The 57,221-nt window shown below is 65.9% G+C and carries 49 protein-coding genes, 1 tRNA gene and 3 pseudogenes (2 of these 53 only partly in view); 35 read left to right on the top strand and 18 right to left on the bottom strand.

The window, feature by feature from the left end; genetic code table 11:
• The 6 genes and pseudogenes from ACFPTO_RS11550 to ACFPTO_RS11525 all read left to right on the top strand — a co-directional run.
• Positions 1-1,102 carry the 3' portion of a DUF3108 domain-containing protein gene (locus ACFPTO_RS11550; RefSeq protein ID WP_377711487.1) on the top strand. It extends 332 nt beyond the left edge of the window, so 1,102 of the gene's 1,434 nt are visible here — the last part of the coding sequence; its start codon lies beyond the left edge, outside the window; the stop codon is at positions 1,100-1,102.
• Positions 1,103-1,514: 412 nt separating this feature from the next.
• Entirely contained in the window at positions 1,515-2,303 is a 789-nt protein-coding gene (locus ACFPTO_RS11545) for an alpha/beta fold hydrolase (protein ID WP_377711486.1), read from the top strand.
• A 168-nt stretch (positions 2,304-2,471) separates the two neighbouring features.
• Positions 2,472-2,729, top strand: coding sequence for a BTH_I0359 family protein (locus ACFPTO_RS11540; protein WP_377711485.1), 258 nt, complete (start codon positions 2,472-2,474; stop codon positions 2,727-2,729).
• A gap of 204 nt (positions 2,730-2,933) precedes the next feature.
• Positions 2,934-4,028, top strand: coding sequence for a homocysteine S-methyltransferase family protein (locus tag ACFPTO_RS11535; protein WP_377711484.1), 1,095 nt, complete (start codon positions 2,934-2,936; stop codon positions 4,026-4,028).
• Positions 4,029-6,809 (top strand): annotated as a pseudogene (gene metH, locus ACFPTO_RS11530) (methionine synthase); the annotation flags it as partial.
• Positions 6,810-6,988: 179 nt separating this feature from the next.
• Positions 6,989-7,189, top strand: coding sequence for an acid-shock protein (locus ACFPTO_RS11525; RefSeq protein ID WP_377711483.1), 201 nt, complete (start codon positions 6,989-6,991; stop codon positions 7,187-7,189).
• A 140-nt stretch (positions 7,190-7,329) separates the two neighbouring features.
• Here the strand turns inward: ACFPTO_RS11525 and ACFPTO_RS11520 are convergent, their stop codons facing one another.
• Positions 7,330-7,656: a DUF1840 domain-containing protein gene (locus ACFPTO_RS11520; protein ID WP_377711482.1), complete on the bottom strand. Its 327-nt coding sequence runs from the start codon at positions 7,654-7,656 to the stop codon at positions 7,330-7,332.
• A 316-nt stretch (positions 7,657-7,972) separates the two neighbouring features.
• Here ACFPTO_RS11520 and argS point away from each other — a divergent pair, with 316 nt between their 5' ends.
• The 6 genes from argS (at position 7,973) to ACFPTO_RS11490 (ending at position 14,653) form a co-directional block, all read left to right on the top strand.
• Positions 7,973-9,757, top strand: a complete 1,785-nt coding sequence (gene argS, locus ACFPTO_RS11515) for an arginine--tRNA ligase (RefSeq protein WP_377711481.1) — start codon at positions 7,973-7,975, stop codon at positions 9,755-9,757.
• 142 nt (positions 9,758-9,899) lie between these two features.
• The gene (locus ACFPTO_RS11510) at positions 9,900-10,709 is read left to right on the top strand and encodes an SPOR domain-containing protein (protein WP_377711480.1); all 810 of its coding nucleotides are present in this window, start codon (positions 9,900-9,902) and stop codon (positions 10,707-10,709) included.
• 128 nt (positions 10,710-10,837) lie between these two features.
• A complete protein-coding gene (locus ACFPTO_RS11505) occupies positions 10,838-11,476 on the top strand; it encodes a thiol:disulfide interchange protein DsbA/DsbL (protein WP_377711479.1) in 639 nt (212 codons plus the stop codon).
• Positions 11,477-11,492: 16 nt separating this feature from the next.
• The gene (locus tag ACFPTO_RS11500; RefSeq protein ID WP_377711478.1) at positions 11,493-12,269 is read left to right on the top strand and encodes an SDR family oxidoreductase; all 777 of its coding nucleotides are present in this window, start codon (positions 11,493-11,495) and stop codon (positions 12,267-12,269) included.
• 53 nt (positions 12,270-12,322) lie between these two features.
• Complete coding sequence (locus ACFPTO_RS11495) at positions 12,323-13,963, top strand: ABC transporter substrate-binding protein (RefSeq protein WP_377711477.1); 1,641 nt, start codon at positions 12,323-12,325, stop codon at positions 13,961-13,963.
• Positions 13,964-14,350: 387 nt separating this feature from the next.
• On the top strand, positions 14,351-14,653 hold the full coding sequence (locus tag ACFPTO_RS11490) for a hypothetical protein (protein ID WP_377711476.1): 303 nt from the start codon (positions 14,351-14,353) through the stop codon (positions 14,651-14,653).
• Positions 14,654-14,919: 266 nt separating this feature from the next.
• Here ACFPTO_RS11490 and ACFPTO_RS11485 read toward each other — a convergent pair whose 3' ends face one another.
• A complete protein-coding gene (locus tag ACFPTO_RS11485) occupies positions 14,920-17,604 on the bottom strand; it encodes a DUF3141 domain-containing protein (RefSeq protein ID WP_377711475.1) in 2,685 nt (894 codons plus the stop codon).
• A gap of 473 nt (positions 17,605-18,077) precedes the next feature.
• On the opposite strand from ACFPTO_RS11485, the gene ACFPTO_RS11480 reads away from it, so the two are divergent.
• The 9 genes from ACFPTO_RS11480 (at position 18,078) to ACFPTO_RS11440 (ending at position 25,061) form a co-directional block, all read left to right on the top strand.
• Positions 18,078-19,013 (top strand): phosphate acetyltransferase, encoded by a 936-nt coding sequence (locus ACFPTO_RS11480; RefSeq protein WP_377711474.1) that lies wholly within the window; start codon positions 18,078-18,080, stop codon positions 19,011-19,013.
• The gene (locus tag ACFPTO_RS11475; RefSeq protein WP_377711473.1) at positions 19,010-20,263 is read left to right on the top strand and encodes an acetate/propionate family kinase; all 1,254 of its coding nucleotides are present in this window, start codon (positions 19,010-19,012) and stop codon (positions 20,261-20,263) included. Before ACFPTO_RS11480 ends, ACFPTO_RS11475 begins: the two co-directional genes overlap by 4 nt.
• Positions 20,264-20,497: 234 nt before the next feature.
• On the top strand, positions 20,498-20,944 hold the full coding sequence (locus ACFPTO_RS11470) for a VOC family protein (protein ID WP_377711472.1): 447 nt from the start codon (positions 20,498-20,500) through the stop codon (positions 20,942-20,944).
• A 22-nt stretch (positions 20,945-20,966) separates the two neighbouring features.
• A complete protein-coding gene (locus ACFPTO_RS11465; protein ID WP_377711725.1) occupies positions 20,967-21,917 on the top strand; it encodes a 2-hydroxyacid dehydrogenase in 951 nt (316 codons plus the stop codon).
• A gap of 52 nt (positions 21,918-21,969) precedes the next feature.
• Entirely contained in the window at positions 21,970-22,893 is a 924-nt protein-coding gene (locus ACFPTO_RS11460; protein ID WP_377711471.1) for a hydroxymethylglutaryl-CoA lyase, read from the top strand.
• A gap of 50 nt (positions 22,894-22,943) precedes the next feature.
• Positions 22,944-23,462, top strand: a complete 519-nt coding sequence (locus tag ACFPTO_RS11455; protein WP_377711470.1) for a YbaK/EbsC family protein — start codon at positions 22,944-22,946, stop codon at positions 23,460-23,462.
• A 2-nt stretch (positions 23,463-23,464) separates the two neighbouring features.
• Positions 23,465-23,701: a DUF1289 domain-containing protein gene (locus ACFPTO_RS11450; protein ID WP_377711469.1), complete on the top strand. Its 237-nt coding sequence runs from the start codon at positions 23,465-23,467 to the stop codon at positions 23,699-23,701.
• The gene (locus ACFPTO_RS11445) at positions 23,698-24,132 is read left to right on the top strand and encodes a MaoC family dehydratase (RefSeq protein ID WP_377711468.1); all 435 of its coding nucleotides are present in this window, start codon (positions 23,698-23,700) and stop codon (positions 24,130-24,132) included. The genes ACFPTO_RS11450 and ACFPTO_RS11445 overlap by 4 nt, the downstream gene beginning before the upstream one ends.
• A complete protein-coding gene (locus ACFPTO_RS11440) occupies positions 24,129-25,061 on the top strand; it encodes an MBL fold metallo-hydrolase (protein WP_377711467.1) in 933 nt (310 codons plus the stop codon). The genes ACFPTO_RS11445 and ACFPTO_RS11440 overlap by 4 nt, the downstream gene beginning before the upstream one ends.
• 420 nt (positions 25,062-25,481) lie before the next feature.
• Here the strand turns inward: ACFPTO_RS11440 and ACFPTO_RS11435 are convergent, their stop codons facing one another.
• Positions 25,482-26,384, bottom strand: a complete 903-nt coding sequence (locus ACFPTO_RS11435) for an alpha/beta fold hydrolase (protein WP_377711466.1) — start codon at positions 26,382-26,384, stop codon at positions 25,482-25,484.
• 228 nt (positions 26,385-26,612) lie between these two features.
• Between ACFPTO_RS11435 and ACFPTO_RS11430 the strand changes: the two genes are divergently transcribed.
• The gene (locus ACFPTO_RS11430; protein ID WP_377711465.1) at positions 26,613-27,572 is read left to right on the top strand and encodes an NAD(P)H-dependent flavin oxidoreductase; all 960 of its coding nucleotides are present in this window, start codon (positions 26,613-26,615) and stop codon (positions 27,570-27,572) included.
• Between the two features lie 111 nt (positions 27,573-27,683).
• Here the strand turns inward: ACFPTO_RS11430 and ACFPTO_RS11425 are convergent, their stop codons facing one another.
• The 3 genes from ACFPTO_RS11425 to ACFPTO_RS11415 form a co-directional block, all read right to left on the bottom strand.
• Positions 27,684-28,619 carry a LysR family transcriptional regulator gene (locus ACFPTO_RS11425; protein ID WP_377711464.1) on the bottom strand — a complete coding sequence of 312 codons (936 nt, stop codon included), beginning with the start codon at positions 28,617-28,619 and terminating at the stop codon, positions 27,684-27,686.
• A gap of 186 nt (positions 28,620-28,805) precedes the next feature.
• A complete protein-coding gene (locus tag ACFPTO_RS11420) occupies positions 28,806-29,909 on the bottom strand; it encodes a porin (RefSeq protein WP_377711463.1) in 1,104 nt (367 codons plus the stop codon).
• Between the two features lie 590 nt (positions 29,910-30,499).
• On the bottom strand, positions 30,500-31,018 hold the full coding sequence (locus ACFPTO_RS11415) for a hypothetical protein (RefSeq protein ID WP_377711462.1): 519 nt from the start codon (positions 31,016-31,018) through the stop codon (positions 30,500-30,502).
• A 488-nt stretch (positions 31,019-31,506) separates the two neighbouring features.
• Between ACFPTO_RS11415 and ACFPTO_RS11410 the strand changes: the two genes are divergently transcribed.
• The 9 genes and pseudogenes from ACFPTO_RS11410 (at position 31,507) to ACFPTO_RS11370 (ending at position 44,342) form a co-directional block, all read left to right on the top strand.
• Positions 31,507-32,553 (top strand): bile acid:sodium symporter family protein, encoded by a 1,047-nt coding sequence (locus tag ACFPTO_RS11410; RefSeq protein ID WP_377711461.1) that lies wholly within the window; start codon positions 31,507-31,509, stop codon positions 32,551-32,553.
• Between the two features lie 237 nt (positions 32,554-32,790).
• A complete protein-coding gene (locus tag ACFPTO_RS11405; protein ID WP_377711460.1) occupies positions 32,791-34,629 on the top strand; it encodes an EAL domain-containing protein in 1,839 nt (612 codons plus the stop codon).
• A gap of 244 nt (positions 34,630-34,873) precedes the next feature.
• Positions 34,874-35,857: pseudogene (locus tag ACFPTO_RS11400) on the top strand (LacI family DNA-binding transcriptional regulator); the annotation flags it as partial.
• A gap of 311 nt (positions 35,858-36,168) precedes the next feature.
• Positions 36,169-37,536, top strand: a complete 1,368-nt coding sequence (locus ACFPTO_RS11395; protein WP_377711459.1) for an AGE family epimerase/isomerase — start codon at positions 36,169-36,171, stop codon at positions 37,534-37,536.
• Positions 37,533-38,507 (top strand): carbohydrate kinase family protein, encoded by a 975-nt coding sequence (locus ACFPTO_RS11390; protein ID WP_377711458.1) that lies wholly within the window; start codon positions 37,533-37,535, stop codon positions 38,505-38,507. Before ACFPTO_RS11395 ends, ACFPTO_RS11390 begins: the two co-directional genes overlap by 4 nt.
• Positions 38,508-38,687: 180 nt before the next feature.
• Positions 38,688-38,909 (top strand): hypothetical protein, encoded by a 222-nt coding sequence (locus tag ACFPTO_RS11385; RefSeq protein WP_377711457.1) that lies wholly within the window; start codon positions 38,688-38,690, stop codon positions 38,907-38,909.
• A 126-nt stretch (positions 38,910-39,035) separates the two neighbouring features.
• Positions 39,036-39,281 (top strand): hypothetical protein, encoded by a 246-nt coding sequence (locus tag ACFPTO_RS11380; protein ID WP_293039345.1) that lies wholly within the window; start codon positions 39,036-39,038, stop codon positions 39,279-39,281.
• Positions 39,282-39,428: 147 nt separating this feature from the next.
• A complete protein-coding gene (locus tag ACFPTO_RS11375; RefSeq protein WP_377711456.1) occupies positions 39,429-40,391 on the top strand; it encodes an ion channel in 963 nt (320 codons plus the stop codon).
• 327 nt (positions 40,392-40,718) lie between these two features.
• The gene (locus tag ACFPTO_RS11370) at positions 40,719-44,342 is read left to right on the top strand and encodes an indolepyruvate ferredoxin oxidoreductase family protein (RefSeq protein WP_377711455.1); all 3,624 of its coding nucleotides are present in this window, start codon (positions 40,719-40,721) and stop codon (positions 44,340-44,342) included.
• Positions 44,343-44,434: 92 nt separating this feature from the next.
• Here the strand turns inward: ACFPTO_RS11370 and ACFPTO_RS11365 are convergent, their stop codons facing one another.
• The 6 genes and pseudogenes from ACFPTO_RS11365 to ACFPTO_RS11340 form a co-directional block, all read right to left on the bottom strand.
• Complete coding sequence (locus ACFPTO_RS11365; protein WP_377711724.1) at positions 44,435-45,712, bottom strand: sensor domain-containing phosphodiesterase; 1,278 nt, start codon at positions 45,710-45,712, stop codon at positions 44,435-44,437.
• A gap of 612 nt (positions 45,713-46,324) precedes the next feature.
• On the bottom strand, positions 46,325-47,629 hold the full coding sequence (locus tag ACFPTO_RS11360) for a solute carrier family 23 protein (protein ID WP_377711454.1): 1,305 nt from the start codon (positions 47,627-47,629) through the stop codon (positions 46,325-46,327).
• Between the two features lie 357 nt (positions 47,630-47,986).
• Positions 47,987-48,574 (bottom strand): DUF2239 family protein, encoded by a 588-nt coding sequence (locus tag ACFPTO_RS11355; RefSeq protein WP_377711453.1) that lies wholly within the window; start codon positions 48,572-48,574, stop codon positions 47,987-47,989.
• Between the two features lie 191 nt (positions 48,575-48,765).
• A pseudogene (locus ACFPTO_RS11350) lies at positions 48,766-49,258 on the bottom strand (GGDEF domain-containing protein); the annotation flags it as partial.
• 228 nt (positions 49,259-49,486) lie between these two features.
• A complete protein-coding gene (locus ACFPTO_RS11345; protein WP_377711452.1) occupies positions 49,487-50,161 on the bottom strand; it encodes a PDC sensor domain-containing protein in 675 nt (224 codons plus the stop codon).
• A 368-nt stretch (positions 50,162-50,529) separates the two neighbouring features.
• Positions 50,530-50,823 carry a hypothetical protein gene (locus tag ACFPTO_RS11340; protein ID WP_377711451.1) on the bottom strand — a complete coding sequence of 98 codons (294 nt, stop codon included), beginning with the start codon at positions 50,821-50,823 and terminating at the stop codon, positions 50,530-50,532.
• Positions 50,824-51,029: 206 nt separating this feature from the next.
• Here ACFPTO_RS11340 and ACFPTO_RS11335 point away from each other — a divergent pair, with 206 nt between their 5' ends.
• Complete coding sequence (locus ACFPTO_RS11335) at positions 51,030-51,476, top strand: SRPBCC family protein (protein WP_377711450.1); 447 nt, start codon at positions 51,030-51,032, stop codon at positions 51,474-51,476.
• Between the two features lie 223 nt (positions 51,477-51,699).
• On the opposite strand, the gene ACFPTO_RS11330 is transcribed toward ACFPTO_RS11335, so the two are convergent.
• The 5 genes from ACFPTO_RS11330 to ACFPTO_RS11310 form a co-directional block, all read right to left on the bottom strand.
• Positions 51,700-51,775: transfer RNA gene (locus ACFPTO_RS11330), tRNA-Ala, on the bottom strand.
• A gap of 75 nt (positions 51,776-51,850) precedes the next feature.
• Positions 51,851-52,195: a c-type cytochrome gene (locus ACFPTO_RS11325; protein ID WP_377711449.1), complete on the bottom strand. Its 345-nt coding sequence runs from the start codon at positions 52,193-52,195 to the stop codon at positions 51,851-51,853.
• Positions 52,195-52,980, bottom strand: a complete 786-nt coding sequence (locus tag ACFPTO_RS11320) for a BON domain-containing protein (RefSeq protein WP_377711448.1) — start codon at positions 52,978-52,980, stop codon at positions 52,195-52,197. Before ACFPTO_RS11320 ends, ACFPTO_RS11325 begins: the two co-directional genes overlap by 1 nt.
• A 25-nt stretch (positions 52,981-53,005) precedes the next feature.
• Positions 53,006-53,593, bottom strand: coding sequence for a phosphoheptose isomerase (locus ACFPTO_RS11315; protein WP_377711447.1), 588 nt, complete (start codon positions 53,591-53,593; stop codon positions 53,006-53,008).
• A gap of 97 nt (positions 53,594-53,690) precedes the next feature.
• Entirely contained in the window at positions 53,691-54,302 is a 612-nt protein-coding gene (locus ACFPTO_RS11310) for a YraN family protein (RefSeq protein ID WP_377711446.1), read from the bottom strand.
• Here ACFPTO_RS11310 and rsmI point away from each other — a divergent pair.
• Entirely contained in the window at positions 54,301-55,212 is a 912-nt protein-coding gene (gene rsmI, locus ACFPTO_RS11305) for a 16S rRNA (cytidine(1402)-2'-O)-methyltransferase (RefSeq protein WP_377711445.1), read from the top strand. The two genes, ACFPTO_RS11310 and rsmI, sit on opposite strands and share 2 nt — an antisense overlap.
• A 60-nt stretch (positions 55,213-55,272) precedes the next feature.
• Here the strand turns inward: rsmI and ACFPTO_RS11300 are convergent, their stop codons facing one another.
• Positions 55,273-55,866 (bottom strand): septal ring lytic transglycosylase RlpA family protein, encoded by a 594-nt coding sequence (locus ACFPTO_RS11300; protein WP_377711444.1) that lies wholly within the window; start codon positions 55,864-55,866, stop codon positions 55,273-55,275.
• 262 nt (positions 55,867-56,128) lie between these two features.
• Between ACFPTO_RS11300 and ACFPTO_RS11295 the strand changes: the two genes are divergently transcribed.
• Positions 56,129-56,446, top strand: coding sequence for a hypothetical protein (locus ACFPTO_RS11295; protein ID WP_377711443.1), 318 nt, complete (start codon positions 56,129-56,131; stop codon positions 56,444-56,446).
• A gap of 175 nt (positions 56,447-56,621) precedes the next feature.
• On the top strand, positions 56,622-57,221 hold the 5' portion of the coding sequence (locus ACFPTO_RS11290; RefSeq protein WP_377711442.1) for an MBL fold metallo-hydrolase. Its footprint extends 45 nt past the window's final position; 600 of the gene's 645 nt are visible here — the first part of the coding sequence; its start codon is at positions 56,622-56,624; its stop codon lies off the right edge, out of view.

The following is a 57,221-nucleotide window of genomic DNA, read 5'->3' as shown; positions in this document are numbered from 1 at the left end:
GCCGCCCCGGCCGCATCCCAAGGTCCCGGTCGAACCGCCCGCATCGAGCGCCGCCACCGCCACCGCGCCGTCCGACGACGCTGCTGCCAGCAGCGCGGCAGCAAGCGCCAGCCCGGTCGGCAGTACGAATGCCGCATCGGGCAACGGCAATACGCCATCGGCGCCCGCGGCGAGCGCATCGCATGGCGTGAAGTTCTCGGTCCCGCCGTCGGGCGACCTGCAGTACGACACGTTCTATAACGGCGTGCGCAACCAGCCGGGCACGATCCACTGGACGAGCGACGCGCGGCACTACGAGATGGTGGTGTCGGTGCCGCTGCCGTTCGTGGGCACGTTGAGCTGGACGAGCCGCGGGCGTGTGGATGCGTTCGGCCTCGCGCCGGACCAGTACATCGAAAAGCGCGGCCATCGCCCCTCGGACGTGACGGTCTTCAACCGCGACAACAAGCAGATCGTGTTCACGCGCACGCCGAACTCGCTCGCGTTGCCCGACGGCGCGCAGGATCGCTTCAGCATGGTCATGCAACTCGCGAGTCTCGTTCGCGGCGACCCTGGCACGTACCAGCCCGGCGTCACGCGCGCGTTCTACGTCGCCGACAACGATAGCGGCGAAGACTGGCCCGTGACGACGATCGGCGACGAAACGGTGCAGACGAACCACGGCTTCGTGACGGCGCGCCACTTCATGCGGCTGCCGCGCCACGAAGGCGACAGGCGGCGCATCGACGTATGGCTCGCGCCGTCGCTCGACTGGCTGCCGGTGCGGCTCGTGCAGACCGAACCCAACGGCACCGAATTCGAACTGCTGTGGCGCGGCGCGCTGGCGTCGCCCGCGTCGAACGATGCGAGCAAATCAGGCAGCGCCGGCGTAGCCAGCGACGCGGCCAACGCCGCAGCGCCCGCGATGGGAACGGCGCCAGCGGGCGCATCGGCCACGGCGCCTGGCGACACGGCGTCCGGACCATCGGCACCGCCAGCCGCATCCGAACCGGTTGCACCCGAACCGGCTGCACCCTCGCCCGCCGCGCCGGAACCGGTTGCGCCGTCGCCCGCGGCGACAACGCCGCAGCCGCCGGACAGCGAAGCGCCCACACAGCCTTGAGTCCGTGAATCTCGCCGGCGCGCCGGGCAAAACATGTCGGTAACACACGCTCACAAACGCGCGTCGCCAGTCGGCCCACGTTCCGGCAAGCATGCGGGAAATAGCGCATACTCGATTCACTGGATGCGCGCTTTATCGACCGCAACGCTCGTGCACCGCTCGTCATGAAGCCGCGCATCCTGAAGCAACCCGCGGCAACCCGCGGCACGCCGCGCACTGTCCTTCGTGAAGCTAAGAGCAGACAAAAGATCGAGGCACGCCGTTCAACCCTGGTTCGAGAACCGCATTCAGCACCGCAGCGCAATTCGTCCCGCGTATGTTCGATGCGCGCGGGTGGCTCCACCAGCGTGACGTTCACGCAGCACCTCGCAAACAGCCTGACTTCCTGCCCCGCAACGTGAAGGAGGAAACCATGCAAGTGAGCGTCAACGGCATCGACATGCACTACGTCCTCGACGCGCGCAGCGGCGGTCCTTCGCTCACGTTCGTGCATCAGCTTGGCGGCGATCTCACTGTGTGGGACGCGTTGGCCGGTCACTTCCGGCATCGCTACAACGTGCTGCGCTACGACGTGCGCGGTCACGGCGCGAGCGCCGTTTCGCACGAAGCGTTCGGCTTCGCGCAGCTAGCCGCAGATCTGGGCGCAATCCTCGATGCAAACGGCGTAACGACGACGCACCTCGTCGGCGTGTCGATGGGCGGCATGATCGCGCAACAGTTCGCAATCGAGTATCCATCGCGCGTGCTCTCGCTCACGCTGTGCGACACGTCGAGCCGCACGCCGCACGAAGCACACACGATGTGGACCGGGCGCGCCGCGCTCGTGCGCCGCGAAGGCACGGCGGTGCTCGCGAGCGCAACGATGGAGCGCTGGTTCACGCCCGATTTCCGCCGCATGCACGGCGAAACGGTCGAGCAAATTTGTGACGTTTTATTACGCACAGCTTCGGAAGGCTATGCAATGGCGTGCGAGGCGCTACGCGAATTCGACGTCCACGAGCGGCTCGCACAACTGCGCATGCCCGTGCTCGCAGTCGCCGGACGATACGACAGCGGCACGCCGGTTGCGCTTACGCAGGCAGTCGCCGAGGCCATCGCAGGCGCGCGTTTCGAGATCCTCGACGCGGCACATCTGGCCCCTGTAGAGGAATCGCATCGATTCACAGCGTTGCTTGAAACGTTTTTGCGGCAGTCGGTCTAACAGCTACGACTGAAGGAGGCAGCAGCACGAGAAGGCGGAAAAGAAAAGGACGAGTAGTACTGAAGAGCGGCTGAAGTGTGGTGATGCAGGCCCACTTGAATTCCAGAACGAACGCTCCATTTATGCCGGTAAGGATGCGAGGGAGCACAGGAAAAAAGGAGTGTCGCCATGCAAATGATCTACAACAGTCAGAACTATTGCGTTGTCGAGTTCCCGCCACAAGACGGTCATGTCGTCATGAGTTCGGGCGGCTATGAAATCGTCGACAAAAACGCGCGGCGCGAGATCTTCATCGAAGGCGCTCTGGCGGCGAGTTTTCGCGAGCACGTACAAAGGCTGATCGAAGAAGAGCCGTCGCTCGACGAGGTCGACGAGTTCCTCGGACAGTTCGACAGTCTCATGCAACAACCGGTGGTGCTTCACTAACCTCGCGCACAGGCGGCACTCGAGCACACGCTCAGGGAACCCCGTCCGCTTCGGCGGACGGGGTTTTGCTTTTGGGGCCCGCCGCGCAGTGTGCTTCACAGCGTGACTTGCAGCGTGCTTCGCAGCGCCCGACGGATCCGCCCGTCAGCCGCTACAATAACGGGTTCTCCCCCCGTTCAACCGGCATCCAGCCCGCGCGCACCCATGAACCAGCCTGCCGATAACGTCTCCAGCACCGCCGCCGCCCGCACGGACGAGCGCGTCGTGCCCGCCCAGTACACGCGCGGCGCCGCCTTGCCCGCGCTGCTCGCGTCGCGCATCCTGATCCTCGACGGCGCGATGGGCACGATGATCCAGCGCTACAAGCTCGACGAAGCCGCGTATCGCGGCGAGCGCTTCAAGGATTTCCCGCGCGACATCAAGGGCAACAACGAACTGCTCTCGATCACGCAGCCGCAGATCATCCGTGAGATTCACGAGCAGTATCTCGCCGCCGGCGCCGACATCATCGAGACCAACACGTTCGGCGCGACGACCGTCGCCCAGGCCGACTACGGCATGGAAGACCTCGTCGACGAGATGAACCTCGCATCCGCGAAGCTTGCGCGCGCCGCATGCGACCAGTACTCGAGCCCGGACAAGCCGCGCTTCGTCGCGGGCGCGATCGGGCCGACGCCGAAGACCGCGAGCATCTCGCCGGACGTGAACGATCCGGGCGCGCGCAACATTACCTTCGAGGAACTGCGCGCCGCGTACTACCAGCAGGCGAAGGCGCTGATGGACGGCGGCTGCGACCTGTTCCTCGTCGAGACGATCTTCGACACGCTCAACGCGAAGGCCGCGCTGTTCGCGCTCGACGAGCTGTTCGAAGACACGGGCATGGTCCTGCCGATCATGATCTCGGGCACCGTCACCGACGCATCGGGCCGCATTCTCTCGGGCCAGACCGTCGAGGCGTTCTGGAACTCGCTGCGCCACGCGAGGCCGCTCACGTTCGGCCTGAACTGCGCGCTCGGCGCGGCGTTGATGCGCCCGTACATCGCCGAGCTGGCCAAGCTGTGCGACACGTATGTGTCGTGCTATCCGAACGCGGGCCTGCCCAATCCGATGAGCGACACCGGCTTCGACGAAACGCCCGCGGACACGTCGGGCCTGCTCAGGGAATTCGCCTCAGCAGGGCTCGTGAACGTCGCGGGCGGCTGCTGCGGCACGACGCCCGATCACATCGCGGCGATCGCGAAGGCGCTCGCCGACGTCAAGCCGCGCCGCTGGCCCGGCCAGTATCGCGACGCCGCCTGACCCCACGTACAGCTGCAAAGCGCCTCGCCCATTCAAGACAACCTGACGATCCGGTCCCACGCCATGACTGACCACACCTTGCGACTCTCCGGCCTCGAACCCTTCAACGTCAACGAAGGCTCGCTCTTCATCAACGTGGGCGAGCGCACGAACGTAACGGGCTCGAAGGCATTCGCGCGGATGATCCTGAACGGCCAGTTCGACGAGGCGCTCGCCGTGGCGCGCCAGCAGGTCGAAAACGGCGCGCAGGTCATCGACGTCAACATGGACGAAGCCATGCTCGACTCGAAGGCGGCGATGGTGCGCTTCATGCACCTCATCGCGTCCGAGCCCGACATCGCCCGCGTGCCGATCATGATCGACTCCTCGAAGTGGGAAGTGATCGAAGCGGGCCTGCAATGCGTGCAGGGCAAGGCGATCGTCAATTCGATCTCGCTGAAGGAAGGCAAGGAGCAGTTCGTCCACCACGCGAAGCGCATTCGCCGCTACGGCGCGGCGGCGGTCGTGATGGCCTTCGACGAACAGGGCCAGGCCGACACGTTCGAGCGCAAGACCATGATCTGCAAGCGCTCCTACGAGATCCTAGTGAACGAAGCGGGCTTCGCGCCCGAGGACATCATCTTCGACCCGAACATTTTCGCCGTGGCGACGGGCATCGAAGAGCACAACAATTACGCCGTCGACTTCATCGAAGCGACGCGCTGGATCAAGCAGCACCTGCCGTACGCGAAGGTGAGCGGCGGCGTGTCGAACGTGTCGTTCTCGTTTCGCGGCAACGACCCGGTGCGCGAGGCGATTCACACCGTATTCCTCTACTACGCCATCCAGGCGGGCATGGACATGGGCATCGTCAACGCGGGCCAGCTCGGCGTGTATGCCGATCTCGATCCCGAGCTGCGCGAGCGCGTGGAGGACGTGGTGCTCAACCGCCGCGCCGACGCGACCGACCGCCTGCTCGAAATCGCCGACAAGTTCAAGACCGGCGCCGCGAAGAAGGAAGAGAACCTCGAATGGCGTAATCAGGGCGTCGAGAAGCGTCTTGCGCACGCGCTCGTGCACGGCATCACGAACTTCATCGTCGAGGACACGGAAGAAGCGCGCCAGAAGATCATGGGCGGCGGCGGGCGGCCGATCAACGTGATCGAAGGGCCGCTCATGGACGGCATGAACATCGTCGGCGACCTGTTCGGCCAGGGCAAGATGTTCCTGCCGCAGGTCGTCAAATCGGCGCGCGTGATGAAGCAGGCCGTGGCGCACCTGATTCCGTTCATCGAAGAAGAAAAGCGCCTGCTCGCCGAAGCGGGCGGCGACGTGCGCGCGAAGGGCAAGATCGTCGTCGCGACCGTGAAGGGCGACGTGCATGACATCGGCAAGAACATCGTGTCGGTCGTGCTCCAGTGCAACAACTTCGAAGTGGTCAACATGGGCGTGATGGTGCCGTGCAACGAGATCCTCGCGAAAGCGAAGGTCGAGGGCGCGGACATCATCGGGCTCTCCGGCCTCATCACGCCGTCGCTCGAAGAGATGGCCTACGTCGCGTCCGAAATGCAGCGCGACGACTACTTCCGCGTGAAGAAGATTCCGCTCCTGATCGGCGGCGCGACGACCTCGCGCGTGCATACCGCCGTGAAGATCGCGCCGCAGTACGAAGGGCCGGTCGTGTATGTGCCGGACGCGTCGCGCTCGGTGTCGGTCGCGTCGAGCCTGCTCTCGGACGAAGGCGCAACGAAGTACCTCGACGACCTCAAGAGCGACTACGACCGCATCCGCGTGCAGCACGCGAACAAGAAGACGCAGCCGCTCGTGACGCTCGAAGAAGCGCGTGCGAACAAGACGAAGATCGACTGGACGAACTTCCAGCCGGTGAAGCCGAAGTTCATCGGCCGCCGCGTATTCAAGAACTTCGATCTGAACGAGCTCGCGCAATATATCGACTGGGGCCCGTTCTTCCAGACCTGGGATCTCGCGGGCAAGTACCCGCAGATTCTCAACGACGAGATCGTCGGCGAGTCGGCGCGCCGGGTGTTTTCGGACGGAAAGTCGATGCTCGCGCGCCTCATGCAGGGCCGCTGGCTCCAGGCGAACGGCGTGCTCGCGCTTCTGCCCGCGAACACCGTCAACGACGACGACATCGAGATCTACACCGACGAATCGCGCAGCGAAGTGGCGCTTACGTGGCGCAGTCTGCGCCAGCAGACGGTGCGTCCGGTGGTGGACGGCGTGATGCGTCCGAACCGCTCGCTTGCCGACTTCATCGCACCGAAGGAGTCGGGCGTGGCCGACTACATCGGCATGTTCGCGGTGACGGCGGGCATCGGCGTGAACGTGAAGGAAGCTCAGTTCCAGAAGGACAACGACGACTACAGCGCGATCATGCTCAAGTCGCTCGCGGACCGCTTCGCGGAAGCGTTCGCCGAAGCGCTGCACGCACGCGTGCGCCGCGACCTGTGGGGCTACGCCGCGAGCGAGACGCTCGATAACGACGCGCTCATCGCCGAACAGTACGCGGGCATCCGGCCGGCGCCGGGCTATCCGGCCTGCCCGGACCACCTCGTGAAGCGCGACATGTTCGACGTGCTCCAGGCGAACGAGATCGGCATGAGCGTGACCGAATCGCTCGCGATGCTGCCCGCTGCGAGCGTCTCGGGCTTCTATCTCGCGCATCCGGACAGCAAGTACTTCTCGGTGGGCAAGATCGGCGCCGATCAGCTCGCCGACTACGCGCGCAGGATGGCCCTCTCCGATCCGGACGCCCGCCGCGCGCTCGCGCCGCTGCTTTGACGCAGGCATTCGCGCGGCGGCCAGTTCGAAGCCGGGCCGCCGCGTGTGACTTTCCCGCCCGGCAAGACGAGTCGGCAATACCATAGCCACAGGCCCGAAGGGCCGACCCGGCCTGACCCGGTCCGCCCTGGCTCGATAGTCAGCCAGTCCCTGACAACAACACTCGACGGAGAAATCGTATGAAGAAGCTGACGTTGATGTTGACCGCCTTCGGCGTCGCCGCACTCGCGCAGCCGTCGGTCGCCCAACCAGCCGCGCCACAGGAAGCGAGCGCCGTGTCGTCGTACTCGGCGCCCACCGTCAAGCACGTGAAAAAGCCGAAGAAGATGAAGGCGAAGCACGGCGCGGATGCAGCTGCGCCCATGGCCGCCAGCCAGTAAGCGAGTCTCTCGCCCTCACCCTCACCTTCCGCATCGTGCCGCACGTGCGGCGCGCACAAAAAAAGAGCCCGCGCGATGCGGGCTCTTTGCTTTCGTGCTGGTTCGGAAGCAAGCGCGGCCAGAAACAGCCTGACGCGCGATTAGATCCCCCAGACGATGTCGTTCTGCTCCGTACGCGCCGCGCGCAGCATGTCGAGGAACGGAAACGCGCGCTGGGCGAGACCGACCGGCACTTCGTGGTGTGCGTGGTCGTCTTCGGTTTCGTGGAAATGGCCCTCGTGCTCCGCGCGTTCCTTCTTGTCAGAGACGATGGCCTCTTCGAGCTTCGTGATCGCCGCATCGAGTTCGTCGTGCGTGATCACGCCGCGTGGCTCGAGCCGCTTGCCGATGATCCCGAGCAGGTAGTGGGCGAGGTTCTCCAGCATCGTGACATCGGGTGCCGCATGGCATTTGAAGGTAACCAGCATGACAATTCCCCCTTTGATTTTTTGAGGTCCACGCGTTCCGGCCCGCAGACCGCAAAAGCCTGCGAAAGCCTGCAAGCGAGCGACCAGCGAGCCCATCCCGGCAATGACCCCGCGCGGCAGCCGCCTGAAGGCAGCGCCCGCCCTTGCAGGGCATCTCATTGCACATATTAGCACCTGCTAAAATCCGTCTGAACGGAATTACCCGCAAGGCGCGCCCGGCAAGGCGCAGGCCGGCTTCACGCCCACCGCGCGACGGTCCGCGACGGCCCACGCCATCGGAAAGCACTCAACTACCCGCACAGGACCTGCAACAAGCATGCTGCCCGCACAGAAACACACGCTGGAGACCCTGCTCGCCGACGCCGTCGGCCAGGTGACGAAGGCGCTCGAAGGCGCCACCGAATCGGCATTCGTCGTACCCGCCATCACGCTCGAGCGCCCGAAAGTCGCCGCCCACGGCGATGTCGCGTGCAACGTCGCGATGCAGCTCGCCAAGCCGCTGCGCGCCAATCCGCGCCAGCTCGCGCAACAGATCGTCACCGCCGCGCTCGCGCTGCCCGCCGCGGCAGGTCTCATCGAAGCCGCCGAAATCGCCGGCCCCGGCTTCATCAATCTGCGCCTCACCGCCGACGCGAAGCGCGCCGCGATCGGCGCCGTGTTCGCCGAAGGCGAAACGTTCGGCCGCTCGCAGCGCGAAGCGGGCAAGCGCGTGCTCGTCGAATTCGTGTCCGCGAACCCCACGGGGCCGCTGCACGTCGGCCACGGCCGCCAGGCCGCGCTCGGCGACGCGATCTCGAACGTGCTCGCCTCGCAGGGCTACGGCGTGCACCGCGAGTTCTACTACAACGACGCGGGCGTACAGATCCACAACCTCGCCGTCTCGACCCAGGCGCGCGCGCGCGGCCTGAAGCCGGGCGACGCCGAGTGGCCCGAAGCGGCGTACAACGGCGAGTACATCGCCGACATCGCCCGCGACTATCTCGCGGGCGCAACGGTCGCCGCGAAAGACGGCGAGCCGGTGAAGGGCGCGCAGGATCCGGCGGATCTCGAAGCGATCCGCCGCTTCGCCGTGGCGTACCTGCGCCACGAGCAGGATCTGGATCTGCAGGCGTTCGGCGTGAAATTCGACCGCTACTACCTCGAATCGTCGCTCTACACGGAAGGCCGCGTGGAGAAGACCGTCGAAGCGCTGGTCGCCTCGGGCGAGACCTACGAGCAGGACGGCGCGCTGTGGCTCAAGACCACGGACTACGACGACGACAAGGACCGCGTGATGCGCAAGTCCGACGGCACGTATACGTACTTCCTGCCGGACGTCGCCTACCACGTCACCAAGTGGGAACGCGGCTTCACGAAGGTCATCAACGTGCAGGGCTCGGACCACCACGGCACCATCGCACGCGTGCGCGCGGGCCTGCAGGCGCTCGGCGTCGGCATTCCGAAGGGCTATCCCGACTACGTGCTGCACAAGATGGTCACGGTGATGCGCGACGGCCAGGAAGTGAAGATCTCGAAGCGCGCGGGCAGCTACGTAACGGTGCGCGACCTGATCGAATGGTCGGGCGGCGCCAATCCGGGCAGCGAAGTTTCGCCCGATCTGCTCGACGAGGCCACCGTCCGGCGCGGGCGCGACGCCGTGCGCTTCTTCCTGATCTCGCGTAAGGCCGACACCGAATTCGTGTTCGACATCGACCTCGCGCTCAAGCAGAACGACGAAAATCCCGTGTATTACGTGCAGTACGCGCACGCGCGAATCTCGTCCATCCTGAACGACTGGCAGGCGAAGCACGGCGGCAGCCTCGCCGCGCTGCCGCGGGTCGATCTCGCGCCGCTGTCGAGCGAGCGCGCGCTTGCGCTGATCGCGAAGCTCGCCGAGTTCCCCGACATGCTCACGCACGCCGCCGCCGAACTCGCGCCGCACGCCGTCGCGTTCTACCTGCGCGAACTCGCCGCAGAGTTTCACTCGTTCTACAATGCCGAACGTGTACTCGTCGACGATGCCGCCGAGCGCGACGCCCGCGTCGCACTGCTCGCGGCCACGCGCCAGGTGCTCGCAAACGGGCTGGCCGTGATCGGCGTGTCCGCGCCCGAGCGCATGTAACTGGCATCGAAGCGGGCTTCGAAGCAGGCCTCGCAGCAGGCCTCGAAGCAGGCTTCGAAGCGGACCTCGAGCGAGCGATACGCGACGCGATATGCATGGGGCCGTCCGCACCACGCGGGCGGCCATTCCAGGACTCCCTTGTTTGCAGGTGATTCAGACGATGGCACAACCGCGCCGCACTTCAAAACAGCAGTCGAAGCAGTCTGGGGGTACGTTTCTCGGTGTCGTGCTGGGCCTGATTGTCGGCCTTGCGATTGCGGTGGTCGTGGCGCTCTACATCACGCGCACGCCCACGCCGTTCGTTTCGAAGGTCGCGCCTCCGGCCGCCTCCGAAGCGAGCCAGGCCGACGCCCAATACGACCCGAACCGCGCGCTGCAGGGCAAGTCGCCCGGCCAGCCGGTCCCGCAGGCCGCGCAGGGCACGCCGCCCAACACCGCGCCGGGCCAGAGCGCCAATCCGTCACAGGCCGCGGGCATGCTCCAGGAGCCGCAGATCGTCGAAGTGCCGCCGTCGAGCACGCCGACCGATAACGCATCGGCTGCCGCGAACGGCGTCGCCGTGCCGTCACGGCCCGCCATCGCCGAGAAAAAGCCGCAGTCGGCGAGCAACCCCGCGCAGATCCTCGCGAACAACGAGCCGCAAAAGCCCGCGACGGCCATTCCGGCGCCGGCGGCGAAATTCGCGCCGGGCGCGCCTTCCGCCGCCGAGGCGAATACGGGCTATTTCCTGCAGGTGGGCGCGTACAAGACCTCCGCCGACGCCGAGCAGCAGCGCGCGCGTCTCGCGTTCCAGGGCTTCGAATCGAAGGTCACCCAGCGCGATGCGGGCGGTATCACGTACTATCGTGTCCGCATCGGGCCATTCACGAAGTTCGACGACATGAACTCCACGCGTCAACGGCTGTCTGACGCGGGCATCGATACAGCCGTTATCCGCTTCACGAAGCAGTAGCCCAGGCGCCCGCCGCAATGTGCGGGCAACTTGCAACGCATAACCCGCACGTCGGAGCCTGCGCTGCGCGAGCGTGCGGTCCAGCACAGCGCCGGCGTCGCCGGCCACGTCAACGTAGACAACAAGACATGAAACGACTTCTTGGTTCGCTTTTGCTTTCGCTTTCGATGATCGCCGGGGTCGCCCACGCCTCGCCCGCCGCGCCCGTCGCCAACAAGGACTACATAGTCCTCGCCGGACAGCAGCCGCTTGGCGTGCCCGCGGGCAAGATCGAAGTCATCGAATTCATGTGGTACGGCTGCCCGCACTGCAACGCATTCGACCCGTACCTCGAAGCGTGGGCCAGGAAACAAGGCCCGGACGTCGTGTTCCGGCGCATCCCGGTGGCATTCCGCGACGACTTCATTCCGCACTCGAAGATGTTCTACGCGCTCGACGCGCTCGGCCTCGTGCAGAAACTCACGCCGGCCATCTTCCATGAAATCCACGTGAACAAGAACTACCTGCTCACGCCGGAAGACCAGGCCAAGTTCCTCGCGACCCAGGGCGTCGATACGAAGAAGTTCATGGACGCGTACAACTCGTTCTCGACGCAATCCGCCCTCCAGCGCGACAAGGAAGTGATCAGCGCGTACAAGATCGAAGGCGTGCCGACGCTCGCCGTGCAGGGCAAGTACGAAACGGGCCCGGAACAGGCCGGCACGCTGCCGGGCGCGATTCAGGTGCTCGATTTCCTCGTCACGCAGGTCCGCGCGAAGAAGATGTAAGTCCCTGCGCGCCGGTATGAGTCAACCGTTGAAGGTCTTCATCACCGGCGCGTCGAGCGGCATCGGCGCCGCGCTCGCCGCCGAATACGCGCGGCGCGGCGCCATCCTCGGGCTCGTCGCGCGCCGCGCCGACGCCCTCGCCGGCTTCCGGCAGTCCCACCCGCAGTCCTCCGTCTCCCTCTATCCCGCCGACGTACGCGACGCCGAAGCGCTCGCCGACGCCGCGCGCGCATTCATCGAAGCGCACGGCCTGCCGGACATCGTGATCGCCAACGCGGGCGTGAGTCAGGGCGCAATCACCGGCCACGGCGACCTCGCGACTTTTCGCGACGTGATGGACACCAACTACTTCGGCATGGTCGCCACCTTCGAACCGTTCGCCGCCGCGATGAGCGCGGCGCGGCGCGGCACGCTCGTCGGCATTGCGAGCGTGGCCGGCGTGCGCGGGCTGCCGGGTTCGGGTGCATACAGCGCGTCGAAGGCCGCGGCGCTCGCCTACCTCGAAGCGCTGCGCGTCGAGATGCGGCCATTCGGCGTGAGCGTCGTCACGATTGCGCCTGGCTACATCCGCACGCCGATGACGGACAAGAATCCGTATCCCATGCCGTTCCTGATGGACGTCGACCACTTCGCCGCCAAGTCCGCCGAAGCGATTGCGCGCGGCACGCCGTTCGCGATCTTTCCGTGGCCGATGCGCGTGGCCGCCGCGCTGCTGCGCATGCTGCCGCGCTGGCTCTACGACCGCGTGTTCGAACGGGCTCCCCGCAAGCCGCGCGCCGCCGCCGACCACTGAACGGCACGCCCACGCGCGCACCCCGAACGCTACCGCAGACAACCGGAGATCCCATGCGCCTCACCTCACTTGTCCCTGCGCCCGGCGCACTGCGCGCCATTGCCTCGTTCGCTGGCTGGCTGACTGTCTGCGGCGCACTCGCCTGCGCGGCCGCGCCCGCAGGCGCGAAAGCGCTGACCGTCTGCACCGAGTCGAGCCCTGACGGCTTCGACGTCGTGCAGTTCAACTCGCTCGTGACGACCAACGCGTCCGCCGATGTGATCTTCAATTCGCTCGTCTCGTACGACGAGGCCGCGAAGAAGGTCGTGCCCGCGCTCGCCGACAAGTGGACCGTGAGCGCCGACGGCCTCACCTACACGTTCCATCTGCGCCCCAACGTACAGTTCCAGACGACGGCGTGGTTCAAGCCCGCGCGCGCGCTGAACGCCGACGACGTCGTCTTCACCTTCGAGCGCATGCTCGACCCGAACCATCCGTGGCACAAGGTGGCGGGCGCGAGCGGCTTTCCGCATGCACAGTCGATGGGACTGACGAAGCTCGTCAAGTCGGTTTCGAAGGTCGACGACAGCACGGTCCGGTTCGAACTGACCGAGCCGAACGCGACATTCCTCTCGATCCTGACGATGGGCTTCGCGTCGATCTATTCCGCCGGGTACGCGGACCAGCTCCAGAAGGCGGGCAAGGAAGTCGACCTCAATGCGAAGCCGGTGGGCACGGGTCCGTTCATGCTGAAGAGCTACACGAAGGATGCGCTGATCCGCTATGACGTGAACCCCGCGTACTGGGGGCCGAAGCCGAAGGTGGAGCACCTGATCTACGCGATCACGCCCGACGCCGCCGTGCGCGCGCAGAAGGTGAAGGCAGGCGAATGCCAGATTGCGCTTTCGCCGAAGCCCCAGGACGTCGCGGCGGCGAAGGCCGACAAGGCGCTGAGCGTGGTCGAGACGCCTGCCTTCATGACGGCATTTGTCGCGTTGAACACGCAGAAAAAACCGCTCGACAACCAGAAGGTGCGTCAGGCGCTGAACATGGCGTTCGATCGCACGACCTACCTGAAGACCGTGTTCGACAACACGGCGACGCCCGCAACGAATCCGTGGCCGCCGATCACCTGGGGCTACGCGCACGATGTTCAGCCGTATCCGTATGACGCGGCGAAGGCGAAGCAGCTGCTCGCCGACGCGGGCTACGCGAACGGCTTCTCGACGACGATCTGGGTGCGCCCGAACGGCAGCGTGCTCAATCCGAATCCGCGCGTGGGCGCGGAGCTGCTGCAGGCCGACTTTGCGAAGATCGGCGTGAAGGCCCAGATCAAGGTGATCGAGTGGGGCGAGCTGATCAAGGAAGCGAAGCAGGGTCAGCACGACACGCTGTTCATGGGCTGGGCCGGCGACAACGGCGACCCGGACAACTACCTCTCGCCGCTCTTTAGCTGCAACGCGGTGAAGTCGGGCATCAACTTCGCGCGCTTTTGCGATCCGCAACTCGACAAGCTGATCGCCGACGGCAAGACCACCGCCAATCAGACCGAGCGCACGAAGCTTTACGAAGCGGCGCAGAAGATCATCCGCGATCAGGCGCTGTGGATTCCGCTCGGCTATCCGACCGCAACGGCGATCACGCGCACCAACGTGAGCGGCTATCGCGTGAGCCCGTTCGGACGCCAGAATTTCGCGGACGTCGCGGTGCAGTAATCGCTCATCGTGCCGCTTGCCTTCTGTCGACGGCGGGCGAATCGACATTTCAGTGCCGTTACAACGATTACACGAGGGGCCCGTGTTATTACCGGCCCTTACTGCAAACCGCGTGCAAACCGCGTGCAAACGACGTGCAAGCGGCGCACGCCGCGCGTTTTCCGCGTGCGGTGCGCCGCCCGGAAAACCCGTTGCACGGTCCACCATTGGCGTGGCTGCGTCATGCGGCGCGGCTGCGTCGAAGCGTGGACGTCGCCACGCGGCGCGCCTCGCGTGCGCGCAGGCTGGAACATTTGGCCCAACAATGTTGCACTTTGGTAACTCAAGGCGAAGCACGCTCCATTAGATTGAAGCCATGCAATCTTTCCTTCACCGAAGGGGGCTTCAATGAAAACGAAACTGCTTGCTGCACTCGGCGCCGGTGCCTTGATCCTTGCCGCATCCCAATCCGCGATGGCGGGTGTATCGGTCGGCCTGAACTTCGGCATACCCGCGCCGGTGTACGTCGCACCTGCTCCGGTGTACGTCGCGCCTGCTCCGGTGTATGCCCCGCCGCCGGCCGTCATCGGGTATCAGCCTGCTGGCGTCGTGGCGCCCGCCCTCTACGTCGGCTGGCACGGCGACCACTACTGGGACGGCCGCCGCTGGGCAGGCCGCCGCGGACGCTACGAGCGTCGCGGCTGGTACTGAGCGCTCGGCCAACCGGCCAGCGACGAACCAGCGCAACAAAAAGCCTCGCACGTTCAACGTACGAGGCTTTTTTTCGTTTTCCGAAAAGCACGGCGCTTACGCCATGATGTGCGCGCCGCCGTCGATGTAGATGTTGATCCACTCTTCGCTTGCCGCCTGCCCTGAATGCGCCGTCCCGGCGCATTCAGGGCAGGCGCACGCCACGCAGCAAAGGGCGCCGCGTGCGCCGGGTTGCCCGCCCTATGCGCTGGCCTTATTCGCCAGCCTTATTCACCCGCACCACGCGTAGCGCGGCGGCGTGCAGTTGGCGCGCCCGCCACGCGCGACGACGATGGCGCCGCGCTACGCGCGCGACGCGCGGGCGTGGCTTCGCGAGGCGACTTCGCAGTTGCGGGCGCAACCTTGCCCGGCGTTGTTTTCGCTTTCGCGGCAGTCTTCGTGGCAGTCTTCGTGGCGGCTTTTACGGTTGTTTTCGCCGCTGTTTTCACGGCGGTTTTAGTCTTCAACGTCGCGCGCTTCGGCGTAGCATTCGTGTTCGCCCTAGCGCTCGAAGCAACCGACGCTTCGCCGCTGACCGCAGCGCCTGCCGTCTTATCCGCCTCGCCCGCCGCTTGCGCGCCTACCCCACCAGGCACGGCACCCGAAGCAGCCGCACCCGCCCCAGGCACCGCGCCGCCCGCTGCCGGACCGCCATCCTGCGGCGGCACCCCGCCCTTCTCGCTGCCCGGCTCGATGCCGAGCGCCCGCTGCACCACGCGAAAGCGCTCGCGCTGCTCGCCTTCGAGCGGCCCCGATACCGTCGCAATGCGATAGACCGCCGCCAGCAGCGCGCGGCGCGTGGTCATGTCGGGCACGATATCGCGCAGCGCCTCGATCGCGGCCTGCGGATCGAGATGTACAATCGCACCCTGGCGGCGCGCAGCCTCCTTCAGTTCGGCGATGGTCGGCTGGCGCTCGCCGAGGTATTCGCGAGCCAGTTCGCGCATGCGCTGGAACGGGCGGTACTGCACCGTATGCATTTCGTCGACGAGGTAAGCGGCGATACGCATGAACGCATCGACGAGCGTGCCCGTATGCAAATGCGCGCGCGCCGAGCGCAGCCGAAATTGCGCGAGTTCCTTGCGCAGCTCCATGAGCGGCGGCGCAATCGGATCGAGCGGCTGGTTCGGCGCGACTCCCACGTATGCCTGCGCCCACGGCGCCGTATAGACGCTGTAGAAGGTGTTCTCGATCCACGTATCGCGCGCGTCGCGGTACATATCCCACGCAGATTCGATGCTGGCCGACATCTGCCGTTCGAGCAGCGTGAACGGATTGTCGGGCGCGGTGGGCTTGCGATGCTTGCGCACCGCCTTGGCGATGGAGGGCAGCCCGAGCAGCGCGGGATTCGCATCGCTCAACACGCTGCGCTCCACGCGCGTCGGGTGCGTCTCGCGCAGCATGTGCGCGGACAACGCGTTACTCGACGCGCGCACGAACGGCGAAACGAGCAGATCGTAGAGCCGCTGGTTGTTCTCGGCGAAGCGGCGCACCACTTCGAACGGCTGCTCGTCTTCGCGGCCATCATCCAGCGCGAGGATGTCCTGGATCGTGCGCCGCTCGAAGCGGATTTCATAACGGCCTTCGAGCGCTTCGAGACGGCCCGCTTCCGGCGTCGTGTCCGTGATCTTCGCCTCGTAAAGACCGGGCGGCAGCACGTCGATCAGATCGAGCGCCGAAAACAGTTCGGTATGCTCTCGGTTGGCCACGCTCGCCGAAACAAAAATACCGAGGTGACCGACCTTGTCGTGCAGGCAATACACGATCACCTGTTCGTTGGCGATGACTTCGTCGACGCTCGCGTAGAGATCGGGAATCCAGTTCAGCGCCTGTTGCGGCGGCGTGATGTTGTCGCCCCACGAAGCGAGCACGATGATCGGCGTGCGGATATTGCGCAGATCCACGGGCGCGCGCGCGTGCTTCGCGTACACCTCGTTGCGCGTGAGATGGTTGCCGACGAACAGGTTCTGCACGATCCAGTCTATTTCGGCGCGGTTCAGCTGGAAGTGGCCGCCCCACCAGCGCTCGAATTCGAGGAAGCGCTCGCGCTCCGTATCGACGTTCGCATACAGGCTGTAAAGCTTGCCCCAGAAGGTGTTCGCGGGATTGAGGTTCTCGAAGTTCTGCACGAGATGCGCGCCGTCGAAGTGGCCGTCGCCCAGATCGGCGGCGAGCGACGACGCCCACGTGCCGCCCAGCATGCCGCCCGCGTAGCGCATCGGATTCTTGCCCTTCACGCCCGCCCAGTACGAAAGCGGCGAACCCGCGAGCATGACCGGCCCGACCAGTTCCGGCGCCGACGCCGCGAGCAGCGCCGCGGCCCATCCGCCCTGGCAATTGCCGATCACGAACGGCAGGCCATCCGATTCGGGATGCAGTTCACGCACCTTGCGGATAAACACGGCTTCGGCCTGCGCGACCGACTGAATGGTCTGCGTTTCGCACGGCACCGGGAAGAACGTCACGAAGTAGCACGGATGGCCCTTGCGCAGCGCGATGCCCACTTCGCTGTCCATCTTGAAGCCCGCGATGCCGGGGCCGTGGCCCGCGCGCGGATCGATGACGACGAAGGGGCGCATGTGCGGATCGGACGGCACATCGTCTTCAGGCAGGATGCGCAGCAGCGCGTAGTTGCACGGATCGTTCAGTTCGCGGCCATCGGCAATCACTTCGTATTCGAAGCGCAACACGGGCGGCATCCCGGCCTGCTCGTGCAGGTGGGTCTGATTGCCGCGCTCGCGCAGCACGTCGAAGAACAGCACGCTGCGCTGCCAGGCGTCGAACAGGTACTCGTAGAGCGGCTGGGCGGCGGCCAGCCCGGTCACAGCGGACGAAGGGGCGTGCGAAGGGGCCGAAGAAGGGATGGACGACGGGTTGGACGAGGCGGCGGAAGTAGGTGCGGGAACTGCCACGACATGAATCTCCTTTAGCTGGGCGCCGCCGGGCGGCGTTGTGCACGATGCGGCACGATGTTGGCGCTTACCGGCGCTTACCGGCGCTTACCGACGCATGGCGGCGTGCACAAGCTCGGCGCATCGCACGCGTGGGGCCCGAATGGCGCCGAATAGCGATCTGGCACGAGGCGTATGTTGCACTGCAGTATTTCAATCTAGGCAGGCCTGTCTCGAAAGTCAAGTCAAGCAAAAGGGAAACAGCAGGGGCAGCACCGCGGGCAGCACGACAGAGCACGCCCGACATGATCTCCGCGCGGCGTGAACGATGCGTGACACGGCGCCGCACGCCCTGCGGCGTTGATACTGCGCTGGTACGGCATAGTTTTCCGACGGCCATCCAGGCGCTGCACTACACTTGTCAGCGCGTTGCGCGCCGCAGCATTCGGTCCGAGCGCGGCGGCGCACAACCGTGGTTCAGCATGGAGACACGCATGACTTCATCGGCCGACAAATATTCGGTCCTGCTCGAACGCTGCAGCAGCCTCGCCCCGGTGCCGACCGCCGTGGCGCATCCGTGCGATGTGTCCTCGCTCACCGGCGCGCTCGACGCCGCGAGCCTCGGCCTGATCGTGCCGCTGCTCGTCGGCCCCGAAGCGAGGATTCGCGCGCTGGCCGACGAAGCGAAGCTGTCGCTCGCGGGCGTCACGATCATCGACGCGCCGCATAGTCACGCGGCAGCGGCGCGCGCCGTGCTCGCGGTGCGCTCGGGCGAAGCCGAACTGCTGATGAAGGGCAGCCTGCACTCCGACGAACTGCTGCACGAAGTCGCCCAGGCCGCCACGGGCCTGCGCACCGAGCGGCGTCTGTCACACGTCTTCGCGATGGACGTGCCTTCGTATCACAAGCCGCTCTTCATCACCGACGCGGCCGTCAACATCTTCCCGAAGCTCGCCGACAAAGCCGATATCGTGCGCAACGCAATCGAGCTCGTGCAGGCGCTCGGCATTGCCGTGCCGAAGGTCGCGATCCTCGCCGCCGTCGAAACGGTGTCCGAGAAGATGCCCTCGACCATCGATGCCGCCGCGCTGTGCAAGATGGCCGAGCGCGGCCAGATCACGGGCGGCGTGCTCGACGGCCCGCTCGCGTTCGACAACGCCATCAGCAAGGAGGCGGCGCGCATCAAGGGCATCGTCTCCGAAGTCGCGGGCAACCCCGATATCCTGCTCGTGCCCGACCTCGAAGCGGGCAACATGCTTGCGAAGCAGCTCACCTTTCTCGCCGGTGCGGGAGCGGCCGGCATCGTCCTCGGCGCGCGCGTGCCCATCATCCTGACGAGCCGCGCCGACACCGTGCGTTCGCGCATCGGCAGTTGCGCGATTGCAGTGCTCGTCGCCCACGCGCGACGCAAGAGCATGGAGCAAATGTGAGTACACAAAGTACACAACCCGTGCATTCGCCCGAAGAAGGCCACGTCGTGCTCGTCGTGAACGCGGGCTCGTCGAGCATCAAGTGTTCGGTGTATCGCGTCGTCGACGATCCGGCCGTCGAGGGCGGCACGCGCGCGATCCTCGGCGCGGGCGGCCAGATCGAAGGGATCGGCGTGGCGCCGCGCGTGGTCGCGCACATGGCCGACGGGCGGCTCATCGTCGACGAGACATTTCCGGTCGCGCAGGTCGCCGACCACGACGGCGCATTTCGCCTCCTGCGCCTCGTGCTCGCCGTGGGCCTGCGCGACACGCCGCCCGCCGCGATCGGCCATCGCGTCGTGCACGGCGGCGCACGCCACAGCGACGCCGTGATCATCGACGACCAGGTGATCGAAGAACTCGCGGCGCTCACGCCGCTTGCGCCGCTGCACCAGCCGCATAATTTGTCGGCGATTCGCGCGGTGCGCCAGGCCGCGCCCGAACTCGTGCAGGTCGCGTGCTTCGACACGGCCTTTCACGCGACCAACGGCGTCGTGCAACAACTCTTCGCCCTGCCCTACAGCTATTTCACCGACGGCATCCGCCGCTACGGCTTTCACGGTCTCTCCTACGAATACATCGCGCGGCATCTGCATTCGGTTGCGCCCGACATCGCGCGCAGGCGCGTGATCGTCGCGCATCTCGGCAACGGCGCGAGCCTGTGCGCGATGAAGGAAGGCAAGAGCGTCGAGACGACCATGGGCCTGACCGCGCTCGACGGCCTGCCGATGGGCACGCGCAGCGGCGCGCTCGATCCGGGCGCCGTGCTCTGGATGATGGCTAGCGGCATGGATCACGACGCCATCGAGAAGCTGCTGTATCACGAGTCGGGCCTCAAGGGCCTCTCTGGCCTGAGCAGCGACATGCGCGAGCTGCTCGCGAGCGGCAGCGAACGGGCGAAGCTCGCCATCGACTTCTACACGTACCGCATCGCGCAGGAGGTGGGCAAGCTCGCGGTGGGGCTCGGCGGACTCGACGCACTCGTGTTCACGGCGGGCATCGGCGAAAATGCGCCGCCGATCCGCGCCCAGGTGGTCGAACGTCTCAAGCCGCTCTTCGGCATGGAAATCCATGCGGAGGCGAATGCCGCGAACAAGGACCATATCAGCACGCGCGAAAGCCGTGTGCCCATATTCGCGGTCCGCACCGACGAGGAAGGCATGATCGCGCTGCATACCGCGCGTCTGCTGCGCGAGGCGATGCGCAAGTGAAGCAATCGTCGGCAACGCGCGGAAGTCGGCGTACGAAAGCACGATTTTTTCCTCAGAAGGAAGAAGCGTGAAGCGATTGCGGCCTGTTCCAGCCCCGGGCCGAGCCAATTTTTTTTCTGTGCCATGCGGTGCGCACACGCGCGGCAGCCGGTGCATGCACCGCGCAGTAAAAGGGCGGCAGGCGCGAGTCTGAAAACGTAGAATGTCGGCAAGACACCAGCCACGGGTACTGTCATGTCGCAGGCTACGAGCATCAATCAGCGGCCCTTGCAGCCGTTTCATCTCGCGTTTCCGGTGACGAGCCTCGAGCACGCACGCGCCTTCTATGGCGGCCTCCTCGGCTGCGCCGAAGGCCGCAGCTCGCCGGAATGGGTCGACTTCGACTTCTTCGGCCACCAGCTCGTCGCGCACCTCGCGCCGGAAGAAGCGGGCCACCGCAACGTCAACGCCGTCGACGGCCACGACGTCCCCGTGCGCCACTTCGGCGTCGTGCTTTCGATGGACGACTGGCACGCACTCGCCGCGCGCCTGAAAGACGCGGGCACGCAATTCGTCATCGAGCCGCATATCCGCTTCAAGGGTCAGGTCGGCGAGCAGGCAACCATGTTCTTCCTCGATCCGTGCGGCAACGCGCTCGAATTCAAGGCGTTCGCCGATATCGGCCGCCTCTTCGCCAGGTAAGGCGCACCGCACGATGGCAAAAATGAAAATCCTGTTCTGGCTGCCGCAAGCCGATGCATCGGCATGGCTTCATGGTCTCTCGCGCACGCTGCCCGAGGCCGAACTGCGCGCATGGCAACCGGGCGATAACGCCGCCGCCGATTACGCGATCGTCTGGCATCCGCCACGCGAACTGCTGGCCGCGCGTCCCGGCTTGCGCGCGATCTTCAATCTCGGCGCGGGCGTCGATGCGATCCTCGCACTCGAACGCGAGCAGCCCGGCACGCTGCCGCAAGATGTGCTGCTCGTCCGCCTCGAAGATTCGGGCATGGCACAGCAGATGAGCGAATACGTGCAGCACGCGGTGCTGCGCTATCTGCGCCGCTTCGACGAATACGCGCTCGCACAGGCGCGGCGCGAATGGCACGTCCTCGCGCCGCATCCGCGCGAAGCGTTCACGGTGGGCGTGCTCGGACTCGGCGTGCTGGGCGCACAGGTCGCGCGCGCCATCGCCGCGCTCGGTGTGCCGGTGCGCGGCTTCTCGCGCAGCGCAAAAACGCTCGACGGTATCGAGACTTATTCGGGCGAATTGCACGGTGCGCAGTTCGACGCGTTTCTCGACGGCGTGAAGCTGCTCGTGAACCTGCTGCCCGCCACGCCGGATACGCAGGACATCCTCGACGCACGCGTATTCGCGAAGCTCGAACGCGGCGCGTATCTGGTGAACGTCGCGCGCGGCTCGCATCTGGTCGAGCAGGATCTCGTCGACGCGCTCGCGAACGGCACGCTCTCGGCAGCGACGCTCGATGTGTTCCGCGAGGAACCGCTCGTGCCCGATCATCCGTTCTGGCGCGAGCCGCGCATCACGATTACGCCGCACAGTTCGGCGCTCACGCTCCGCGACGAAGCGATCTCGCAGATCGCGGACAAAATCGAAGCGCTTTCGCGCGGCGAAACCGTGAGCGGCATCGTGCATGTCGGGCGCGGTTACTGAACGCCACGGCACACCATACAAGCAACGCATGAAATAAGAGCAGGAGACAGGCATGACCTTACCCGCAGCAGTAAAGATCGTCGAAGTCGGACCGCGCGACGGTCTGCAAAACGAAAAGGACTTCGTTGCCACGGCAACGAAGATCGAATTGATCAACCGCCTCTCGGCGGCCGGATTCCCGAACATCGAAGCGGCCTCGTTCGTCTCGCCGAAATGGGTCCCGCAAATGGCCGACGGCGCCGAAGTCATGGCCGCGATCGAGCGGCGCGCGGGCGCGATCTACTCGGTGCTCACGCCGAACCTGCGCGGCTTCGAGGGCGCGCTCGCCGCACACGCCGACGAGATCGTGATTTTCGGCGCCGCGAGCGAAGCGTTCTCGCAGAAGAACATCAACTGCTCGATTGCCGAAAGCATCGAGCGCTTCGTACCCGTCGCGCAAGCCGCGAAGCAGAACGGCATGCGCATTCGCGGCAGCGTCTCGTGCGCGCTCGGCTGCCCGTATCAGGGCGAGGTGCCGGTTGCGTCCGTGGTGGATGTGGTCGAGCGTTTCGCCGCGCTCGGCTGCGACGAGATCGACATTGCCGATACGATCGGCGTCGGCACGCCGAAGCGCACGCGCGAAGTGTTCGAGGCCGTGACGAAAGTGTTCCCGCGCGAGCGTCTCTCGGGGCACTTCCACGACACCTACGGCCAGGCGCTCGCGAACATCTATGCGGCGCTGCAGGAAGGCATCGCGATCTTCCACGCTTCGGTAGCGGGGCTCGGCGGCTGTCCCTACGCGAAGGGCGCAACGGGCAACGTCGCGACCGAAGACGTGCTCTACCTGATGAACGGCCTCGGCATTCACACCGGCGTCGATCTGAACCAGGTCGTCGCAGCGGGCGATTTTATTTCGAATGCCATTGGCCGCGCCAACGTCTCGCGTGCGGGCAAGGCGCTGCTCGCGAAGCAGCGCAGCGAAGCCGCCTGCGCATAACGAAACAAATCGCATCGCCTGTCGAATTGCAGTACGAAGGAATGAGTCCAATGACGCAAACGCTTCCCCCCTCGCACGACAATCTGGACGCCCTGCCGGATTCGGCACGGCGCGTCGCGCGCCTGCTGCGCGAACGCGGCCACGAGAAGCCGGTCGTGATGCTGCCCGAAACCGGCAAGACCTCCGCCGAAGCCGCGGCGGGGCTCGGCTGCGAAGTCGCGCAGATCGCCAAGTCGATCCTCTTTCGCCGCCGCGATGACGACGCGCCCGTGCTCGTGATTGCGAGCGGCGCGAACCGGGTCGACGAAAAGAAAGTCGCGGCGCACGTGGGCGATATCGGCCGTGCCGATGCGAAATTCGTACGCGAGAAGACCGGCTACGCGATTGGCGGCGTCTGCCCGATCGGCCACGCCACGCCGCCTGTCACGCTCATCGACGCCGATCTGTTCGAACTCGACAGCCTGTGGGCCGCTGCCGGTCACCCGCATGCGGTGTTCAATCTCTCGCCGCAGGAACTGGCCACGCTGACCGGCGCACCCGTGGTCGATGTCGCCTTGCGCGACGCGTGAGCATGACGGCGTATTCCGCTGCCGGTATGCCGGCCTCGCCGTGCATCAACATCTGCCGCATGAGCGAGGCGAGCGGCCTGTGCGAAGGTTGCCTGCGCACCATCGACGAAATTGCGGCATGGTCCACGCTCGATGACAATGCGAAGCGCGCGGTCTTGAACGCCATCGAAGCGCGTCACGCGCAGTGGCTGGCGCAGCACTTCGACGCCGTGCCCGCAAGCGAAGAAGGCGCGCAATGAACGCGCCGCCCAGGGTCGTGAAGCATGGCGAAACCTGCCGTTCGACGCTCGCGCTCTCGCCCGATTCGGTGAAGTCGTTTGCCACGCTCGTCGGCGATTTGAACCCGCTGCATCACGACGACGCGTATGCACGTGAGAGCCGCTTCGGCGGACTGATCGCATCGGGCACGCAGCCCACCGCGCATTTCATGGCGCTGCTCGCGACGCATTTCTCGACGTACGCGCAACCGCTCGGCCTCGAATTCGACATCAAGCTCAAGCGCGCGACCTACGCGCACGACGTGCTCACGTTCGAATGGCGCGTCGAAGATGCGTGGTGGAAACCGGGCCTGAATGGCGACCTCGTCAAACTCGCGGGCACGGCCTTCAATCAGGATGGCGGGACCGTGATCATCGCCAACGCAACGATTCTCGTCATGCCGAAACCATGAGCACCAGCGTAAAACTTCCACCGTCGATCCGCGTGTTCGAGCGCGGCTGGCTTTCGTCGAACAACGTGCTGCTCGTCGACGACTCGCGCACCGCGATTGTCGATACCGGTTACGCGACGCACGCGGCACAGACCGTCGCGCTCGTCGAGCGCGCGTTGGGCACGCGGGCGCTCGATCTCGTCGTCAATACGCATCTGCATTCCGATCACTGCGGCGGCAACGCGCAACTGCAAGCCGCGTGGCCGTGCGATACGCTGATCCCGGCGCGCAGCGCGCTCGCCGTGCGCGCGTGGGACGAGGCAAGCCTCTCGTTTCTCGCGACCGGGCAGACCTGTCATCGCTTCGGTTTCACCGGCACGCTCACGCCGGGCGAGCGTCTTGTGCTCGGCGGTTTCGAGTGGGAGGTGATTGGCGCACCGGGTCACGATCCCGATTCGGTGATGCTCTACGCCGCGCAACCACGCCTTTTGATCAGTGCCGACGCGCTCTGGGAAAACGGCTTCGGCGTGATCTTTCCCGAACTCGATGGCGAAAGCGGTTTCGCCGAACAGCAAGCGGTGCTCGAAGCGATTGCGAAGCTCGATGTGAATATCGTGATTCCGGGCCACGGCGCACCGTTCTCGAATATCGACGCCGCGCTCGAACGGGCATTCTCGCGACTTGCGTGGCTACGCGCCGATCCTGCGCGCAATGCGCGCAACGCGTTGAAGGTGCTCGTCGTGTTCAAGCTGCTCGAAGTGCGCTCGATGACATTCGCCACGCTGGAGACGATGCTCGCGAATGCTTCGGCCATGCGCGCGGCGGCACGGCAGCTTGCGCCGCAAGCCGCATGGCCTGCGCTCCTGCGTGAACTGGCCGGCGAACTCGCGAAGAGCGGCGCGCTCGTGCTGGACGGCGAGCGGATCGACGCACGCGTGACGGTGGATTAGGCGAGAAGCTCCAGCGCAGATGGCCGGGGAATGTGCAGCAATGGTTGCTCGCACAACAGGTGAACGGATTGCGGCAGATCGACAATCAGCCGCTATTTTACGAAGCACAATAAAAAAACGCTCGTCCATTGCTGGACGAGCGTGAGCATCGTTTACCGACGTGATCAAACTATCGAGTGATGATACCCGCGCAAAGAGGCATGCTGGGTAGGTGATTTCCCTGGAGGCACCTGACGTAAATCAAGAAACATCTCGCATTGCCTGGACAACATGACGCACCCCGGTCCTCGATTCGCGATCCGAATCAATTTTTGGCGAAACCGGGACCGACCCTCGCGCGTTGCGGCACAATCCGCCAGCCCAGATTCACGCCCGCCGCCGCTCGCGTAAGCGTTCGGGCGGCGCGCCTTCATCGCTCAATCAGCGTTCGGTCGCCTCGAAAAACGCGAGCATCTCGCTCACGAGTTCCGCACCGGCTTCCTCGGGGATGTAGTGGCCGCACGCGAGCGCGCGCCCGCTCACGTCGCGCGCGACCTTGCGCCATTCGTCGAGCGGGTCGAAGCAGCGCTCGATCGCCCCCTCCTCGCCCCACAGCACGCGCAGCGGGCACGATACTTTGTGGCCGCGTTCGAGGTCGGCGCGGTCGTGTTCGAGGTCGATCGTTGCGGACGCACGGTAGTCCTCGCAGATCGCATGCACCGCGCCGGGCTCGCGCAGCGCCGCGCGATAGGCATCGAGCGCCTCGGGCGAAAACGGCGCGAGCCCCGCGTGACGATTGCCCATCGTGCGCTCGATATAGAAATCGGTGTTCTGGCCGATCAACGTTTCGGGCAGCGGCGCGGGCTGGATCAGGAAGAACCAGTGGAAGTACAGTGTCGCGAACGTGCGGTCGGTTTGTTCGTACATCGCGAGCGTGGGCGCGATGTCGAGCAGCATCAGCCGCTCGACGGCATCCGCGTGATCGAGCGCCATGCGATGCGCGACGCGCGCGCCGCGGTCGTGCGCGCAGACGAGAAACCGCTCGTAACCGAAGTGACGCATCACCTCGACCTGATCGGCGGCCATCGCGCGCTTCGAATACGTGACGTGCTCCGGGTCGCCCTGCGGTTTCGACGATGCGCCGTAGCCGCGCAGATCCGTCGCGATCACGGTAAAGTGCCGCGCGAGCTCGTCGGCGCAGCGATGCCAGATCATGTGGGTCTGCGGATGGCCGTGCAGCAGCAGGAGCGGCGGCCCCTCACCGCCCTCACCACTCTTGACGCCGTGGATGTCGACACCGCTCGCCGTACCGACGGTAAAAGGCGTGAATGCTTCGAACGGCATGTCCCCTCTCTTGTTTGAATTGGCCGTGTCACATTGTAGGAGGCGTGCGCGGCGGCCCAGTGTAATTTCCATACTGCATGCGTAGAAACCGAACACTTGCTCAAACGTCGCGTACGGCCGCCCCGCACACGCCGTAGCGGCGCACTCCTATAATCGAACGATCGTTTCGTGATTGCCCGTTTTTGGGCCACCCGGGCCGTCCGCGCGCCGCACAAGGAGACTCACGTCATGGCATTGCCCGCCGTCCTGCAAAACCTGTCGTTACCCGTCGTCGGCTCGCCGATGTTCATCGTCAGCTATCCCGAACTCGTGCTCGCGCAGTGCAAAGCCGGCATCGTCGGTTCGTTCCCGGCGCTCAACGCGCGCCCCGCCGAACAGCTCGACGCCTGGCTCACGCAAATTCAGACCGAACTCGCCGCCTGGCAGGCCGCGAACCCCAACGCGACAATCGGGCCGATTGCCGTGAACCAGATCGTCCACCAGTCGAACGCGCGCCTCGAACATGACGTGCGCGTGTGCGTCGAGCACAAGGTGCCCATCTTCATCACGAGCCTGCGCGCACCGGCGCGCGAGATCATCGACGCCGTGCACAGCTACGGCGGCATCGTGCTGCACGACGTCATCAATCTGCGCCACGCGGCGAAGGCGCTCGAAGCGGGCGTCGACGGGCTGATCCTCGTCGCGGCGGGCGCGGGCGGCCACGCGGGCACGACCTCGCCGTTCGCACTCGTGGGCGAGACGCGACGCCTGTTCGACGGGCCGATCGTGCTGTCGGGCGCCATCGCCAACGGCGGCTCGATTCTCGCCGCGCAGGCGATGGGCGCGGACCTCGCCTACATGGGTACGCGCTTCATCGCCACCCGCGAAGCGCACGCGGTGGAGGCGTACAAGCACGCGATCCTCGAAGCGAAAGCCGCCGACATCATCTACACGAATCTCTTCACCGGCGTGCATGGCAACTACATCCGCGAGAGCATCGTCAATGCGGGGCTCGACCCGGACGCGCTGCCCGAATCGGACAAAACGAAGATGAACTTCGCGGGCGACAAGTCGAAAGCATGGAAGGACATCTGGGGCGCGGGCCAGGGCGTGGGACTGATGGACGATATTCCGTCGGTCGCCGAGCTTGTCGCGCGGCTCAAACGCGAGTACGACGACACGCGCACCCGGCTCGGCATGGGGTGCTGACGGTTCACGCCGCGCCGCCGCGCCGCCGGGTAGCGACGGCGACGTCGGCAGCGACAGCGACAGCGACAGCGACAGCGACCGCAGCATCAACCACGGCGGCACGCGCCCCGGCTACGATGCCGCCGCCGCGCGTATCGCTTCGACGCCCGGCCACAATCCGCGATCGGCGAAACGCTCCGCGAGGAAATCGACGAACGAGCGCACCTTCGCCGAGAGATGGCGCCGGCTCGCGTACACCGCGTAAATGGGCAGTTCGCGCGGCGGCAGTTCATCGACGAGCAGCGGCACGAGACGGCCATCGGCGATGTCGTCGCCGATCACCTCCGTGCCCAGCATCGACAGCCCGCCGCCCTGCAGCAGGACCACGCGCAGCGCTTCGAGGTGATTGACGATCAGGTTGCCGCGCGGTTTCGCGCGCGTGCCGCCTTCCGAGAACGGCGCGAGCTCCAGCGCCGACGCGCCCGCGTAATGCACGAAGTCGTGCCGGGCCAGATCGGCGACGCTCTTCGGCACGCCGTGCCGCCGCAGATACTCGGGCGACGCGCACAGCACGATGTGCGCGGTCGCGAGCGGTCGCGCGATCAGCGACGACGACTTGAGCCCAGAGGGCGACGCGCGGATCGCCACGTCGAAACCTTCGTCGATCAGTTCGACGACGCGATCCGAGAGCGTGATGTCGACGGTGACCTGCGGAAAGCCTGCGGCGTAGTCGGCGACCGCGCCCATCACGTGCCGCAGCCCGAACGCGGTCAGCGACGAAACGCGCAGCCGCCCCTGCGGCACGACGCTCGCGGCGCCCACGGCCTGGCCGGCTTCGTCGAGTTCGGTGAGCGCGAGCGCGAGACGCTCGTAGTATTCGCGGCCCGCCTCGGTGGGCGCGACGCGCCGCGTCGTGCGGTTGAGCAGCCGCGCGCCCAGTTGCTGTTCGAGATGCGCGACGTGCTTGCTCGCCATCGCTGCGGACATGTTCATGCGCTCAGCCGCGCCGACGAAGCTCCCCGCTTCGACGACCTGGCGGAACACGTTCATGCTGACGAGGGTATCCATCGCGCGCGTCCGTATCGGTGAGTTATCGGAAAACAGCAGGAATCAATCGCCGCCATTGTGCGCGATTTATCAATTGGCGGTGCGCAATGCCCACCTTCCAACGCGTACAGCGGACCAGAAAACAAAAACCCCGCACTGCAAGCAGCACGGGGTTTTTCGTTGCGGCCAGCCCGAAGGCGGTGCGGCCTAGAACTTCGCGCGGATGCCGGCGCCGTACGTCATGCCCGACGACATGTTGTCGAAGTGGTCGTACATATACGCGGCGTAGACGTCGGTGCGCTTCGAGAGCGGGTAGTCGTAGCCGAGCACCGCGGTCTGGTGCGTCTGGTTCAGTCCGCCGGTGTCGCGCGAATACGCGTACGAGGCCATCACCGTGCCCGTGCCCGCCGGGACCGACACGCCGCCCTGCGCCGTGTTCACGTGCCAGCTGCCGATCTGCTGCGTGTTCGCCGTATACATGTACTGGCCGAACAGCTTCAGGTACTTGAGGTCGTACGACACGCCGACCTGGGCCACGCCCTGGCTCTTCAGGTCGAGCGGCGGCTGGCCGCTCGGCATGGCCGAAATGCCGCCGATGTCGCCCGGCTTGTTGTTGTAGTTCACGTACTGATACACGGCCGTCGCGGCGAACGGGCCGTGGAAATACAGGCCCTGCGCGCTCCACTTCTTCGAGCGGTTGTCGCCCGCCGTATTGCCGAGCGCGTACATCACCGAGCCCGAGAGGCCGTTGAAGTCAGGCGTCGAATACTGGACGGCATTGTCCCAGCCCGAATCGCCCACCACGCCCTGGTCGGTCTTGTAGGTGGGGAACGTCGAGAGGCCGAGGAACACCTGGTACACCATCGGCGAGAACGTGTACGAGTCGACGAGCGGGTTGAACAGAATCGTCGAGACGAACAGGTGCGTGGTCAGGCGGCCAGCCGTGATCGTGCCGTACGGCGACTCGATGCCGACGTAGGAGTTGCGGGCGAAGAACGTGTCGCCCTGGAAGCGGCCGTCCTGGCCGTTTTGCGCGCGAAAGAAGCTTTCGAGCGTGAAGATCGCCTTGTAGCCGCCACCGAGATCTTCCGCACCCTTCAGGCCCCAGTACGACGTCGACATGCCGCCGCCGCCGACGTTCGCCGCGGCATTGCCGCCCGGGAACTTCGTGACCCCGACCCATTCGTCGACCTGACCATAGAGCTGGACGCTCGATTGCGCAACCGCCGACGACGAAGCGGCGGCAAGCACGGCAGCGAACGCGCTCGCTTTGAGCGTGGCGCGCAGCACGCGGCTAGCGGTGGTAGTCATGTGATCTCCTGTCTTTGCAAAATGGGGTAACTCGTGGCTCGCGGCGCGCGCAAACCATCGCCTTTTGCCGATTGCAGACATGGCTATCCCCGGCCCGGTTCATCTTCACGGACCCTGTGTGCCGTTCCAGAAATTAGCTGTTAGCGCCTGTCGGCGAAACGGTTGGTTTGTACGTCTGCGAATGCCGCCTGGCTCGCCCGGGAGTCTCTTTTTGCTGCGTCGCAGCTTGTGTGCCGTCGGGCTTTCGAGCCGGGTCGACAGGGACTTTTTCGGGGTGCCGGGGATTGCGATTGACGCGCCGCCGCAGCGAAGCCGAGATTTGATGACAAATCGGTTATGCGGGCGAGCGCTTTCTGCCGGAGTGTGGTATCCGCACGTCAGAGTGGACCATTTGCCGCACGCGCACGAATGGATCGGATCGTCGAGGCCGGGAGCAACCGATGCGGATGCAACGATATGCGCCGCCCGCCAGCCGGAAAAGCGGGTCAGACGACGAACGTGGAAGGCGATTGACGAGGGGGAAACCGTTGGCGGGGACAACTAATCGCAGCCGCCTGCAGCCGTTTGCAGCCGTTTGCAGCCGCTCGTGGCTAGTTGCGATAAGGCGAGGGCATCGGCGGACGCGGCACCTCGCCGCCACTGCGCTGCTGTACGGGGCGGAACGCGCCGCGCTCCTCGTTATAGCGCGCCACGTCTTCGCGGATCGAACCCGCGCGCACCGGCGAGTCGGCGGGCGGATGCGGCACGGAGCGCGTCTGCGCACTGACCGGCGTAATCGGACCGTTGCGGTAGCCGCCAAAGCCGCCGCCAACCGAACGAACCGGCAGAGGATTGCCGTCGCGCCCGCGCCAGCCGCCCTGGTCGGCCACGCGCATCGGCGCGATGCCGGGCCGCCCGGCGCCGAAGCCGCCGCGGTTGACGCGATATCCCGCCCACGGCGAGCCGCCGCGCGCCGCGTCGCCAACCATCGCGCCACCGGCCATCGGCCGCATTGCCTGACCCATCATCGGACGCCCGGCGGGTGCGCGCTGAAAGCCGCCGCCGCCGTGCGCCGCATACGCGGGCTGCACGGGGGCGAGTGCGGCGGCGAATGCGGCGAGCGCCGTCAATCCCGCTCCACGGGCCAACCGTCCCAGTCGTGACCACCCTGCGTGCATTATGTCGATCGCCTGCCCGACGTTACGCTTGAAATTCCGCCACTCGGGCTGTGGCGGGCCAAACCTGGTGCCCGCCCGCATGATGCGCGACGCTTGCCACCATCGCGGGCACAAATACCCTTTGAGCTAATTTATGGGTGCCCTGAAAAGGTGTCGAGTCTAAAAGTGTTATGCCACCGGAAGGGTTGTAACACCGTGTTACTGCACGGTTTTTCGACTTTTTAAGACCGCCTGAAACGGGTTTGACAATATCCGTCTGAATATCGCTGCACACCGTTCATACGACAAAAGAACGAGTTGATTCTTTAAATGAATTTGCTTTTTCAATCGGCCTACGGAGACAATAGGGTTCCCGTTGACCTGCGGCGCTTGTCCGGCATCGTCCTGGACCCCGGATGCCCTTGCTCCGCGCCGCGCCGATGCGCCCCCGAGATTGTCAGATGGCCCGTCCGAAATACCTTCCCGATAACTTCACGCTGAGCCTGATCGCCACCGTGATGGTCGCGAGCTTTTTGCCGGTGCGTGGCGCGGCCGCAACACCGTTCAACTGGCTCACCAATTTCGCCGTCGGCCTGCTGTTCTTCCTGCACGGCGCAAAGCTCTCGCGCGAAGCGATCATCGCGGGCGCGACGCACTGGCGTCTCCATCTCGTCGTGCTGGCGAGCACCTTCATCGTGTTTCCGGTGTTCGGCGTCGTCCTCAAGCCGGTCCTCTCGCCGCTCGTCACGCCTGCGCTCTACGCGGGCGTGCTGTTTCTCTGCACACTACCCTCCACGGTCCAGTCGTCGATCGCCTTCACGTCGATTGCGCGCGGCAACGTGCCCGCCGCCGTGTGCAGCGCCTCGGCGTCGAGCCTGATCGGCATCTTCGTCACGCCCGCGCTCGTGAGCCTCATCGTCACGAACCAGAGCGCGCGCGGCGGTTCCGCCTGGCACACGGTCTGGAACATCGTGCTGCAACTGCTCGTGCCCTTTATCGCAGGGCAATTGCTGCGCCCCGTGATCGGCCGCTGGATCGGACGCAATATCGGCATGCTCAAGTTCGTCGACCAGGGTTCGATCCTGCTCGTCGTCTACGGCGCGTTCAGCGAAGCCGTCAACGAAGGGCTCTGGCATCACATTCCGCTTTCGGCGCTCGGCGGCCTCTTCGTCGTGAATGCGGTGCTGCTCGCGCTCGCGCTCGGCACCACGATATTCGCGAGCAGGAAGCTCGGCTTTTCGCGCACCGACCAGATCACGATCATCTTCTGCGGCTCCAAGAAGAGTCTCGCGGCGGGCGTGCCGATGGCGAAGGTGATTTTCGCGTCGAATGCAATCGGCGCTATCGTTTTGCCGCTCATGCTGTTTCACCAGATCCAGTTGATGGTGTGCGCGGCGCTCGCGCAACGCTGGGGTGCACGCGACATGGGCCGCGAGCGCGATGCCCAGGCAGGCGACGAATCGCGCGCGGGCAGCAGCGAGCGCTCGCAGGCCGTGGCGCGGCGTTAAACCACACGCGTTCGTCATGCGCGCTTCACCGGCAGGTGGTGCGCAGCGCCCTTTGCCTCCCTCTTTCGCTCCCGCCCTTCTTCGCCGAGAAGCTTCCGCGCGCGCATCTTTCCGCCTGCCGTCGCGCATTTAGGCGCGCTAACGATTGCGCGCCCCCTGTCACCAAAAATTCACTTAATTCCAGCACCTTGCTGCCGTTAAGCGTGGCGTGTCGTCATTGCCTGCAAGAGTTCTCACATGTCTGTTCGCGCGGCCCCGCCTCCCATTCCGACCGGCATCGCCGATTTAATCGCCGGACGCCATCTGCGCGCTGTTTTTCAGCCGATCGTATGTTTCGAGGACGGCACGATCCTCGGCTACGAGGGGCTGATCCGCGGCCCAGCCGGATCGCCGCTCGAATCGCCCGCGGCGCTGTTCGCGCGCGCGCACGAACAGCGCTGCACGACCACGCTCGAACACGCGGCGGCGCGCATCTGCATCGACGCATTCGCACAGCTCGGCGGCGAGAGCAAACTGTTCCTGAACTTCAGCGCCGACGCGCTGCGCCGCCTCACCGACGGCGGCCGCGACGCCGCCGCGCTCTTCGACGGCACGCTCGACGCCCGCCGCGTCGTGATCGAGCTGACCGAGCAGAGCGCCATCGACAACTTCAGCGAGTTCACGGGCGTCGTCGATGCCCTGCGCGCGGCCGGCGCGCAATTCGCACTCGACGACTACGGCACCGCGAACGCGAGCCTGAACCTGTGGGTGCGCCTGCAACCGGATATCGTGAAGATCGACCGCTTTTTCATCGACGGCATTGCGAGCAACGCCATCAAGTTCCAGGCCGTGCACGTGATGCACCACTTCGCGCAGGCGAGCGGCGCGCGGCTCGTGGCCGAGGGCATCGAAAGCGAAGCCGATCTGATCGTGCTGCGCGACATGGGCATCGGCAGCGGACAGGGCTATTTCTTCGGCCGCCCCGAAAACCCGCCTGCACGCGCGATTACGCAGGCAGCGCGCGAGGCGATCCGCGCGGACCACATCGCCGTGTTTCCCGAAGCCGCACGCCGCGCGGCGACGGCGCAGGCGAGCGGCGCGCCCACGGCGAAGATGCTCGTGCACGCGCCCGCGGTCCAGCGCCGCGCCACCAACAACGACGTGCTCGAACTCTTCAACCGCCAGCCCGAACTGCACGCGCTCGCCGTGGTCGAGGGCGAAATGCCGATTGCGCTCGTCAACCGGCGCGCGTTCATGGACCGCTACGCGCTGCCCTATCACCGCGAGCTGTTCGGCAAGAAAGCCTGTCTGCAATTTGCCAACGCGTCGCCGGTGCTGATCGAGCAGTCGATGACCGTCGAGCAGATGGCCGCGCTGCTCGCGAGCGACGACCAGCGCTATCTCGCCGACGGTTTCATCATCACCGACAACGGCCGCTACGCCGGGCTCGGCACGGGCGAAAGCCTCGTACGTGCCGTCACCGAGGTGCGCATCCAGGCCGCGCGCTACGCGAATCCGCTCACGTTCCTGCCGGGCAACATTCCGCTGACGTCGCACATCGAGCGGCTGATCTCGAACGATGCGGGCTTCCACGCGTGCTACGTCGACCTGAACCAGTTCAAGCCGTTCAACGACCAATACGGCTACTGGCGCGGCGACGAAGTGCTGAAGTTCGCGGCGAAGGTGCTCGCCGAAACCTGCGACCCGACCCGCGACTTCCTCGGCCACGTCGGCGGCGACGACTTCCTGATCCTGTTCCAGAGCGAGACGTGGTTCGAACGCGCGCAACGCGCGATCGACGCATTCAACGCGGGCGCGCGGCGCTACTACGCGCCCGAAGACCGGCTCGCGGGCGGCATTCGCGGCGAAGACCGCCAGGGCAATCCCACCTTCTTCAGCTTCGTGACGATGGCGATTGGCTGCGTGTACGTTGCACCCGGCAGCGGCGCGCAACACAGCAGCGAGGGGATTGCATCGCTCGCAGCCATCGCCAAGCGCCGGGCGAAGCAGGAAGCCACAGGCCTCGTGATGATCGACGGCTGTAACTGCACGGCGCTGCAGCACGTGCTGGGCGAAGCTGTGACGGCGGCGGGCTGAAGCGCGTTTCGCGTTTCACATTTCGCGTTTCACATTTCGCTTCGCATCGCTGCAAACAACTCCAACCACGCGTGTTTAGTTCTTTTTAGTAAACATATAAATTTACATTTATAGCCTTATACCCGGGTATTTACGGACTTTTACTACGCGTATACAAGGCTATTTATCCAAATTTTTACTATACAATCGCCCCCACACCTGATCTTCACCGCGCGGCGCCGTGGCGCGCCGCCCGCCAGGAGCCATGGGGACAACCATTCGCGACATCGCGCAGGCAGCCAACGTATCGATCGGCACGGTCTCGCGCGCACTTAAGAACCAGTCGGGTCTCTCCGAATCCACGCGCGCGCGCGTCGTCGAAGTCGCACGCTCGCTGGGCTACGACTGCGGCCAGTTGCGCCCGCGTATTCGCCGGCTCACGTTCCTGCTTCACCGCCAGCACAACAACTTCGCGGCGAGTCCGTTTTTCTCGCACGTGCTGCACGGCGTCGAGAACGCCTGCCGCGAGCACGGCATCGTGCCCGCGCTGCTGACCGCCGGACCCGCCGACGACACCATCCAGCAACTGCGCATGCACGCGCCCGACGCCATCGCCGTGGCGGGCTTCGTCGAGCCGGAGATGCTGGCTGCGCTCGTCGGCCTGCAGCGCCCGCTCGTGCTGATCGACCTGTGGGCGCAGGGCCTGCGCTCGGTGAACATCGACAACCTCGCGGGCGCCGCGCTCGCGATGAAGCACCTGTTCGAGATGGGACGGCGGCGCGTGGCGTTCATCGGCGGATCGCTCGCGCACTTCAGCATCGCGCAGCGCGCGCTCGGCTACCGGCGCGCGTTCTTCGAAGCGGGGCTGCTGTTCGACCCGTCGCTCGAAGTGACGATCGACGCCGGGCTCGATCCCGATACCGGCGCGGCGCGCGCGATGGAGCGTCTGCTCGACGCCACGCGCGGCGCGCCGCCCGACGCCGTGTTCGCCTACAACGACGCCGCCGCGCTCGCCGCCATGCGCGTGTGCCTGGCGCGCGGCCTGCGCGTGCCCGAGGACGTGGCGATTGTCGGTTTCGACGACATCGCGGGCGCGGCCCACGCGGTGCCGTCGCTCTCGACGGTCGCCGTCGACAAGGAAGGGCTCGGGCAGCGCGGCGTCGAATTGCTGCTCGAAGAAGCGCCCGCCGTCACCGAAATCAACCTGCCGGTGCAACTGATCGCGCGCGGCAGCACGACCGGCGAGACGGGTCCGGATGCTGCCCGCGCGAGCGGCGGTTCGCCGGGTGCAAAACTCGCAAGCGCAAAGCCAGCCGAACGTTCAAGCGAACGTTCAAGCGAACGACCAGGCGAACAACCAGGCGAAAAGCGCGCCATGCAGACGGCGCAGCGCACCGCCACGCCGGACGCGACGCTCGCCTGCGCCGCCGCGGGCAACGCAAACGCACGAGCCGAAGCTGGCGCCGCCACCGCGCGGCCCTCGCATAGCAAGACGGCACACGCAGCCGCAGCCGCGCCGAAATCACGCTGAAGCCAAGCCCAAGCCTCGATGGAAAAGCCATGACGAAGCTCACCGATACCGTCTCCGCCGCCCGGCCCGGCACCGAACCCGTGCGCGCGCCGCTTGCCGCCGCACCGGCAACCGGGAATTTCCGCGACCGCGCGTTCCTGCTCTCGCACGTCGAGGACACGCTGCGCTTCTACGCGCCGAACGTGTTCGACCCGACAGGCGGTTTTCACCACTACTTCCGCGACGACGGCTCCGTCTACAACGCGCACTCGCGCCATCTCGTGAGCAGTTGCCGTTTCGTCTTCAACTATGCGATGGCGTATCGCGAGTTCGGCGATCCGCTGTATCTGCAGTACGCGCGCCACGGCCTGCAGTTCCTGCGCGAAGCGCACTGGGACCCGCAGCACGAAGGCTATGACTGGGAGATCGACTGGCGCGACGGCAAGAAGCGCACGCTCGACGCCACGCGCCACTGCTACGGCCTCGCATTCGTGCTGCTCGCTTATTCGCACGCGGCGATGGCGGGTATCGAGGAAGCGCGTCCGATGATCGGCGCGACGTTCGAATTGATGGATCACCGCTTCTGGGATGCGGCCGCGGGCCTCTACGCCGACGAAGCGAGCGCCGGCTGGGTCGTGTCGCGCTATCGCGGCCAGAACGCGAACATGCACACGACCGAGGCGCTGCTCGCGGCCTACGAGGCAACGGGCCACCTCGTCTATCTCGACCGCGCGGAGCGCGTCGCATCGAACCTCACGCTGCGCCAGGCGAAGCTCTCGCAAGGGCTCGTGTGGGAGCATTTTCACGCGGACTGGTCGGTGGACTGGCACTACAACGAAGAGGACAGTTCGAACATCTTCCGGCCGTGGGGCTTCCAGCCGGGACACCAGACGGAGTGGGCCAAGCTGCTGCTGATTCTCGAGCGGCATCGTCCGCTGCCGTGGCTGCTGCCGCGCGCGATCGAACTCTTCGACGCCGCGATGACGCAGGCATGGGACGACAACCACGGCGGGCTCTACTACGGCTTCGGCCCGGATGGCACGGTCTGCGATCACGACAAGTACTTCTGGGTGCAGGCGGAGACCATCGCGACAGCCGCGCTGCTTGCGAAGCGCACGGGCGCCGAGCGCTTCTGGGACTGGTACGACGAACTGTGGCGCTATAGCTGGACGCACTTCGTCGATCACCGCTACGGTGCGTGGTATCGCATCCTCACTTGCGACAACCGCAAGTACGGCGACGAAAAGAGCCCGGCGGGCAAGACCGACTATCACACGATGGGCGCCTGCTACGAGACGCTCAACGCACTGCCGGGACGCGGCGTGGCGCCTGCCATCGGCCGCAACGGCGCGCGTGCGCACGCGCCGCTGCAGCCGACAGCGGACGGCGATACACAGCATGAAGGAGCCACACGATGAGCACCTGCAGCATGGGCCCCGACTTCTCTTCAGGTTTTCCGGCCTTCATCTCGGCCGGCGACATCCTCACCGATCTCGTGCGCGTCGACACACCGGACGGCGCGCATTCGCACGCCGGTTCGCACGCCGGTTCGCAATGGCGCGCGCATCCGGGCGGCGCGGGCTGGAACGTCGCGCGCGCGGTCGCGCGGCTCGGCCTGCCGACAGCCTGCGCGGGCGCGCTCGGCATTGACAATTTCTCCGACGAACTCTGGAACGCGAGTGTCGCCGCGGGCCTCGACATGCGCTTCATGCAGCGCGTCGAGCGTGCGCCGCTGCTCGCGATCGTGCATCGCACGCATCCGCCCGCTTACTACTTCATCGGCGAGCAGAGCGCCGACCTCGCCTTCGATCCCGCCCAGTTGCCAGCAGGATGGCGCGCGCATGCGAAGTGGGCGCACTTCGGCGGCATCAGCCTCGTGCGCCAACCGCTTGGCGAAACGCTCGCCACGCTCGCCGCCGAACTGCGCGCCGTGGGCGTGAAGATCAGCTTCGATCCGAACTGCCGCAGCCTGATGGCGCACGGCTACGCGCCGATCCTGCGCCGCATGGCCGCGCTCGCCGACCTCATCAAGGTCTCCGACGAGGATCTGCTGATGCTGTTCCCGAGCCTTGGCGAAGCGGAAGCAATCGCGGCGATGCGCGCGCTCAATCCGGCGGCCACGCTGCTGGTGACGCGCGGTGCGCAAGCGGCCACGCTCTTTGCTGGCGACGAGGTCATCGAAGCCGCACCGCCGCGTGTAGAGGTGGCGGACACGGTGGGCGCGGGCGATGCCTCGATCGGCGGGCTGCTCTTCAGCCTCATGAGCGCGCCGCAACGCACGTGGCGCCAGCATCTGGGCTTCGCGCTCGCAGCCGGTGCGGCGGCCTGCCGTCGCCCGGGCGCGCATTCGCCGACGCTCGACGAAGTGGTGGCGCTGCTCGCCGACTGAGGGCCGCGCACGCACGGCGCGCACCACCGGCATCGCACGCCTCGCGCGCGCACGGCTGACACGAAACTGAAGCGCCGCTGACACACCCGTGCCCCGCAACCGCACGGGCAAAGTGCTAGCATGGAATCTGCCGTCCCGGCTCCACGCCGGGACGGTCTTTCCTTCCACCAGGAGCGCGCTATGGAAGATGTGACCTACACCAAGGGGATCTACACGGCAGTCGCCACGACACGGCCTATGGACGGCGGGTTGTTCCAAGGCCTGGTCTCTCTGGCGCGCGACGACGGGGAGGCACTCGAAAACGCCGTCTACGAAGTGGAAAGCGCATCGGGCACGCCCGAAGAAGCGCTTGAAGAGGCCAAGGCACTCGCCCATCGCATCCTTGGCGAACTCGAACTGTAAGGCCGCGAACGCGCAGAGAACACGCAGCAAACCAACATCAAACTAAAAGCAAACTACAAGCAAACTAAAAGCAGGCTGCTGCCTCGCGTTCGGGCCGTATCACCGGTAATCCGGCTGGAGGCGATCATGGCCGAACAGCTCTTTCTCTACGGCGTCTACGCCATCCACGTTCATCCGCTGCAACTGCAGGGCGCGCGCTGGGACGCCGAATACCAGATCACGCACCGCGACAAGCCCGTGCAGCAGTGGGTCACCATCGGCGGCAACGCGGGGTTCGACGCGCCCACTCAGGCCGTCGATGCCGCGCGCCGCCAGGCCATCGCCGATATCGAACAAGGCGCGGGCATTCCGAAACCGCACAACTTTCCCTGAGCCCGTGCTTTTGCCGCGCTTGCGCCGCGCCCGCGACGCTCGCGCAAGCGCGTGAAGTGCGTGAAGCGCGGCGCTGCGGCCCGCGCGCTTGTCCTGTCCGTTCGGCGTTGCTACGCTTTCTCCCATTTCGAGTTCGAAGGGAACGCCATGACGCCCGAGCCGCAGCAGCGCACCGCCAATCAAGCCGCCCGGCAGACAGGCCAGCCCCCGCGGTCCGCACGCGTCACGCCGCGCACACTGTTCATCGGCAGCCGCGAAATCAGGGTCTATGGCATGCCGTCGCTCGGCTGGCGCGATTTCTATCACAGCGCGCTCACCATGCGCTGGCCCACCTTCTTCGCGTCGCTCGCGGGTCTGTTCCTCGTCCTCAACGCGCTCTTCGCGTGCCTCTACCTGCTCGGCACCGCGCCCATCGCCAACCAGTACCCGAGCGGCTTCGGCGGCGCGTTTTTCTTCAGCGTCGAAACGCTCGCGACGGTCGGTTACGGCGACATGCACCCCCAAACGCTCTATGCGCACGCTGTGGCGACGCTGGAGATCTTCATCGGCATGTCGGGCATCGCGCTGTCGACGGGGCTCGTATTCGCGCGCTTCTCACGTCCGCGCGCGAAGATCATGTTCGCGCGCGAGGTGGTCGTGCATCCCATCGAGGGCCGTACGACGCTCATGGCGCGCGCCGCCAACGCACGCCAGAACGTGATCGCCGAAGCGGGCGCGAAGCTGCGGCTCATGCGCTTCGAAACCACATCGGACGGCTATTCCGCGCGCCGTATCCACGACCTCAAGCTCGTGCGCGACCAGCATCCCATCTTCTCGCTCGGCTGGAACCTCATGCATGTGATCGACGAATCGAGTCCGCTCTTCGGCGAAACGCCCGAGTCGCTCGCACGCCAGCATGCCTCGATCCTCGCGATGATCGAAGGCTCCGACGAATCGACCGCGCAAATCATGCAGGCGCGCCACAGCTGGTCGGACAGCCAGATCCGCTGGCAGCACCGCTACGTCAACATGCTTTACGACGTCGACGGCGTGAGCCACATCGACTACCGGCACTTTCACGACATCGAGCCGTACGAAGGCCCGGCCGCGCAGAGTTCGCAGCCGGTCTGACCGGTGAAAGCGGTGTGAGCGCACCGGCCCGGCGGCCTTGCAAAATCTCTCTCAAAAGCGGCGTCGCACGCGAAGCATCTCGCGCATGCACCGCGCGCGCGAGGTCAGTTAGCAAAATATTTCCGTTATCGGCGCTAAAAAATAGAGTCTCTTGCGACGCGCACCGCACGCCGGGCGCGCCGCCGCGATAACAAGCCGTGCGCAGGATCGGGCTGGGTGTTGCAGCACGACCGCGCACGGAGATCGCATCGGATGCCGTGGGAGCCGGGCAGGCGCTGAAGTGCCAACCCGGGTCGACCGCTCCGCGATCGAAAAGGAGACTCCACCATGAACGCCCGCCCCGCGTTCGGCGATGCTTCGCCCCCGCCGCTCGCCGACTACCGTCTGAGCGACAACCTCACCGCCACGCGCGGCCGCATCTTTCTCACCGGCACCCAGGCGCTGATCCGTCTCGCCCTGATGCAGCACGCCGTCGACCAGGCGCGCGGACTGAACACCGCGGGCTTCATCAGCGGCTATCGCGGCTCGCCGCTCGGTATGGTCGACCAGCAGGCGTGGCGCGCGCAAAAGCTCCTCGACGCCGCCAGCGTGCGCTTCCTTCCGGCCATCAACGAAGAACTGGGCGGCACCGCCGTGCTCGGCACGCAGCGCGTCGAAGCCGACCCCGAGCGCACCGTCGAAGGCGTCTTCGCGATGTGGTACGGCAAAGGTCCCGGCGTGGACCGCGCAGGCGACGCGCTCAAGCACGGCAACGCCTACGGCTCGTCGCCGCACGGCGGCGTGCTCGTGGTCGCGGGCGACGACCACGGCTGCGTTTCGTCGTCGATGCCGCATCAGAGCGACTTCGCCATGATCGCGTGGCACATGCCGATCGTGAATCCGTCGAACATCGCGGACATGCTCGAATTCGGCCTCTACGGCTGGGCGCTGTCGCGCTACTCGGGCGCCTGGGTCGGCCTCAAGGCGATTTCGGAAACCGTCGAGTCGGGCTCGACCGTCGATCTCGATGCGATCCGCACCGACTGGCCCGCGCCCGTCGGCTTCGCGCCGCCGCCCGGCGGGCTGCACAACCGCTGGCCCGATCTGCCGAGCCTCGCCATCGAAGCGCGACTCGCCGCCAAACTCGACGCCGTGCGCCACTTCGCGCGCGCAAACAGCATCGACAAGTGGATCGCACCGAGCCCGCACGCGAACATCGGCATCGTCACCTGCGGCAAGGCCCATCTGGATCTGATGGAGGCGCTGCGCCGCCTCGACCTCTCGGTAGCCGATCTCGATGCCGCGGGCGTGCGCATCTACAAAGTGGGGCTCTCGTTTCCGCTGGAGATGTCGCGCATCGACGCCTTCGTCGCGGGCCTCACCGACGTGCTCGTGATCGAAGAGAAAGGCCCCGTGGTCGAGCAGCAGATCAAGGACTATCTCTACAATCGCAAGGCCGGCGCGCGGCCGACCATCACCGGCAAAGCTGCCGTTGACGGCACCGCCCAGCTCTCCGAACTCGGCGAACTGCGCCCGTCGCGCATCCTGCCCGTGTTCGCCGCGTGGCTCGCGCGGCACAAGCCCGCACTCGACCGGCGCGACCGCGTGGTCGATCTCGTCGCGCCGCAGATCCTCTCCAACGAAGCCGACGCCGTGCGCCGCACGCCGTACTTCTGCTCGGGCTGTCCGCACAACACCTCGACGAAAGTGCCCGAGGGCTCGATTGCGCAGGCGGGAATCGGCTGTCACTTCATGGCGTCATGGATGGAGCGCGACACGACCGGCCTCATCCAGATGGGCGGCGAAGGCGTGGACTGGGCCGCGCACTCGATGTTCACGAACACGCGCCACGTCTTCCAGAATCTCGGCGACGGCACCTATTTTCATTCAGGCATCCTCGCGATTCGCCAGGCTGTCGCGGTGAACGCCAACATCACCTACAAGATCCTCTACAACGACGCCGTTGCGATGACGGGCGGGCAGCCGGTGGACGGCAGCATTTCGGTGCCGCAGATCGCGCGCCAGGTCGAGGCCGAAGGCGTCTCGCGCTTCGTCGTCGTGAGCGACGAGCCCGAGAAATACGATGGCCATCACGGTCTCTTCCCGAAAGGCACGACGTTCCATCATCGCCGTGAACTCGATGCCGTGCAGCGCGAACTGCGCGACATTCCGGGCGTCACCGTACTGATCTACGACCAGACCTGCGCCGCCGAAAAGCGCCGCCGCCGCAAGAAGGGCGAGTTCCCCGATCCGGACAAGCGGCTCTTCATCAACGAGGCCGTGTGCGAAGGCTGCGGCGATTGCGGCGTGCAGTCGAATTGCCTCTCGGTCGAACCTGTAGAGACCGAACTCGGCCGCAAGCGCCGCATCGACCAGTCGTCGTGCAACAAGGACTACTCGTGCGTGAACGGCTTCTGTCCGAGCTTCGTGACGGTGGAACACGGCAAGCTCAGGAAAGCTGCGGGCGCAACGTTCGATCCGCAGGCGCTCGCCGCGCGCGTGAATGCGCTGCCCGTGCCGCAGACGCCGCTGGAGGACGCCCCGTACGACATTCTCGTGACCGGCGTGGGCGGCACGGGCGTTGTGACCGTGGGCGCGCTCATCAGCATGGCCGCGCATCTGGAAGGCAAGAGCGCGTCGGTGCTCGATTTCATGGGCTTCGCGCAAAAGGGCGGTGCGGTGCTCTCGTTCGTGCGCTTCGCGGCAACCGACGCCTTGCTCAACCAGGTCCGCATCGACACGCAGCAGGCCGACCTGCTGCTCGCCTGCGACATGGTGGTGGCCGCGAGCGCCGACGCGCTCCAGACCGTGCGCCACGACCGCACGCGCATCGTCGTGAACACGCACGCGATTCCGAACGCGTCGTTCGTGCAGAACCCCGACGCGAACCTGCACGCCGACGCGCTGCTCGCGAAGATGCGTCACGCCTCGACCGGCGGCTTGCCCCGTGCGGACAGCGGCGCGCAAGACCCGCTTTCGACCTGCGATGCGCAGCGGCTCGCGCAACGCTTTTTCGGCGACACCATCGGCGCGAACATCCTGATGCTCGGCTTTGCATGGCAACTCGGCCTCGTGCCGGTTTCGCTCGCGGCGCTCACGCGTGCGATCGAACTGAACAACGTGGCCGTGCCCGCAAACCTGCTTGCGCTCTCGATTGGCCGCCTCGCTGCGGCGGATCCCGCTGCGCTGGAAACACTCGAAACGCTCGACGCGCAACACAAGCGCGCCGTGGAGCCGAAGCGCACGCACACGCTGGACGAACTCGTCGCCGATCGCGAAGCGCGTCTCGTCGCATATGGCGGGGCGCGTTACGCCCGGCGCTTTCGCGCGCTCGCCGACGCTGCGCGTGCCGCCGACAAGAGCGCGGACCAGGCGCTCGCGCGCGCCGTCGCGACGACGTTCTATCGCCTGCTCGCGGTGAAGGACGAATACGAAGTCGCGCGGCTCTACACCGATCCCGCTTTCCGCGCCGCGCTCGAAGCGCAGTTCGAAGGCACGGCGGGCCGCGACTTCACCGTGAAGTTCAACATGGCGCCGCCGCTGATCGCGCGCGCAAAACACGGTGAAGTGCCGCGCAAGATGCAGATCGGCCCGTGGCTGTGGCGCGTGCTTGCGCTGCTTTCGAAGGGGCGCGGCGTGCGCGGAACGTGGCTCGATGTGTTTGGCCGCACGCTTGAGCGCCGCATGGAACGCGCGCTCGCCGACGACTACGAGGCAACGCTGCGCGTCGCGCTCGCGCATCTCGATGCAGACAACGCCGCCGATATCGCAGCGCTCGCGAGCCTTTATGAGCGCGTGCGCGGCTATGGCCACGTGAAGCTCGCGAACCTCGCGGCAGTCAAGCGCAGCGAGCGCGAACTCGCGGCGCGTCTGCAACTCGATGCGAAGACGAGCGCCGTCGTGCAGGAAGCGCTCGATTCGTTCAAGGGCGCGGGCGCGCTGCGCGGTATTCCGGTGGTCGTCGCGAAGTAACGCGTGCGGCGTAAGCGCAGCAAACGCAAAACGGGCGGCTTCACTGGCCGCCCGTTTGTTTTATCGTACCCGATTCGGTCAATCCGGTTCGTTCACTCCGGTTCGTCGGAAATCCAGTCGATGTCGCCGCACAGCACGCACAGCCGCGCGCCGACGTGCACCGCCATCGAAAGCGTCACGCACGGCAGCGCCTCGGTAATCGACAGATACGGCGCCGTGACATGCACGCGCCCCGGCGCAGCGAGCGCCGCGCGAAAATACGGACGCCGCAGCCAGTTCGCGCCCTGCGCTTCGTCGAGCGGCAAGAAGCGCGCGTCGTGCTGCGCACGGTCGACGCGCAGCACGACGTTGCGTTCGGCCTGCCGTCCGTTCGCATCGAGCAGGAAACAGCGCGCCGCATGCGTGAGCCCGAGGAAATTCCAGCACACCTCCTCCATCGGCTCGCCGGCGCCCAGCCGCTCCGCCGCGCGCTCGAACGCGCGCACATAGGGCGCCAGCCGGCTGGCCGTGCCGCGCTCGCGCGCCTCGGTCTGCGAGCGAAAACGCTCCGTCGCCTCGGCGATCACCGATCGCGTCTGCGCCGCATCCGCGAGACCCGGCGCCGGACGCGCGAAGAAAAAGCCCTGCACGAAGTCCGCATTGCACGAGAGCGCAAGCTGCGCCTCCTGCTCGGTTTCGACGCCCTCGAACAGCACGAGCTTGCCCGCCTCGTGCAGGAGCGCGACGAGCGCGGGCAGCGTCGCCGCCATGTCGGCCCGATGCGCGGCGTGCAGCAGCATGATGCGGTCGAGCTTCACGATGTCGGGATTAAGCTGCCACACGCGGCCGATATCGACGTTGCCCGCACCGAAGTCGTCGAGCGCGATGAGAAAGCCGCGCTCGCGCAACAACGCGATGGCGCGCGCGAGCGCGTCGAGATCGGCGGCCTGCTCTTCGAGCACTTCGAGCACGACGCGACGCGGCGGCAGATCGAGCCGCTGCAGGTTCGCGAGCAGCGCCGCCGTGTGATACGGCTCGGTGAGCGTGCCTGGATGCACGTTGAGGAAGAGCCATTCGCGCTCGGCGCCCAGCAGCCTGAAATTTTCCAGATGCAGGAACTGCGCGAGACGATCCAGTTGCAGGACTTCGCCGATGCGCGTCGCCTCGCCGAACACATCGAGTGGGGGAACGGGCCGGTCGAACGCGTCATGCGCGCGCAACAGCCCTTCGTAGCCGATCGCCCGCATATGCGAAAGGCTGAAGACCGGCTGGAACACGCTCGTCAGCACGAGGTCGCCGTAGGGCGCACTGTAGCGCTGCAGCCCCGAGGTAACGCTCATATTGAATCCGTGCGGCGCGACGGCCGTTTTGTCCTGTTGCTCTGCGCTCATGCGTTCCTCTCGCGCGAGATCGTCGCCGGCGTGCGCGCGCGGTTCGCGCGCGCCATGACCGTCGGCGTGATTCATTGCGTCACAGGCTGCGAAAAGCAAGGTTCGTGCGCGCTGGTGCGCGAACGTCGCATGCATTGAAGCGCGAGCGCCGCATGTCACGCACGTCACCCGTGGCGCGCGTGCGCCGCGAACGGGCACGCCACGCACCACAACCATGCACGGCCAAGGTGCGTGCGTCGCGCCGTGGCGGCCTCGTTGCCGCGCGCCGGATTCTTCCTACTAATTCCTCACTAGTCCGCGCAACAGTCGCCGGGTGCCACCATGTGCCGCCGCGACCGGACGCATCGGCGCCCTCGTCTTCGCGCGATCCTTCGCCTGATCGCTGGAAACCGTATTCATTGTTCTTATTCTGCGCTTCTTCGTGGCGCTCTCGTGCGCCACAGTGCGGCGTGTGTCCGTGATGGTGCGGCACGCCAGGCGCGCACGGCGGCGCGCGCCGAGATCGGCTGGCTGAGCCCATCGGAAACACGAGTGCGCAAAAAAAGCGGCACGCGTGCCGCTTTCATTGCCGCCGCAGCCGCGCGCCGCAGATGCGGACGCGGCATGCAGGCGTCAGACCGATGCTTGCTGGGCAGGCTTGCGGCGCAGCAACGCGTAGAGAATGATCGAGCCGAACGTCGCGGTGCCGATGCCGCCAAGCGCGAATGCGCCGAGCTTCAGCGAGAAATCGCCCGCGCCGAGCACGAGCGTGACGGCTGCGACGATGAGGTTGCGGTTATCGGAGAAGTCGACCTTGTTGACGACCCAGATGCGCGCGCCGGTCACGGCGATCAGGCCGAACACGACGATCGACACGCCGCCGAGCACCGGGCCCGGAATCGTCTGGATCACGGCGCCGAACTTCGGCGAGAAACCGAGCACGATTGCAATCAGCGCGGCGACGACGAACACGAGCGTCGAGTAGATCCTGGTGACGGCCATCACGCCGATATTCTCGGCATAAGTGGTGACGCCCGTGCCGCCCGCGAAACCCGAAACCATCGTGGCCAGGCCGTCGCCGATGAACGCGCGGCCGATATAGCGGTCGAGGTTCACGCCCGTCATCGCGGAAACGGCCTTGATGTGACCGAGATTTTCGGCAACGAGAATCACGGCGACCGGCATGAGCAGGGTCATTGCGTGCACATCGAACACGGGCGCGCCGAACTTCGGCATGCCGAACCAGGCGGCGTTGCCGACGATCGAAAAATCGACCGGCTTGCCGAGGCCCATGCCGTTGGTGACGATTGCGTAGATCACGTAGGCGATCATCAAGCCGACGAGAATCAGAAGACGCTGCAACATGCCGCGCGTGAACACCGCGACGCCGCCCACGCAGACGACGGTCATGAGCGCCATCCACGAATCGAACTGCGAGCCGCTCACGCCCTTCACGGCGATAGGCGCGAGATTCAGGCCGATCACGCAGACGATCGCGCCGGTGACGACCGGCGGCATCAGCGTCTCGATCCACTTCGTGCCGACCGCCGACACGATCAACCCGATCACGGCGTAGACCGCGCCGCACGCGATGATGCCGCCGAGCGCGACCGGAATGTTCGGATTCGGCCCGTGCCCGCTATAGCCCGTGATGGCGATCACGAGCCCGATGAACGCGAAGCTCGACCCGAGATAGCTCGGCACCCGGCCGCCCACCACGACGAAGAACAGCAGCGTGCCGATGCCGGACATGAAAATGCACAGATTCGGGTCAAATCCCATCAGCAGCGGTGCCAGAACCGTCGAGCCGAACATCGCGACCACGTGCTGCACGCCCATCGCGAACATCTGCGGCCAGGACAGGCGCTCGTGGGGAGCGACGACGCCCCTCGCGCCGCTCGACGCTTCACGCCAGCGGGGGAAATAAGAATCGGACATCTGGGGCTCCTCTTGTGGGCGTGGTCTGCTGTCGTTGCGTTTGGGTTATGGGCGATGCGCGACGATGCGCCCGCGTGGTCCGGCGGGTTATCTCGTTAAAAATCAGGCGCGAGTGTACGGAGCCGGAGTGCGCGTGGCAAGCCGTGGCAAACACGCGGCCGCCTCACTTCGGCACAGACTTTCAGACTCATCCGATAGGTTTGGTGCGATGCGGCAGATACACTGGTTTCGCTGCGTGACCGAGTAACATCCTCATCATGTAGCGGTCGTTAGCAATAAACTCTCCGACTTCCCGCTCACGCTTCCCGGCTTGAGCGGTTTTTTTTGGCGCTCGCCCGCCCACCTGTCTGTCGCGCATCAGGCGAAGGCATCGCGCGCAAGCGCCACCGCATACTCCCGCACATCAACCGGCCAGGCGTCGCTCGCCGCCTCGAAACGCGCCTTGTCGCCCGCATAGAGCGCGCGCAGCGCGTCCTCATAGCCCGGCAGATTGCCCGCCAGCGCCGTCATGAAACGGTGCGCCGCCTCCTGCGCCGCGCGCACGCGCTCCTTCGCCTCGCTCGCGTGGCGTGCCGCGTCGACAAGCTGGCGCAGCACGACCGACGCGCCGCCCGGCTGCGCGCCGAGCCATTCCCAGTGACGCGGCAGGAGTGTCACCTCGCGCGGGACCACGCCGAGCTTCGGGCGGCCCCGGCCACGCGGGACCTCGTCCACGAGGGATTCGTGCGCGGCCGGCGCCTGCTCCGACAGACGGGCCGCCACGTCCTGTGCGGTGCCGCGCAAGTCGAATTCGACCGCACGCGCGTCGCTGTCGTCGAAAATCAGGATCGGCGCATCTTCGCCTCGTTCGAGCGCCGCCTTCACCGCGAGCGCGACCGCCGCCGCCGTCCCGTGCGCCAACCGGCGCGTGCCCACGAATGCCGTACAAGCGAGTGTCGCGACCATCTGCCGCTCCGTTTGTGGAATCAAGACGACGCATTTTATCCGGGTAAAAATTTAGACGCAATATTACCCGGATAAAATATCGATCATTCCAACGGGCAACAGCAGACCTCTACGTTGCGCTGGCGAAGCCGGGCTGCCACGACGCGGTTGCGGCCCGCACGCTTTGCGGCGTAGAGCGCCGCATCGGCCGCTTCGTTGAGATCGCGCCACGAAAAGAACGTCCCCGCCGACGTGCTCGCAACCCCCACGCTTACCGTCAGCACGCCGTTCGCGGCGTCCTCATGCGGAATCGCGAGCGCTTCGACCGCGGCGCGCACCTGCTCGCCGACCGCGCGCGCCGGCCTCATCGGTATTGGGCAGCATCAGCACGAACTCCTCGCCGCCAAAGCGCGCTGCACAATCGCTCGCGCGGCGCGCGTAATCGTTCACCACATGCGCCACGACAGCCAGCGCGCCGTCGCCCGCGTGATGGCCGTAGCGGTCGTTGTAGAGCTTGAAGCGGTCGATATCGAACATCAGCATCGCGAGCGGACTGCCCGTGCGCCGCACGCGCAGCCATTCATTGCCGGCGCGCGCCTCGAATGCACGCCGGTTAGCGAGAGACGTGAGTGCATCCGTGCCGGCCTGCGCGCGCAGTTCCGTTTCGAGCGCAGCGCGCTGACGCAACTGCCGCGCGAGCAGCACGCCAGCCCCGATCAGCGATAGGTCGAGCACGGCAGTCAGCGCGCCGATGAACCACGCGCGCAAGCGCCACTCGCGGTAGATCTCGTGCGTACTCAGCCCGACACTGAGCACGAGCGGATAGCCCGGCACGCGCCTGAACGCGTACCAACGCCGGATGCCGTCGACCTGTCCGTTGGCGAAGAAACCACCGGACTCTTCATGATTGATTCGCTGAAAAACCGGTGCTCCCTAGACGCTCGTACCGACAAGCTTCGGATCGTACGGGCGGCGCATGAGCAGCGTGCCGTCCGTGAGCGTGATCACGAGGACACCGTCCGTGCCGATATCGACGCCGCTGAACAACTGCCGGAAATATTCGAGGCGCATGGTCACGACCACGGCCCCCGAAAACGAACCGTCTGGATTCGACCGGCGACGGCTCATCGCGATGCTCGTCTCCAATGGGCCATTCCCCGGAACGAACGGATGGCTCACGAAGAGGCCCGTGTGCGGCGAACTGCGCTGCGCCTCGAAGTAATCACACGCGGCGATGTTGAGGTTGCGCTGCATATGCGTGCGCGAATCGTAATAGACGTCGCCAGCGGCATCGGCGACGAGAAGCACGCCGAGATTCTTCGTCATCGCCGCGCGGTCGAACAGCACGCTCTGGCGAATTTCGATGGGCAGCGCCGCAACGCGCAGATCATCGAGTCCGTCGATCACGGCCTGCAGAGAAAGATCGTAGAGCTTGAGGTTGCGCTCCGTGTCGCGCTCGAAGAGCAACGCGATGTTGTAGGCCGCGGCACGCGCCTGTGCGAGCGCGTCGCGGCGCATCTGCTGCATGACCAACGCGGTGATCAGCCTCACGAAAGCGGCAAGCGCGATGGCAGCGATCAATACGAGGGTCGGGCGGCGGGTCAACATGGCGTGGCGAGCCTTGACTCCTGGAACCAGCGGGAAGGAATGGCTGCGGCGGCTTGGGCGGCCTGGGCGGCGGCCTGCCCGGCGCAGCGCGCGCCGGACCCGCGTCGGGTGTAACCCGGCACATGGGCTGCACGTTGCGCGGCTGTGCCGAGTGCGTGGGGCGCGCTGGACGTGCTCGAGTGCCGCCGATGGCATGCGATGTCGCTGCCGGAATCGACGCCGCGCAAATCAGGGCACACGGCGCATCGATTGGCGGGCTTGTTCACTGTGTTTTCGGTGGGCGTGCGATGTCCGTGACAACCCGACGCGACGTCCTGTCTGCGGGACGCGGCATCCCTCGACGAAAGCGCATGCCTGCGGCTGCGCGCCTAGAAACCGTGAGTCACAAGCGACAGCACGGAAAGATCCGGATGCGTGCCTTCGACGATGCTGTGCCCCACCGAAAGCGCCTCTTCCGTTGCCTCCTCCTCGGTGCGGAACGTTTCGTCGCCGCCCGGATGATAGGGCACCGTGTGGCCGGGCAAGGCCGGATCGGCGCCCGGGTGGCAAACATAGGCGGTGTAGGTGTAGCGGTTGCTGCCATCGTCCGCCAGAGCCGGCGAGACGTGGATCTCGAACCCCTCGTAATCGAACTTCCGGAAAAGCGCTTGCGGACCGGACATGACAGCCTCCGTTTGCCGCGCTGCCAGGCGGCATCGACTCGGGCCCGCTCGCGGATAGTGCGTCGGGCCGATGCGGGAAGTTTAGGCCATCGCCGGGAGGTTGGCGGGGACGGGCCCGCTAGCCGGAGTTCGGAGTTCGATGCGCTTGTCACCTCACGCTTGTCGTCTAGGATTGGGAGATGTCCTCGTCCTTCTGGAGTCCCACCATGGCTACTCACACGATCCGGCTGCATCGCGTGCTCCGTTGCCCGCCCGAGCGCCTCTATCGCGCCTTTTTAGATCCCGATGCGCTCGTCAAATGGCTTGCACCGAACGGGTTCGTCGCGATCGTGCATCAGTTCGATGCGAAGGTCGGCGGAAAGTATCGTATGTCGTTCCGGAACTTCGCCACGGGCGAGGAGCACTCGTTTAATGGGGAATATCTCGAACTGGTGCCCAACGAGCGGATCCGGTACAGCGGCGTATTCGATAATCCGAATCCGCCCGGTGCGATGGAGACGACTGTGGTGCTGCAAGGTGTGTTTTGCGGAACCGAGTTGAGCGTCGTGCAGGATGGGGTTCCAGAGGCGATTCCCGCCGAGGCTTGCTATCTCGGGTGGCAGGAGTCGCTTGTGTTGCTCGGTTTGTTAGTGGAGGCGGAGATTAAGGGGTGATTGGCATGTGCGGAAAGGCGGGGAGGACGCATCGCGTGGAAAACGCCGCGATGTCGATGCGCATTGAACGATTGACCGCACAACCGTCCACGGTCGTCCTCGGCATCGCACAGGCGGTTGGCTGTCAACCTGATGCCCGTGGCGGCCCGCTAACCGAGACTACGACGGAAGTGGAGCACAAATGAAAAACCGGCCTGAGTGACCGGTTTTAGAGGGAATTCGTTGGTGGAGCGGATGAGGATCGAACTCACGACCTTCGCATTGCGAACGCGACGCTCTCCCAGCTGAGCTACCGCCCCAACGAAGCGACGAGTATAACACAGCGAAAACCGGAAAACGGAAATCGCCATCCCACCGAAACCACCCGCCCAAAATCACTTCGAAGGCGCGCCCGCGAGCACCCAACCGACAACAGTATGAATATCCGCAGCGTTCATCACCGGATGCGACGGCATCGGAATCGCACCCCAAACACCCGCACCTCCATCCCGCACCTTCTTCTCAAGCCTTACCTGCGCCCCGGCATCGCCCTTGTACCGCGCCGCGATCTGCTGAAACGAAGGTCCGACGAGCTTGCGATCCACCGCGTGGCAACCCATGCAAGCGTTCGTGCGAGCGACAGCCTGCCCATCTGCGGCGGCGAAAGCCGTCTGCGAAGCCATCAGAACGCCCATCGCCGCAAAAACCAGGCAAAAAACCACGCGCAACGAACCCCGCATCACATCGCCTTCCCGTTGCTCGGCTGTCCAGGCGACGATTCCATCACCGGCGCAGGCGGCTGCTGATCGATCGGGCGCGAACTCACCGACGCATCCGGCACCGCGCCTACCGTCGGTTCCTCAGCGGCATTGGCCGGCGCCGGCGCGCCCGGCGCCGCAGCAATCGGAGCCGCCGCCTGGCCAGGCTGGATGTACTGATAGACCTTCACGACTTTCGCAACGCCCATCACCTTGCTCGTCGCGTCGGCGGCAGTGGCGCCTTCCTGCTGCGTCACGAGGCCCATCAGGTAGACGGTCCCGCGCTCGCTCACCACCTTGAAGTTGTTCGCGGAGATGTCCTTGTACGCGATCAGTTCAGCTTTCACGCGTCCTTCGAGATAGGAGTCGTTCGCACGCGACGAGAACGAACTCGCCGGCTGCACCCCCAGTTCGTTGACGACCGACTCGACGTTCGCGATCGCCCGCGCCGTCGTCTCGGCCTTCTGCCGCGATGCGTCGTCCGGTACTTCGCCGGTCAGCAGCACGCGCTGGTTGAACACCGCCACGTTGATGTGCGCCGTGTCCGGCAAATTCTTGGTGATATCGGACAGCGCCTTCACCTGGATCTCGCGGTCCTCGGTCTGCGAGCCCACCGTGCGCCGGTCGGTCGCCACGAGCGCCGTGCCGCCCGCCGCGCCCGCGAGCGCAAGGAAGCAGCCCTGCAGGCTCGCCGAGAGTGCGGCCGCAAATCCAATCGTCAGCGTCGTGCGCACCAGTGCGCTATGGATGCCGTATCTGCTCTTCAACGTCACTCTCCTTCGTCCATCGATGTCAGTCTTCGCCCAGCAGCATCGCGTCGATGCCGTCGCACAGGCAGTGGATGGTCAGCACATGCACTTCCTGGATGCGCGCGGTCCGCTCGGACGGCACGCACAGGTGTATGTCGGTGTCCGCGAGCGCTTCGTTGACCTGGCCGCCGCCCTTGCCCGTCAGTGCGATCACGATCATTTCGCGCTCGTGCGCTTCTTCGATCGCCGCAAGCACGTTCGCCGAATTGCCCGACGTCGTGATCGCCAGCAGCACGTCGCCCGGCTGGCCGAGCGCGCGTACCTGCTTCGCGAATACCTGGTCGTAGGCGTAGTCGTTGGCGAGTGCCGTGAGCACCGAGGCGTCGGTGGTGAGGGCCAGCGCCGGAAGTCCCGGGCGGTCGCGCTCGAAGCGGCCGATCAGTTCGGCCGCGAAATGCTGCGCGTCGGCAGCCGATCCGCCGTTGCCGCAAGCCAGAATCTTGTTGCTGTTCGCAAGCGCCGCGAACATCGTATCGACGGCGGCCGCGATCGGCACCGCGAGGGTTTCCATGGCCGCGAGCTTGACGGCTGCGCTGTCGCGGAAGTGTTGTTGAATGCGTTCGACGGACATCGACCCTCTAATCTGTACTGCGTATATCGCGAAAAATCCGCGTGCCTGCGTGCGGGTTGACGCAAGTTTAGCGCACTCGCGCACGTTCTCCGCGCATTCAACTGCCATCGGCACGGAAAGCATCTCGCAGCCACACGAGACGCCCGCATTCGAAGGCAATCACGTCAAAACGGCACGCGGGAATGACATGCCGGCCATCGTACGCGCCTTCCGCGGCACGGCCTCGCGAGAGGAAGTACCGCGCGGCGCGCAGAATGCGCTGCTGCTTGTGCCAGTCGACGCTCGCCGCCGCGCCGCCGTAACCGCGCCGCGAGCGCGCGCGCACTTCGACGAAGACGAGCGTGCCGTCCCGCTCGCGCATCACGAGGTCGAGTTCGCCGCCGCGGCAATGCACATTGCGCGCGACTAGCACGAGCCGCTGGCGCCGCAGGAACGCGAGCGCATGCGCTTCGAAACGCGCGCCCGCCAAGCGCGATTCGGCGTTGGACTCGCGGCGCACGCAAAAGTTGTCGGCGCGTGGAGGCTGCACGGCGAGCGTTGTTCTTGTGCCCTCCGTCGCCGATACGCGATGCGCGGATTCGCGTGCGCCATTCGAAAGTGTCTGCGTGGCGCCCGGCGCAACTTCGCACGCATCCGCGCCTGCCGCTGTGCGTTCCTTCGCGTGGCACAATGTCGGCCTCCTTTCTTGCGCTCGCGCGTTTCGTGCCATGACGTCCCTCCTCGAACTCGCACAGGCCCAGCAATACCCGGCCGCCACGCTGTACGTCGTGGCGACGCCCATCGGCAATCTCGCCGACATCACCTTGCGCGCGCTTCACGTGCTCGGTCTCGTCGACCGCATCGCCGCCGAGGACACGCGCAACACCGGCCAGCTGCTCGCCCGCTATGGCATGACGAAGCCGCTCATCGCCGTGCACGAGCACAACGAGCGCGAGGCGGCGCAGCGCGTGATCGACTTCCTGCGCGCGGGCGAGCGCGTGGCCTGTGTATCCGACGCGGGCACGCCCGGCATTTCCGATCCGGGCGCGAAGCTGGTCGAGGCAGTGCGCGACGCCGGTTTCCAGGTCGTGCCGCTGCCCGGCGCAAGCGCGCTCGCGACCGCTTTAAGCGCGGCCGGCGACTGGGTGACGACGTTCACGTTCATCGGTTTTCTTCCGCCGAAGCCGAAGCAGCGCGCGAGCGCACTACAGCCGCTCGCGGCGCACGAGCACACGATGGTGTTTTACGAGGCGCCTCATCGCATCGTCGAGACCGTTCAGGCGCTTGCAGACGCGTTCGGGCCGGAGCGGCGCCTGTTGATCGCCCGGGAACTGACGAAATTACATGAGTCGCTTCATCGCTGCACCCTGGCCGAAGGGCCAGCGTGGCTTGTCGAGGATGCCAATCGTCAGCGCGGGGAGTTCGTGCTGGTCGTGGAGGGCGCGAGCGGCGCCGCTTCGTCGGACGGCGATCAAGATGCGCTATTGCGCGTGCTGCTACAGGAAGTCCCCGTGAAGACCGCCGCGAAGCTCGCCGCGGCACTGACTGGGGCGTCGCGCAACGCGCTCTACGCGCGCGCGCTCGAACTGAAAGGCGAGAAAGAAGCGGACGGAAAAGCAGACGCAGAACCGGACGACTGAAATGCAAAAGGGCCGCCGTTCAAACGGCGGCCCTTCTGAATCCGGCGCGGCGATCGGCGATCAGTGATCGCTGTTTGAGGCGACTTGCTGCGCCAGCGCGAGCTTCGCCTCGTCGCGCGAAAGACCTTCGATCTTCACGTTCGCGATGCCCGCATGCTGCAGGCCGAGCTTCTTCGCAGCCGCATACGAGAGGTCGATCACGCGCCCGCGCTTGAAGGGTCCGCGGTCGTTGATCTTCACGACGACCGATTTCGCGGTTGAGGGAACGATCACGCGCACGTACGCGCCGAGCGGCAGCGTGCGGTGCGCGGCGGTCAGGTTGCCCATATTGAAGCGCTCGCCGCTCGCGGTGCGGCGTCCGTGAAAGGCACGGCCGTACCACGACGCGCGGCCCGTCTGGTGAAACGACGAGACGTCAGGGCTGTCGCCGATCGGCTGGGCGCCGGCCAGCGACTTGTCGCCGCCGGTGCCCGATGCGGGCAGCGCCGCGAGCGCCGAACCATAGCCAAGCGGCGCGCCGAACGCGGTGTGCGCGCCCGTGGTGTGGAGGGCCGCCTGATCGGACGGACTCTGCGGACCGGGCGGCATGGCGCAACCGGCCAGCACGGACACGGCTGCGAGACTCCCGAGTCTTCGAGAAAGTCTGAGTTTCATAAGCTTGCCATCACAAGTCGAAACCCTTCGGCGTTGTCGTAGCACGCGGCTGAAAGGCTTCGGCGGCGCCAGGCGCAGCAAAGCTCCTCTCGCGAATGGCGAGCTCGAGCAGGCACCCGGATGCGACCCCTATTGGGTCGCCAACCGCTGGTTTTATTCCACGTCTGGCGCAACCTGTCCCCGGCAGCCTGACCAGACCCCACATGCCGCCATCGAACGTGATTTCACGACGTGACTTCTCGTTCAGGGGCGCCAGTGACACATGGCGCGCAGGAACGGCGGCGTAGGCCCCACCCAGCGTCACGGCAGCAAGGCCGTTGCAGGCGCGTGGCGCCTGGCTGGGCAAGACGTGCGGCGCCGGAAGGACCGGCGCCTGATTTGCCATCGCTTCAGTCCGCAAAAAGGCGGTCGTCCGGCGACGGCACTGCTTGACGGCGATGCATCGGAACCCTTTTTCAAGCGGGTCGCATCGCCCAGTGAAAGCACGAAAAAAGTGCGCGTAGAGGCGCATTATACCCAAAATCAATTCCTGTCATCCGAGTTCACCCCGAATCTCGATGATTTATATCTATCGGCGTAACAACGCCGGTTGCCAAGCCCCGTCCGGCGGGGCTTCCCGGCGATTGCCCTGGTCCGTACGGCCAGCTGCGCGACCACGTGACACGGCCCCTCGCGTGCGCCGGTACAATCGGGGCTTTGGCCTCGGCCCGTCATTCGGGCCTCCGTGCCACTCCTTCTCCGCGCCACGCAAACGCATGAAAGTCACGCTGATTCCCGTCACGCCGTTCCAGCAAAACTGCTCGCTGCTCGTCTGCGAGGCGACGCGCCGCGCGGCCGTCGTCGATCCGGGCGGCAATCTCGAGCGCATCGAGGCCGAACTCGCGCGTCAGGAAGTGCAGCTCGAAAAGGTGCTGCTCACGCACGGCCACGTCGATCACTGCGCCGGCGCGAAAACGCTCGCCGCGAAGTTCGGCGTGCCGATCGAGGGGCCGCACGAGGACGAGCGCTTCTGGATCGACAAGCTCGCGGAGCAGAGCGCGCGCTTCGGCTTCCCGGCCGCGGAGGCTTTCGAGCCCGACCGCTGGCTCAACAACGGCGACACCGTGCGCTTCGGCGACGAAGAACTGGAGATCTATCACTGCCCGGGCCATACGCCCGGTCATGTCATTTTCTCCAGCCGTGCGCACCGTCTTGCAATCGTCGGCGACGTGCTGTTCGCGGGTTCGATCGGCCGCACCGATTTTCCGCGCGGCAATCACGCCGATCTGATCCGCTCGATCCGCGAAAAACTCTGGCCGCTCGGCGACGACGTCACGTTCGTGCCCGGTCACGGCCCGGTTTCGACTTTCGGTGAA

The organism is Paraburkholderia denitrificans (assembly GCF_042655705.1).
In the GTDB taxonomy this organism is placed as follows: Bacteria; Pseudomonadota; Gammaproteobacteria; order Burkholderiales; family Burkholderiaceae; genus Paraburkholderia; species Paraburkholderia denitrificans.
The sequence above is the reverse complement of the archived record's forward strand: the minus strand, read 5'-3'. Positions and strand labels throughout refer to the sequence as shown.

Excerpts from the sequence above, each read along its gene's own strand:
- ACFPTO_RS11545 (WP_377711486.1), top strand. The coding sequence starts at position 1,515 with ATGCAAGTGAGCGTCAACGGCATCGACATGCACTACGTCCTCGACGCG.
- ACFPTO_RS11540 (WP_377711485.1), top strand. The coding sequence starts at position 2,472 with ATGCAAATGATCTACAACAGTCAGAACTATTGCGTTGTCGAGTTCCCG.
- ACFPTO_RS11535 (WP_377711484.1), top strand. The coding sequence starts at position 2,934 with ATGAACCAGCCTGCCGATAACGTCTCCAGCACCGCCGCCGCCCGCACG.
- ACFPTO_RS11525 (WP_377711483.1), top strand. The coding sequence starts at position 6,989 with ATGAAGAAGCTGACGTTGATGTTGACCGCCTTCGGCGTCGCCGCACTC.
- ACFPTO_RS11520 (WP_377711482.1), bottom strand. The coding sequence starts at position 7,656 with ATGCTGGTTACCTTCAAATGCCATGCGGCACCCGATGTCACGATGCTG.
- argS (WP_377711481.1), top strand. The coding sequence starts at position 7,973 with ATGCTGCCCGCACAGAAACACACGCTGGAGACCCTGCTCGCCGACGCC.
- ACFPTO_RS11505 (WP_377711479.1), top strand. The coding sequence starts at position 10,838 with ATGAAACGACTTCTTGGTTCGCTTTTGCTTTCGCTTTCGATGATCGCC.
- ACFPTO_RS11500 (WP_377711478.1), top strand. The coding sequence starts at position 11,493 with ATGAGTCAACCGTTGAAGGTCTTCATCACCGGCGCGTCGAGCGGCATC.
- ACFPTO_RS11495 (WP_377711477.1), top strand. The coding sequence starts at position 12,323 with ATGCGCCTCACCTCACTTGTCCCTGCGCCCGGCGCACTGCGCGCCATT.
- ACFPTO_RS11490 (WP_377711476.1), top strand. The coding sequence starts at position 14,351 with ATGAAAACGAAACTGCTTGCTGCACTCGGCGCCGGTGCCTTGATCCTT.
- ACFPTO_RS11480 (WP_377711474.1), top strand. The coding sequence starts at position 18,078 with ATGACTTCATCGGCCGACAAATATTCGGTCCTGCTCGAACGCTGCAGC.
- ACFPTO_RS11470 (WP_377711472.1), top strand. The coding sequence starts at position 20,498 with ATGTCGCAGGCTACGAGCATCAATCAGCGGCCCTTGCAGCCGTTTCAT.
- ACFPTO_RS11465 (WP_377711725.1), top strand. The coding sequence starts at position 20,967 with ATGAAAATCCTGTTCTGGCTGCCGCAAGCCGATGCATCGGCATGGCTT.
- ACFPTO_RS11460 (WP_377711471.1), top strand. The coding sequence starts at position 21,970 with ATGACCTTACCCGCAGCAGTAAAGATCGTCGAAGTCGGACCGCGCGAC.
- ACFPTO_RS11455 (WP_377711470.1), top strand. The coding sequence starts at position 22,944 with ATGACGCAAACGCTTCCCCCCTCGCACGACAATCTGGACGCCCTGCCG.
- ACFPTO_RS11450 (WP_377711469.1), top strand. The coding sequence starts at position 23,465 with ATGACGGCGTATTCCGCTGCCGGTATGCCGGCCTCGCCGTGCATCAAC.
- ACFPTO_RS11445 (WP_377711468.1), top strand. The coding sequence starts at position 23,698 with ATGAACGCGCCGCCCAGGGTCGTGAAGCATGGCGAAACCTGCCGTTCG.
- ACFPTO_RS11440 (WP_377711467.1), top strand. The coding sequence starts at position 24,129 with ATGAGCACCAGCGTAAAACTTCCACCGTCGATCCGCGTGTTCGAGCGC.
- ACFPTO_RS11435 (WP_377711466.1), bottom strand. The coding sequence starts at position 26,384 with ATGCCGTTCGAAGCATTCACGCCTTTTACCGTCGGTACGGCGAGCGGT.
- ACFPTO_RS11430 (WP_377711465.1), top strand. The coding sequence starts at position 26,613 with ATGGCATTGCCCGCCGTCCTGCAAAACCTGTCGTTACCCGTCGTCGGC.
- ACFPTO_RS11425 (WP_377711464.1), bottom strand. The coding sequence starts at position 28,619 with ATGGATACCCTCGTCAGCATGAACGTGTTCCGCCAGGTCGTCGAAGCG.
- ACFPTO_RS11420 (WP_377711463.1), bottom strand. The coding sequence starts at position 29,909 with ATGACTACCACCGCTAGCCGCGTGCTGCGCGCCACGCTCAAAGCGAGC.
- ACFPTO_RS11410 (WP_377711461.1), top strand. The coding sequence starts at position 31,507 with ATGGCCCGTCCGAAATACCTTCCCGATAACTTCACGCTGAGCCTGATC.
- ACFPTO_RS11405 (WP_377711460.1), top strand. The coding sequence starts at position 32,791 with ATGTCTGTTCGCGCGGCCCCGCCTCCCATTCCGACCGGCATCGCCGAT.
- ACFPTO_RS11395 (WP_377711459.1), top strand. The coding sequence starts at position 36,169 with ATGACGAAGCTCACCGATACCGTCTCCGCCGCCCGGCCCGGCACCGAA.
- ACFPTO_RS11390 (WP_377711458.1), top strand. The coding sequence starts at position 37,533 with ATGAGCACCTGCAGCATGGGCCCCGACTTCTCTTCAGGTTTTCCGGCC.
- ACFPTO_RS11385 (WP_377711457.1), top strand. The coding sequence starts at position 38,688 with ATGGAAGATGTGACCTACACCAAGGGGATCTACACGGCAGTCGCCACG.
- ACFPTO_RS11380 (WP_293039345.1), top strand. The coding sequence starts at position 39,036 with ATGGCCGAACAGCTCTTTCTCTACGGCGTCTACGCCATCCACGTTCAT.
- ACFPTO_RS11375 (WP_377711456.1), top strand. The coding sequence starts at position 39,429 with ATGACGCCCGAGCCGCAGCAGCGCACCGCCAATCAAGCCGCCCGGCAG.
- ACFPTO_RS11370 (WP_377711455.1), top strand. The coding sequence starts at position 40,719 with ATGAACGCCCGCCCCGCGTTCGGCGATGCTTCGCCCCCGCCGCTCGCC.
- ACFPTO_RS11365 (WP_377711724.1), bottom strand. The coding sequence starts at position 45,712 with ATGAGCGCAGAGCAACAGGACAAAACGGCCGTCGCGCCGCACGGATTC.
- ACFPTO_RS11360 (WP_377711454.1), bottom strand. The coding sequence starts at position 47,629 with ATGTCCGATTCTTATTTCCCCCGCTGGCGTGAAGCGTCGAGCGGCGCG.
- ACFPTO_RS11355 (WP_377711453.1), bottom strand. The coding sequence starts at position 48,574 with ATGGTCGCGACACTCGCTTGTACGGCATTCGTGGGCACGCGCCGGTTG.
- ACFPTO_RS11345 (WP_377711452.1), bottom strand. The coding sequence starts at position 50,161 with ATGTTGACCCGCCGCCCGACCCTCGTATTGATCGCTGCCATCGCGCTT.
- ACFPTO_RS11340 (WP_377711451.1), bottom strand. The coding sequence starts at position 50,823 with ATGTCCGGTCCGCAAGCGCTTTTCCGGAAGTTCGATTACGAGGGGTTC.
- ACFPTO_RS11335 (WP_377711450.1), top strand. The coding sequence starts at position 51,030 with ATGGCTACTCACACGATCCGGCTGCATCGCGTGCTCCGTTGCCCGCCC.
- ACFPTO_RS11325 (WP_377711449.1), bottom strand. The coding sequence starts at position 52,195 with ATGCGGGGTTCGTTGCGCGTGGTTTTTTGCCTGGTTTTTGCGGCGATG.
- ACFPTO_RS11315 (WP_377711447.1), bottom strand. The coding sequence starts at position 53,593 with ATGTCCGTCGAACGCATTCAACAACACTTCCGCGACAGCGCAGCCGTC.
- rsmI (WP_377711445.1), top strand. The coding sequence starts at position 54,301 with ATGACGTCCCTCCTCGAACTCGCACAGGCCCAGCAATACCCGGCCGCC.
- ACFPTO_RS11310 (WP_377711446.1), bottom strand. The coding sequence starts at position 54,302 with ATGGCACGAAACGCGCGAGCGCAAGAAAGGAGGCCGACATTGTGCCAC.
- ACFPTO_RS11300 (WP_377711444.1), bottom strand. The coding sequence starts at position 55,866 with ATGAAACTCAGACTTTCTCGAAGACTCGGGAGTCTCGCAGCCGTGTCC.
- ACFPTO_RS11295 (WP_377711443.1), top strand. The coding sequence starts at position 56,129 with ATGGCGCGCAGGAACGGCGGCGTAGGCCCCACCCAGCGTCACGGCAGC.